This is a genomic window from Isoptericola sp. AK164, assembly GCF_029643425.1.
GTDB classification, from domain to species: domain Bacteria; phylum Actinomycetota; class Actinomycetes; order Actinomycetales; family Cellulomonadaceae; genus Isoptericola; species Isoptericola haloaureus.
In genome coordinates this window covers 680,884-738,358 of sequence record NZ_CP119106.1, presented here as the reverse complement: position 1 = coordinate 738,358, position 57,475 = coordinate 680,884, and the positions used below count along the sequence as shown (strand labels likewise).

50 protein-coding genes, 4 tRNA genes and 1 riboswitch (2 of these 55 running past the window's edge) are annotated in these 57,475 nt (G+C 72.7%); of the genes, 10 read left to right on the top strand and 44 right to left on the bottom strand.

The features are described 5' to 3' along the window. The 3 genes from nusG to PO879_RS03330 all read right to left on the bottom strand — a co-directional run. Positions 1-273, bottom strand: the start of a protein-coding gene (nusG, locus tag PO879_RS03340; protein ID WP_278236518.1) for a transcription termination/antitermination protein NusG. It extends 531 nt beyond the left edge of the window; 273 of the gene's 804 nt are visible here — the first part of the coding sequence; the start codon lies at positions 271-273; its stop codon lies off the left edge, out of view. A 67-nt stretch (positions 274-340) separates the two neighbouring features. Continuing rightward, positions 341-586: a preprotein translocase subunit SecE gene (gene secE, locus PO879_RS03335; protein ID WP_278237444.1), complete on the bottom strand. Its 246-nt coding sequence runs from the start codon at positions 584-586 to the stop codon at positions 341-343. Positions 587-727: 141 nt separating this feature from the next. Next, positions 728-803, bottom strand: a tRNA-Trp gene (locus PO879_RS03330). Positions 804-969: 166 nt separating this feature from the next. Here PO879_RS03330 and PO879_RS03325 point away from each other — a divergent pair. Both PO879_RS03325 and PO879_RS03320 read left to right on the top strand, forming a co-directional pair. Then, entirely contained in the window at positions 970-1,995 is a 1,026-nt protein-coding gene (locus tag PO879_RS03325; RefSeq protein ID WP_278236517.1) for an adenosine deaminase, read from the top strand. A gap of 118 nt (positions 1,996-2,113) precedes the next feature. Continuing rightward, positions 2,114-3,154, top strand: a complete 1,041-nt coding sequence (locus tag PO879_RS03320; RefSeq protein WP_278236516.1) for a L,D-transpeptidase family protein — start codon at positions 2,114-2,116, stop codon at positions 3,152-3,154. Positions 3,155-3,167: 13 nt separating this feature from the next. Here PO879_RS03320 and PO879_RS03315 read toward each other — a convergent pair whose 3' ends face one another. Then, positions 3,168-4,340 carry a UDP-N-acetylmuramate dehydrogenase gene (locus tag PO879_RS03315; protein WP_278236515.1) on the bottom strand — a complete coding sequence of 391 codons (1,173 nt, stop codon included), beginning with the start codon at positions 4,338-4,340 and terminating at the stop codon, positions 3,168-3,170. Between the two features lie 170 nt (positions 4,341-4,510). Here PO879_RS03315 and PO879_RS03310 point away from each other — a divergent pair, with 170 nt between their 5' ends. Next, on the top strand, positions 4,511-4,876 hold the full coding sequence (locus tag PO879_RS03310; RefSeq protein WP_278236514.1) for a hypothetical protein: 366 nt from the start codon (positions 4,511-4,513) through the stop codon (positions 4,874-4,876). Here PO879_RS03310 and PO879_RS03305 read toward each other — a convergent pair. From PO879_RS03305 to PO879_RS03285, 5 genes are all read right to left on the bottom strand, one after another. After that, on the bottom strand, positions 4,846-5,382 hold the full coding sequence (locus tag PO879_RS03305; RefSeq protein WP_278236513.1) for an XRE family transcriptional regulator: 537 nt from the start codon (positions 5,380-5,382) through the stop codon (positions 4,846-4,848). The genes PO879_RS03310 and PO879_RS03305 overlap by 31 nt on opposite strands. Before the next feature lie 99 nt (positions 5,383-5,481). Beyond that, positions 5,482-6,147, bottom strand: a complete 666-nt coding sequence (locus tag PO879_RS03300; protein ID WP_278236512.1) for an ABC transporter ATP-binding protein — start codon at positions 6,145-6,147, stop codon at positions 5,482-5,484. A 59-nt stretch (positions 6,148-6,206) separates the two neighbouring features. Further along, positions 6,207-8,351 (bottom strand): hypothetical protein, encoded by a 2,145-nt coding sequence (locus tag PO879_RS03295; protein WP_278236511.1) that lies wholly within the window; start codon positions 8,349-8,351, stop codon positions 6,207-6,209. Between the two features lie 23 nt (positions 8,352-8,374). Continuing rightward, the gene (locus PO879_RS03290) at positions 8,375-8,662 is read right to left on the bottom strand and encodes a hypothetical protein (protein ID WP_278236510.1); all 288 of its coding nucleotides are present in this window, start codon (positions 8,660-8,662) and stop codon (positions 8,375-8,377) included. Positions 8,663-8,842: 180 nt separating this feature from the next. Next, the gene (locus tag PO879_RS03285; RefSeq protein ID WP_278236509.1) at positions 8,843-10,120 is read right to left on the bottom strand and encodes an MFS transporter; all 1,278 of its coding nucleotides are present in this window, start codon (positions 10,118-10,120) and stop codon (positions 8,843-8,845) included. Between the two features lie 95 nt (positions 10,121-10,215). Between PO879_RS03285 and PO879_RS03280 the strand changes: the two genes are divergently transcribed. Further along, a complete protein-coding gene (locus tag PO879_RS03280) occupies positions 10,216-11,295 on the top strand; it encodes a LacI family DNA-binding transcriptional regulator (RefSeq protein ID WP_278236508.1) in 1,080 nt (359 codons plus the stop codon). A gap of 214 nt (positions 11,296-11,509) precedes the next feature. On the opposite strand, the gene PO879_RS03275 is transcribed toward PO879_RS03280, so the two are convergent. The 13 genes from PO879_RS03275 to PO879_RS03215 form a co-directional block, all read right to left on the bottom strand. After that, the gene (locus tag PO879_RS03275) at positions 11,510-12,100 is read right to left on the bottom strand and encodes a GNAT family N-acetyltransferase (RefSeq protein WP_278236507.1); all 591 of its coding nucleotides are present in this window, start codon (positions 12,098-12,100) and stop codon (positions 11,510-11,512) included. After that, positions 12,097-14,301, bottom strand: a complete 2,205-nt coding sequence (locus PO879_RS03270; RefSeq protein WP_278236506.1) for a penicillin acylase family protein — start codon at positions 14,299-14,301, stop codon at positions 12,097-12,099. Before PO879_RS03270 ends, PO879_RS03275 begins: the two co-directional genes overlap by 4 nt. Then, on the bottom strand, positions 14,298-16,835 hold the full coding sequence (locus PO879_RS03265) for a GNAT family N-acetyltransferase (RefSeq protein ID WP_278236505.1): 2,538 nt from the start codon (positions 16,833-16,835) through the stop codon (positions 14,298-14,300). Before PO879_RS03265 ends, PO879_RS03270 begins: the two co-directional genes overlap by 4 nt. Continuing rightward, on the bottom strand, positions 16,832-18,220 hold the full coding sequence (locus tag PO879_RS03260) for a SidA/IucD/PvdA family monooxygenase (RefSeq protein ID WP_278236504.1): 1,389 nt from the start codon (positions 18,218-18,220) through the stop codon (positions 16,832-16,834). Before PO879_RS03260 ends, PO879_RS03265 begins: the two co-directional genes overlap by 4 nt. Then, complete coding sequence (locus PO879_RS03255; RefSeq protein ID WP_278236503.1) at positions 18,217-19,782, bottom strand: pyridoxal-dependent decarboxylase; 1,566 nt, start codon at positions 19,780-19,782, stop codon at positions 18,217-18,219. Before PO879_RS03255 ends, PO879_RS03260 begins: the two co-directional genes overlap by 4 nt. A 357-nt stretch (positions 19,783-20,139) precedes the next feature. Next, on the bottom strand, positions 20,140-21,900 hold the full coding sequence (thiC, locus tag PO879_RS03250) for a phosphomethylpyrimidine synthase ThiC (RefSeq protein WP_278236502.1): 1,761 nt from the start codon (positions 21,898-21,900) through the stop codon (positions 20,140-20,142). Beyond that, positions 21,895-22,001: riboswitch (TPP riboswitch) on the bottom strand. It overlaps the preceding gene by 6 nt. A 129-nt stretch (positions 22,002-22,130) precedes the next feature. Further along, positions 22,131-23,585, bottom strand: coding sequence for a Tat pathway signal sequence domain protein (locus tag PO879_RS03245; protein WP_278236501.1), 1,455 nt, complete (start codon positions 23,583-23,585; stop codon positions 22,131-22,133). Positions 23,586-23,705: 120 nt separating this feature from the next. Continuing rightward, positions 23,706-24,131, bottom strand: a complete 426-nt coding sequence (locus PO879_RS03240) for a MaoC/PaaZ C-terminal domain-containing protein (protein WP_278236500.1) — start codon at positions 24,129-24,131, stop codon at positions 23,706-23,708. Next, complete coding sequence (locus PO879_RS03235) at positions 24,131-24,604, bottom strand: MaoC family dehydratase N-terminal domain-containing protein (protein ID WP_278236499.1); 474 nt, start codon at positions 24,602-24,604, stop codon at positions 24,131-24,133. Before PO879_RS03235 ends, PO879_RS03240 begins: the two co-directional genes overlap by 1 nt. A gap of 26 nt (positions 24,605-24,630) precedes the next feature. Next, positions 24,631-24,801: a 50S ribosomal protein L33 gene (gene rpmG, locus PO879_RS03230; RefSeq protein WP_171247884.1), complete on the bottom strand. Its 171-nt coding sequence runs from the start codon at positions 24,799-24,801 to the stop codon at positions 24,631-24,633. Between the two features lie 87 nt (positions 24,802-24,888). Further along, a tRNA-Met gene (locus tag PO879_RS03225) sits at positions 24,889-24,965 on the bottom strand. 64 nt (positions 24,966-25,029) lie between these two features. After that, positions 25,030-25,102: transfer RNA gene (locus PO879_RS03220), tRNA-Thr, on the bottom strand. Between the two features lie 116 nt (positions 25,103-25,218). Continuing rightward, positions 25,219-25,300: transfer RNA gene (locus tag PO879_RS03215), tRNA-Tyr, on the bottom strand. 125 nt (positions 25,301-25,425) lie between these two features. Between PO879_RS03215 and rarD the strand changes: the two genes are divergently transcribed. Together rarD and PO879_RS03205 are read left to right on the top strand one after the other, a co-directional pair. Next, positions 25,426-26,364 (top strand): EamA family transporter RarD, encoded by a 939-nt coding sequence (gene rarD / locus PO879_RS03210; protein WP_278236498.1) that lies wholly within the window; start codon positions 25,426-25,428, stop codon positions 26,362-26,364. Between the two features lie 24 nt (positions 26,365-26,388). Continuing rightward, complete coding sequence (locus PO879_RS03205) at positions 26,389-26,883, top strand: YajQ family cyclic di-GMP-binding protein (RefSeq protein WP_278236497.1); 495 nt, start codon at positions 26,389-26,391, stop codon at positions 26,881-26,883. Here the strand turns inward: PO879_RS03205 and PO879_RS03200 are convergent. Next, positions 26,874-29,669: a cation-translocating P-type ATPase gene (locus tag PO879_RS03200; RefSeq protein ID WP_278236496.1), complete on the bottom strand. Its 2,796-nt coding sequence runs from the start codon at positions 29,667-29,669 to the stop codon at positions 26,874-26,876. The two genes, PO879_RS03205 and PO879_RS03200, sit on opposite strands and share 10 nt — an antisense overlap. A gap of 196 nt (positions 29,670-29,865) precedes the next feature. On the opposite strand from PO879_RS03200, the gene PO879_RS03195 reads away from it, so the two are divergent. Continuing rightward, positions 29,866-30,777, top strand: coding sequence for an HAD family hydrolase (locus tag PO879_RS03195; RefSeq protein WP_278236495.1), 912 nt, complete (start codon positions 29,866-29,868; stop codon positions 30,775-30,777). Positions 30,778-30,779: 2 nt separating this feature from the next. Here PO879_RS03195 and PO879_RS03190 read toward each other — a convergent pair whose 3' ends face one another. The 3 genes from PO879_RS03190 to PO879_RS03180 all read right to left on the bottom strand — a co-directional run bounded on the left by PO879_RS03190 (position 30,780) and on the right by PO879_RS03180 (position 34,145). Further along, positions 30,780-31,610: a potassium channel family protein gene (locus PO879_RS03190; RefSeq protein WP_278236494.1), complete on the bottom strand. Its 831-nt coding sequence runs from the start codon at positions 31,608-31,610 to the stop codon at positions 30,780-30,782. A gap of 45 nt (positions 31,611-31,655) precedes the next feature. Continuing rightward, entirely contained in the window at positions 31,656-32,549 is an 894-nt protein-coding gene (gene htpX / locus PO879_RS03185) for a zinc metalloprotease HtpX (RefSeq protein WP_278236493.1), read from the bottom strand. A gap of 183 nt (positions 32,550-32,732) precedes the next feature. Further along, positions 32,733-34,145 (bottom strand): FAD-dependent oxidoreductase, encoded by a 1,413-nt coding sequence (locus tag PO879_RS03180; RefSeq protein ID WP_278236492.1) that lies wholly within the window; start codon positions 34,143-34,145, stop codon positions 32,733-32,735. A 232-nt stretch (positions 34,146-34,377) separates the two neighbouring features. Between PO879_RS03180 and PO879_RS03175 the strand changes: the two genes are divergently transcribed. Further along, positions 34,378-34,959, top strand: coding sequence for an A24 family peptidase (locus PO879_RS03175; RefSeq protein ID WP_278236491.1), 582 nt, complete (start codon positions 34,378-34,380; stop codon positions 34,957-34,959). Between the two features lie 3 nt (positions 34,960-34,962). Here PO879_RS03175 and PO879_RS03170 read toward each other — a convergent pair whose 3' ends face one another. The 16 genes from PO879_RS03170 to PO879_RS03095 all read right to left on the bottom strand — a co-directional run bounded on the left by PO879_RS03170 (position 34,963) and on the right by PO879_RS03095 (position 53,858). Then, entirely contained in the window at positions 34,963-36,006 is a 1,044-nt protein-coding gene (locus PO879_RS03170; RefSeq protein WP_278236490.1) for a polyprenyl synthetase family protein, read from the bottom strand. A gap of 43 nt (positions 36,007-36,049) precedes the next feature. After that, positions 36,050-37,783 carry an NADH-quinone oxidoreductase subunit NuoN gene (gene nuoN / locus PO879_RS03165; RefSeq protein WP_278236489.1) on the bottom strand — a complete coding sequence of 578 codons (1,734 nt, stop codon included), beginning with the start codon at positions 37,781-37,783 and terminating at the stop codon, positions 36,050-36,052. Continuing rightward, positions 37,780-39,387, bottom strand: coding sequence for an NADH-quinone oxidoreductase subunit M (locus PO879_RS03160; protein WP_278236488.1), 1,608 nt, complete (start codon positions 39,385-39,387; stop codon positions 37,780-37,782). The genes nuoN and PO879_RS03160 overlap by 4 nt, the downstream gene beginning before the upstream one ends. Positions 39,388-39,405: 18 nt before the next feature. After that, entirely contained in the window at positions 39,406-41,319 is a 1,914-nt protein-coding gene (nuoL, locus tag PO879_RS03155; protein WP_278236487.1) for an NADH-quinone oxidoreductase subunit L, read from the bottom strand. Positions 41,320-41,336: 17 nt separating this feature from the next. Then, positions 41,337-41,636: an NADH-quinone oxidoreductase subunit NuoK gene (gene nuoK / locus PO879_RS03150; protein ID WP_278236486.1), complete on the bottom strand. Its 300-nt coding sequence runs from the start codon at positions 41,634-41,636 to the stop codon at positions 41,337-41,339. Continuing rightward, positions 41,636-42,460, bottom strand: coding sequence for an NADH-quinone oxidoreductase subunit J (locus PO879_RS03145; RefSeq protein WP_278236485.1), 825 nt, complete (start codon positions 42,458-42,460; stop codon positions 41,636-41,638). Before PO879_RS03145 ends, nuoK begins: the two co-directional genes overlap by 1 nt. Beyond that, positions 42,457-43,239, bottom strand: coding sequence for an NADH-quinone oxidoreductase subunit NuoI (gene nuoI / locus PO879_RS03140; RefSeq protein ID WP_278236484.1), 783 nt, complete (start codon positions 43,237-43,239; stop codon positions 42,457-42,459). The genes PO879_RS03145 and nuoI overlap by 4 nt, the downstream gene beginning before the upstream one ends. Next, positions 43,236-44,561 (bottom strand): NADH-quinone oxidoreductase subunit NuoH, encoded by a 1,326-nt coding sequence (gene nuoH / locus PO879_RS03135; protein ID WP_278236483.1) that lies wholly within the window; start codon positions 44,559-44,561, stop codon positions 43,236-43,238. The genes nuoI and nuoH overlap by 4 nt, the downstream gene beginning before the upstream one ends. Continuing rightward, positions 44,558-47,176, bottom strand: coding sequence for an NADH-quinone oxidoreductase subunit G (locus PO879_RS03130; protein ID WP_278236482.1), 2,619 nt, complete (start codon positions 47,174-47,176; stop codon positions 44,558-44,560). Before PO879_RS03130 ends, nuoH begins: the two co-directional genes overlap by 4 nt. Continuing rightward, positions 47,176-48,513: an NADH-quinone oxidoreductase subunit NuoF gene (gene nuoF / locus PO879_RS03125; protein ID WP_278236481.1), complete on the bottom strand. Its 1,338-nt coding sequence runs from the start codon at positions 48,511-48,513 to the stop codon at positions 47,176-47,178. The genes PO879_RS03130 and nuoF overlap by 1 nt, the downstream gene beginning before the upstream one ends. Next, positions 48,506-49,342, bottom strand: a complete 837-nt coding sequence (nuoE, locus tag PO879_RS03120; RefSeq protein WP_278236480.1) for an NADH-quinone oxidoreductase subunit NuoE — start codon at positions 49,340-49,342, stop codon at positions 48,506-48,508. The genes nuoF and nuoE overlap by 8 nt, the downstream gene beginning before the upstream one ends. Continuing rightward, positions 49,339-50,691, bottom strand: a complete 1,353-nt coding sequence (locus PO879_RS03115; RefSeq protein ID WP_278236479.1) for an NADH-quinone oxidoreductase subunit D — start codon at positions 50,689-50,691, stop codon at positions 49,339-49,341. The genes nuoE and PO879_RS03115 overlap by 4 nt, the downstream gene beginning before the upstream one ends. Further along, positions 50,688-51,434 (bottom strand): NADH-quinone oxidoreductase subunit C, encoded by a 747-nt coding sequence (locus PO879_RS03110; protein WP_278236478.1) that lies wholly within the window; start codon positions 51,432-51,434, stop codon positions 50,688-50,690. Before PO879_RS03110 ends, PO879_RS03115 begins: the two co-directional genes overlap by 4 nt. Beyond that, entirely contained in the window at positions 51,431-51,982 is a 552-nt protein-coding gene (locus PO879_RS03105) for an NADH-quinone oxidoreductase subunit B (protein WP_278236477.1), read from the bottom strand. The genes PO879_RS03110 and PO879_RS03105 overlap by 4 nt, the downstream gene beginning before the upstream one ends. A 61-nt stretch (positions 51,983-52,043) precedes the next feature. Beyond that, the gene (locus PO879_RS03100; protein ID WP_278236476.1) at positions 52,044-52,406 is read right to left on the bottom strand and encodes an NADH-quinone oxidoreductase subunit A; all 363 of its coding nucleotides are present in this window, start codon (positions 52,404-52,406) and stop codon (positions 52,044-52,046) included. A 138-nt stretch (positions 52,407-52,544) separates the two neighbouring features. Next, positions 52,545-53,858, bottom strand: a complete 1,314-nt coding sequence (locus PO879_RS03095) for a geranylgeranyl reductase family protein (RefSeq protein ID WP_278236475.1) — start codon at positions 53,856-53,858, stop codon at positions 52,545-52,547. A gap of 235 nt (positions 53,859-54,093) precedes the next feature. Between PO879_RS03095 and PO879_RS03090 the strand changes: the two genes are divergently transcribed. After that, entirely contained in the window at positions 54,094-54,264 is a 171-nt protein-coding gene (locus PO879_RS03090; protein WP_278236474.1) for a hypothetical protein, read from the top strand. A 165-nt stretch (positions 54,265-54,429) separates the two neighbouring features. Here PO879_RS03090 and PO879_RS03085 read toward each other — a convergent pair whose 3' ends face one another. Further along, positions 54,430-55,128: a demethylmenaquinone methyltransferase gene (locus tag PO879_RS03085; protein ID WP_278236473.1), complete on the bottom strand. Its 699-nt coding sequence runs from the start codon at positions 55,126-55,128 to the stop codon at positions 54,430-54,432. 59 nt (positions 55,129-55,187) lie between these two features. On the opposite strand from PO879_RS03085, the gene PO879_RS03080 reads away from it, so the two are divergent. Beyond that, the gene (locus PO879_RS03080) at positions 55,188-56,558 is read left to right on the top strand and encodes an isochorismate synthase (RefSeq protein ID WP_278236472.1); all 1,371 of its coding nucleotides are present in this window, start codon (positions 55,188-55,190) and stop codon (positions 56,556-56,558) included. A gap of 130 nt (positions 56,559-56,688) precedes the next feature. On the opposite strand, the gene PO879_RS03075 is transcribed toward PO879_RS03080, so the two are convergent. Next, a protein-coding gene (locus tag PO879_RS03075) for a trypsin-like peptidase domain-containing protein (protein WP_278236471.1) crosses the window boundary here: on the bottom strand, positions 56,689-57,475 show its end. It continues 875 nt past the right edge of the window; 787 of the gene's 1,662 nt are visible here — the last part of the coding sequence; its start codon lies beyond the right edge, outside the window; it ends in the stop codon at positions 56,689-56,691.

Genomic DNA, 57,475 nt, shown 5'->3' with positions numbered 1-57,475 from the left:
GTTCTCGTAGCCGGCGTAGGAGTGGATGACGTACCAGTCGCCCAGCTGGCCGCGCAGCGTGCGGCGCAGCTCCTCGGCCGGGTCCTCGATCACGTCGCCGTCGGCGTCCGCCGCGCCCTCGTCCTGCGTGGGCTCCGCGGCCTCCGCCTCGGTCTCCTCGGCCTGCTCGGTGGTGTCCGCGTCCGCGGGCACGTCGAGGTCAGCCTCGGCGCCGTCGGCGTCGGGCTGGGTGGGGTCGACGTTCTCCGTCTGCTCCAGAGGATCCTGGGACACGAACGAACCTGCTTTCTGGCTTCGGATGGGGTGGTGCGGTCCGGGGCCGGCGCCGGGTGTGGTCGGCTCAGCCGTCCCCGAAGAGCCAGAAGGCTCCGAGGCCGAGGACGTAGTCGAGCGCGGTCACGAACAGCATCGCGATCGTGACGAACACGATGACGACGATGGTGTAGTTGATCAGCTCCGACCGGGTCGGGGTGACCACCTTGCGGAGCTCGCCGACCACCTGGCGGACGAACAGAGCGATCCGGGCGAAGACGTTGCGACGTTCCTTGCCCGAACCGGTGTCGTGCGTGCTGGCCTCAGCCGGCAACTCGCTCACTTCGACCTACCCCGTTTCGCGATCACACCGCAGCCACGCCGCCTGCCGACGACGCACCCACGGCACAGACTTCTGGCGTTCCGGGTCACGCACTGACGCGACCCCGCTGCGCGGCCCCGCGGGGGATCACGCTGGCAGGGTAGACAGGACTCGAACCTGCAACCTGCGGTTTTGGAGACCGCTGCGCTACCAATTGCGCCACTACCCTTCGTGCTCGACGACGCACCGCCCGGATCCGCACCAGGGCGCGGTCCAGCATGGTGATCGTCAACCACCGAGGGACTACTGTACGCGACGCGGGACGCTGGGTCGAACCACCGCCGCACGACCGGTTCGTCACAGCCCGGACGGAGGCGTGGGGCAGACTGTCCCGGGTGCGTGACCTGGCATCGCTCCCCAAGGCCCACCTCCACCTGCACTTCACCGGATCGCTGCGGGTGTCGTCGCTGCGCGAGCTCTCGACCGCGTACGGCCTGCGGCTCCCCTCGGCGCTGACCGACGGCGTCGCCCTGCGCGTCCCGGCCACGGAGCGGGGCTGGTTCCGGTTCCAGCGCCTCTACGACGCCGCCCGGCACTGCGTGCGCTCCGAGGCCGACATGCGCCGGCTCGTCGACGAGGCGGCCGCCGACGACGCCGCCGAGGGGTCCGGACGCCTGGAGATCCAGGTGGACCCGACGTCGTACGCGCCCTTCGTGGGCGGCATCACCCCGGCGGTGGAGATCGTCCTGGACGAGGCGCGGGCCGCGAGCGCCCGGCACGGGCTGGAGGTCGCCGTCGTCGTCGCCACCTCCCGCATGAAGCACCCGCTGGACGCCCGCACGCTGGCGCGGCTGGCCGCCCGGTACGCCGGGGAGGGGCCGGGCGAGGTCGTCGGCTTCGGCCTGAGCAACGACGAGCGGCGCGGCGACACGCGCGAGTTCGCGCGGGCCTTCGCGATCGCGCGGCGCGCCGGACTGGCCTCGGTCCCCCACGGCGGTGAGCTGCTGGGGCCGACGCACGTGCGCGAGGTCGTCGCCGCGCTCGACCCGGACCGGCTCGGCCACGGGGTGCGCTCGATCGAGGACCCGGCGCTGCTCGGCTCGCTGGTCGAGTCCGGCGTCGCCCTGGAGGTGTGCCCGGCCTCCAACGTGTCTCTCGGCGTCTACGAGCACGACGAGGACGTCCCGCTGCGGCAGCTCGTCGAGGCGGGGGCGCAGGTGGCCCTCGGCGCCGACGACCCGTTGCTGTTCGGCTCCCGCCTGCGGGACCAGTACGAGACCGCGCGCACCGTCCACGGGTTCAGCGACGCCGAGCTGGCCGACCTCGCCCGGGCCTCCATCCGCGCCTCGCGAGCCTCCTCGGCCACGCGTCGGCGACTCCTGGACGGCGTGGACGACTGGCTGGCGGACGGGCCGGCCTGACCCGGACGCCCCGAGCTCGTGGCCGCGGCCACGGAGCGTCGCCGCGCGCCTCGCGGCGGGCACGGCATGATGGGAGGACGTCGGACCGGCGCGGACGCGCGGGCGAGAGGAGTGGTTCATGACGGGACCGGGTCGCCCGCCGGGGCGCCGAGCGGCCGCGGCGGCCGCCGTCGTCGCGCTGCTCCTGCTCGGGGCGTGCGGGCCCGCGACGAGCGAGCCGACCGACACCGCCGCGTCCACGACGCCGACCCCGCCGTCGCCGGCGGCCGACCCGTCGGCCGCCGCGTCCGTGACACCGTCCGCGGTCCCGGAGCCCGACCCGACCGTGCCGGACCCCACGCCCTCGGCCACGGCCTCGCCGGAGCCCGAGCCCTCGCCGTCCATGACCACGCAGACCTCGCCGGCGTCCACGGCGGACCCTTCGGACGGGACGGCCGAGCCTGACGCCGCCGACGACGAGTCCGACGGGACCCAGGACGGCGCGTCGTCCGACACGCAGAAGCCCGACGAGAAGAAGACCGAGAAGAAGCCGGAGAAGAACGCTCCTGCCCCGGAGCCGGACTACGTCGAGGTCGGCTCCCGGGGTGCGGAGGTCCGCGAGCTGCAGGAGCGGCTGGTCGAGCTCGGCTACTTCCTGCCGAGCGTCGACGGGGTGTTCGGCCCGCAGACGCAGCAGGCCGTCTGGGCGCTGCAGAAGGCGGCGGGCCTGTACCGCGACGCCGTCGTCGGCCCGCGGACCGAGTCTGCCCTGGACGACGGCGTCCGCCCCCGCACGGTCTCGTCGTCGGGCAAGGTCGTCGAGATCGACCTGGACCGCCAGCTGCTGCTCGCCGTGCAGGACGGGCGGGTCGTGCGGGCGTTCAACGCCTCCTCCGGCAACGGCGAGACGTTCGAGGCCAAGGGTCGCTCCTACCGGGCCACGACGCCGCGCGGGACCTTCGCCGTCTACATGGAGCGCGACTACCTGCACGAGTCCACGCTGGAGCTCGGGGCGATGTACCGGCCGAAGTACTTCACCGGCGGCATCGCCGTGCACGGTTCACCCTCGATCCCGCCGGTGCCGGCCTCGCACGGGTGCATCCGGGTGTCGAACGCGGCGATGAACTGGCTGTGGGACTCCTGGGGGATGCCGCGGGGCACCACCGTCGTCGTGCACTGAGCGGCGGCCGCTCTCAGAGGGCGAGGCCCACCAGCACCGGCTCCGGCTCCAGCTCGACGCCGAACTCGTCGCGCACGCCGTCGCGCACGGCACGGGCCAGCGCGACCAGGTCCTGCGACGTCGCTCCCCCACGGTTGGTCAGGGCCAGCGTGTGCCGGGTCGACAGTCGCGCGGGCGAGTGCTCGCCGGCCAGCCCGAACCCCTTGGTGAACCCGGCACGCTCGATGAGCCACGCGGCCGAGGTCTTGACCCGCCCGTCACCGGCCGGGAACCGCGGAGCCTCCGCGGGAAGCCGATCTGCCCCGTCCGCGGACAGGATCGGGTTGGTGAAGAACGACCCGGCCGACCAGCGGTCGTGGTCCGGGGCCACGGCCCCGCCGACGCCGTCGAGCAGCATCCCCTTGCCGCCGCGCAGCTCGAGGACCGCATCGCGGACCTCCGACGACGGCGCCCGCTGCCCGACCTCGACGCCGAGACGGCGCGCCAGCTCCGGGTACGCGATCGGCGCCGACAGCGACCCGATACGCATCTGCAGCTCGACGGCGAGCACGACGAACCGCGGCGTCGGGTACCAGAGCTCGCCGTCGGCGTCGGGTCGCATCGACCGCTTGAGCACGCTCGTGCGGTAGCCGAAGCCGAGCTCGCTCAGGGCGAGCGTCCGCCGTCGTCCCGTGGCCCGGTCCCAGGTGCGTACCGAGGCGACCACCCCGGAGACCTCCTGGCCGTACGCGCCGATGTTCTGCACCGGCGCCGCGCCGAGCGTCCCGGGGATCCCGGACAGCGCCTCGACGCCGATCCACTCGTTCGCCACCGCGTGGGCCACGAACTCGTCCCAGTCCTGGCCGGCGGGCAGCGTGACCGTCGCGCCACCGCAGGGCGGGCCCTCCAGCTCGCAGGAGGCCGACAGGTCCGCGTCCAGGCCGCGGCGCACGTCGCGCACGACGAGCCCGTCGAAACCCCCGTCCGCCACGAGCAGGTTGGACCCGCCGCCGACCACGAGCAGCGGCACCTCGGCGTCGTCGGCCGTCCGGACGGCATCGATCAGCTCGACCTCGGTGGTGGCCTCGACGTACGCCTCCGCGGGGCCGCCGACACGCAGAGTCGTCAGGTCGGACAGGTTCGGGGCGGTCTCGGGGCCGACGACGGCGGTCGGTTCGGCCGGGACGCTCGGCACGGTCTGGCTCACGGCTCCAGCGTAGACGGCGCCGGCGGAGGTCACGCCATGCGCAGCACGCCTAGACTCCAGGACCCTCAACGGCTCCTGGGTACTCCCACGTGTCACGCGAACCCTCCGATGGGGCTTCGGGCTCGTCCCCCTCGTTCTTCGCTTCCACGAGCTGTTGGCGCGCTCGGCCGATGACGGCGGCCAGCGACTCGGACACGTGGCACATCCGCGGCCAGAGTTCGCCACAGCTCGTCGTCGTCGACACCCCGGTAGGCATGCACGATGACGTTCCTGTTGTCACGAACCGCGCGCCACGGGACCTCCGGCATCGTCTCTCGCCATCCCGGGTCGAGTCGCTGGACCGCCTCACCCATCCGGTTGCAGAGCGCTTCTGCCGCATAGCGGAGCATCTCGTCGGCGTCGAAGGCGCCCTTGCCACGACCGACGAGCATGTCGCAGGCATCGAGGCTCTCACCCAGGTCCACGAGGTCAGCAGCGACCGCCTCAGGGAGCTGCCCGCTGGTGCTCACAGGTCTCGGGCGTCGCGTCTGATGTAGACGTCACGCGGCGGCCGCAACGCCGTCGAGCTCACGACGTCGACATGGACGCCGAGGAGGTCCTCGACCTCGGCCGCGAACGCTGACCGGTCGAAGAGGGTGGCGTCGTCTCCGGGAGTGACGAGGAGGTCCAGGTCCGATGACGGGCCGTCCTCATCCCGGGCCACAGACCCGAATACCTGGACCCGGTCCATCCGATGACGTCGCGCTGCGTCGAGGACACCGTCCCGATGCTCGGCGAGGAGCTCCGACGGCGGCACGGTGTTCACCAGATTGAGCGTCGGCCGGAATCCGGCGCCCGCGAGCAGCCGTGTCAGCGTTCCGAGGCTCGGCTGGTGCCGCCCGGACTCGATCCGCGCGATCGTCGTCTGCGCGATACCAGTCCGGTCGGCGAGAGCACGCTGCGTCAGCCCTCGGCGCGCCCGCGCCTCGCGCAGCAGCGACCCGGCGTCGGGCTCGGCCCGGCCTCCGTGCTGGGCGCGATCCGGTCCCTGAACGGTCTGCATCGCACACCTCCCCGTCGATGGCATCCATGCCATCAACGTGTACTGCCTGTCTGCCGTCGGAACGCTGGGCCCGGGCCCTCGTCGACGGTTGACCGCCCGTCAGGACCGTACCGCCGCCGCACGCCACGACCGGAGCTCTCCCGCGTCCATGACGTAACGCTCGTCCGCCCGCGAAGCCACCGAAGGGTCATGGGTGACCACGAGGAGTGCACACCCGGTTCGGGCGGGGAGATCGAACAGGAGGCTTGCGGCAGCGTCCCTGAGCTCGGCGTCCAGGGCACCCGTCGGTTCGTCGGCGAGAATGACCTGCGGGTCGTTGATCAGGGCTCGTGCCACTCCGACGCGTTGCCGCTCGCCCCCGGAGAGCACGGCCGAGGACCGGTCATGAGGCACATCGAGCTCGGCCAGGAGGTGCCGCGCTCGGGAGCGCGCCACCGCCCGGTCCCGCTTCTGCAACAGGGCCGGCAGCGCGACGTTCTCCTCGGCTGTCAGCTCGTCGAGCAGCTCGGCGTCCTGGAAGACCACACCGACGTGCTGCGCACGCAGGTCCGCGCGTCGGGCACGCGAGAGGCCACTGAGTCCCACCGAGCCGAGGTGTACGCTCCCGGCCGTCGGCCTGACCAGTCCCATGAGCAATGTCAGCAACGTCGACTTTCCCGAGCCGGAGCGGCCCTGGATCGCGACGGACCGACCCGAGGCGACCGACAGGGAGACCCCGCGGAGGATCGTGGTGCGACCGGCGCGGAAGCCGATCTCGCGCGCCACGAGCGTCGGTCGTTCGCCGGCGCCACGTGTCGACCGGTTCACGTCCGATAGAGCAGTCGTCATCGTGTCTCCCTCTGTCCGGGACGCCATCGACTCACTGCGACGCGTCCGCTTCGCGCTTCGTAGGCCGCCGATCCGGCGACCGCGACGACGGCCAGGACGCACAGGACAAGGATCGTACGGCGCACCGGGGAACCGTCGGCGCCGGAGGCGTCGACCACCCACGACAGGTGATACGCAGCGACACCCCCCGCGAGTACCGTCGTCGCGGCGACGACGGCGCCGCGCGTCCAGGCACGCGCCGCCACGAAGCCTCGGGCATTGGTGAAGGCGGCCAGCGGCGCCCCGCGCTTCCCGTGCTCCTCGGCCGCCTGCCATGTCCGCAGGCTCACGGCCGCGAGCAGCATCGCCGCACCGAGCGTGCCGAACCAGGCGACCCAGCGGGTCTGGTGGACCTCGAGCTCCGCGCCACCGATGTCCAGGTCGCCGGGAGCCCGGACGTCCCACGGCGGCGCCGAGATGCCGCTGATCGCGGTCTGCAATTCCTGCGTGTCGAGGCCTCCGGTGGCGTCCACCACGAGGAGCATCTGTTGGACGTCCTCGGCCAGAGCGATCCGGGGCGACCCCTCGTTGACCGCGATGTCGTTCATCGCCTGCAGTTCAAGCATGCCGTGGAGCGGACTGTCCGGAGTCAAGGACTCACCGTCGAAGCCGAGGTCCGCCATCGCCGCCCGATCGCCTCGGACCTCCGCGACGAATCGGAGACGGCCGTCGTCGTTCTCCTCGCCCCACGTCCGGACGTCGAGAACCGTCGCATCCTGCCCGACGGCGGCCACGACCGAGTCCAGTGCACTCTGCGCGGATGGATCCTTCGGGACTCCGATCGTCGCGTAGATGCCGTCATAGCGTTCATGCGCTGCCTCGGTGACCCGGGCCAGATCGTTCGCCATGGACACCAGGGCGAAGAGTTGAGAGACGAGCAGGACGACCATGGCGCATGCGGCGGCGAGCCGGGCACTGGATCGAGGCGACACGTCGGACTGCGCACCGACGACCAGGACGGCGGGACGACTCGCCCGGCGCCCCACAGAGTGCACGACGGCCCCTGAGGTGCGGACGAGCCACCCGCAGACCCAGGGCGTCAGGATCAGCGCGACCAGACTCCCTCCCAGGATCCAGACCGCAGCATCGTCCGTGCTCCCCGAGACGCGCTGGATCGCCTCCCGCCCGGTGACGGCGATGACGACGGCAGCCAGCACCGCTACCCACCCCGGATACCGCGGCTCGCGCGATCGGGGGCGTGTGCCGCGGACCGCGGTCGGACGACTCACCACTGCTGCGAGAAGCCATGCCGCCAGCCCCCCGCCGACGGCGGTCAGCGTCAATCGGCCGGCTGCCCGCCGCACGTCATCGGACTGAAGCCAGTAGTCGGCGCCCCACAGGGGAAGATCGACAAGTGCGGCGAACAGAAGGACCGCACATGCTGCACCAGTCCCGGCCAGCACCGGACCACCGAGGACGAGCGCCTGGTCCCGCCACAGCCGGGCCGGCCGTGCCCCCAGGACCTCGAGAACCTCGTACCGACGTCGCCGACGCCGTTCGTCGAGCTGGGCAGCCCCGACGACCAGCACCAGAGCCGGTGCGACGAGGGCGAAGACCGCGAGGTAGACGAGTTGCTCGGGTTCCTTGACGTGCCAGATCTCGCCCGCCATGTGGTTGCGGTTGGTTCCGCCGTAGCCCGACGCGGTATGCCACGTGCCTGTCGTCAGGACATCAGCCGGCGGGACGATGTAAGCGAGCCGCTCGTTCGGAACGACCAGCCCGTCGCCGTCGATCACCGCAGTGACCGTGCCGTATCGAGCGGTCAGCTCCGCGGACGCTCCGAGGAGCGCCTCCGACACGGCGACCGTTCCCGGATCAGGCCACTCATCCAGTCCTGGTGGAGGCACTGCATCGTCCGACCACGGCTCGACATAGACGGCGGAGAACTGACGTCGCTCCACGTCCCCGAAGGTGTGCTTGAAGCGGAAGTCAGCGGACGTCTCCTCGGAGACGACGAGCGGAGTCCGTGCGACGGTGCGCTCGACTCGACCTTCGTACGTCGCCGTGACCAGCACGATCGCCGCAAGCGACAGCGTCAGGAGCGCTGTCGCCGCGGCGATCGCGGCAGGCCGTCGAAACGACCACCGGACGCGTCGCGTCACTCGTGCGAGTTCCAGGCGGTGCACTACATCGGCAGGAGGGTCCGCGAGATGCACGCCTTGACGTGCGTCACGTCGTCCGCGGCGCGGTCGACCACCGTGTACGCACCGCTGTGGTTCGTCAACGATCCCTGGTAGCCACTCGCCTCCAGGTAGATCGTCTTGGTGAACTTGCTGTCGGCGCGGTTGTCATTGCTCGAGACGTAGCTCGCGGTGCCGACTGCGTAGCTTCCCGTGACCGAGGCAGACACCGCGTGAGCCCCAGAGGTTCCGAGCAGTCCGACGACAGCCATCGCACCGACGATCTTGGCCACAGGAGGAACGATACGGTTCATGATCTTCCTCTCATCGACATTGATTCGAATGGATCAGGCGTTCCCGACATCGCCACCGTAGAAGCGCTTCCAAGGGGGGCGCAACCGCATAACGCCGTCGGTTCGTGTGTGGGCAGCCCCTATGGAATCCGAGGAGTAGCGGGTCAAGACCCGAGCCCACTATTCCAGGGCGCCCCGACCCTCCGCCGAACCCGGCAGCGGCCGCGCCGCCCCGGCGACGAACAGCCCGACGACGACCGGCAGCGCCAGCACCAGCAGCGCGAGCCGGTAGCCGGTGACCTCGGCGAGGAACCCGATGAGCGCGGGACCGACGAAGAACGCCGCGTACCCGACGGTCGAGACCACGGCGACCCGCAGGGCGGCACGCGACGGGTCGTCCGCGGCGGCCGACATCCCCATCGGGAAGCCGAGACCGGAGCCGACACCCCACAGGAAGATCCCGGCCATCGCCAGGGGCAGGTTCGGCACCAGGGCGAACAGTGAGACACCCACCAGGGCACACGCCCCACTGGCACGCAGCACCACGACGCGCCCGAACCGGTCGATGATCTCGGTGCCGACCAGCCGGGTCAGGGTCATCGCGACGAGGAACACCGCGAGCGCCACCGCACCCATGCCGTCGCCCGTGCCGAATCCGTCGACGGTGGCGAGCCCGACCCAGTCGTTGGCGGCCCCCTCGGTCAGGGCGGCGGCCAGCACGACGAGCCCGATGAGCAGGGTGCGCGGCTCGCGCCAGGTCGCCAGGGTGTCCTTGACCGAGTGGCCCCGGGAGGGTTCGACGGCGGTGGCCGGGTCGGCGGCGGCGTCCTGGTCCCCGGCGTCGGTCACGACGGCGCCGGCCTCGTGCGCGGGCAGGAACGCCCGCACGCACAGCGCCACGACGAGGGCGTCGAGGACGACGACGGACACGAGGTGCGCCGTGAGCGGCACCTGCGCCCAGGCCGCGAGCGCCCCGACGCCCGCGCCGGCGACGGTGCCGAAGGAGAACGCGGCGTGGAACCGGGGCATGATCGCCTTGCCGAGCCGTTGCTCGACGACGGCGCCCTCGAGGTTCATGGCGGCGTCCCACACGCCCATGCCCGTGCCCGCGAGGAAGAGGCCGACGCGGACCAGCCAGGGCAGCCCGGCGTCGATGGCCAGGGTCGCGACGGCGAACCCGGCGGCGGAGAGCACGGCGAAGCCCAGGACGGTGCGGGCGGCGCCGAGACGGGAGGTGATCATCCCCGACAGCGGCAGGGCGCAGATCGACCCGATCGAGGCGGTGAGCAGCAGCACCCCCATCTGCGCCTCGGTGAAGTCGAGCCCATCCCGGACCGCGGGGATGCGCGAGGCCCAGGTGGCCATGCCGAAGCCGGCGGCGACGAAGACGCCGTAGACCGCCACGACGGCGCCGCGGACCGGGCGGGGGACGGCCCGGGTGGGGGCGGAGGAGTTCACCCTTCGACGATCCACCACCGCCCCGGCATGGTCAAATCGATTCGATGACACCGCGCCGGTAGGCTGACGCCACTCGCCGGCCGGGAAGGAGCTGCATGGGCCGCACACCGAGCAACCGACCGACGCTCGCACGGGTCGCCGAGCGCGCCGGGGTGTCCGTCTCGACGGCTTCCCTCGCCTTCTCCGGCTCGGGCCCGATCACCCCCGAGACCCGCGACAAGGTGTTCGCCGCCGCGACCGACCTCGGCTACACCGGCCCCAACCCGCTGGGCCGCCAGCTGCGGCGCGGGCGGTCGGGCATCGTCGGCGTCGTCATCGGCGACCACCCCGGACGCGCGTTCCGCGACCCGGTGGCCGTGCAGGTGCTCGACGGCCTGGTCGACGTGCTGGGCACCGAGGGGCTCGGGGTCCTGCTCATCCCCGGGGTCGACCTCGGCGAGGACACGGTCGACCCGCTGCTGGAGACCGCCGCGATGGACGTCGCGGTGCTGGTGTGGGGCGTCCTGACCGACGACCCGACGCTGGCTGCGCTGCAGCGTCGCAGCGTGCCCGTGGTCGTCGGCGAGGGACGCGCCGTGGAGGGGTCGCCGCTGGTCGAGCTGGAGGACCGGGCCGGTGCCGCCGAGGCCGTGCGGCACCTCGTGGGCCTGGGGCACACGCGCATCGCGGAGATCTCCCTGCCCTTCGGCCGGGGAGAACGCTCCGGGCCCGTGGACGCCGAGCGGCTGGCCTGCGCCGACCGCACCCCGACGGCGCACCGCATGGCAGGCATCCGCGACGTCGTCGACCCCGTGATCACGTGGGAGACGCCCGCCTCGCTGGTGGAGCACGGGCGCGACGCCGCCACGGAGATCCTCGGGACGTGGGTGCCGGCCGACGAGCGGCCGACGGCGATCGTGGCGCACTCCGACCTGCTCGCGGCCGGCGCCGTCATCGCGGCCCGCGAGCTCGGGCTGCGCATCCCCGAGGACGTCTCGGTCGCCGGCTTCGACGGCCTCGACCTGCCGTGGCTCTCCCCCGACGTGCTCACCAGCGTGCACCAGCCGCTGCGGGACAAGGGCATGAAGCTCGGTCAGGCGGCCATCGACCTCATCGCCGGGCGGGAACCGACGTCGGTGTCCCTGCCGGTCGGGCTGGTGCCCGGCACGACGACGGGTCCGGCCCCCGCGAGGTAGGCGAGTTTCTGCCGAGGTAGGCGATTCCCCGGCGAGGTAGGCGATCCCCCGGCGAGGTAGGCAGAGATCTCCCGAGGCCGGCCGCGCCGTCGGCGGCCACCGGCCGCACGATGCCTCTCTCGGCAGAAGCGCGCCTACCTCGGCGGAGCTCTGCCTACCTCGGCCGGAAGTTGCCTACCTCGGCCGGAAGTCGCCTACCTCGGCGGAAGGTTGCCTACCTCGGCAGAGGATCCTCGGGGAGCAGTGCCGTGGCGCGGTCGCGCGTGAGGAACGCCAGCATCGCGTCCTTGGGCCCGTGCGGGGACTCGAAGTGGATCTCGCCGGCCGGTTCGAAGCCCATGGCGACCATCCGCGCGATCGCAGCCCGGTTGCGCACGTCCGGTTCGACGACGACCCGCCGGGCACCCGGAGCGGTGAACCCGAACCGGGCCAGCGCGGCGCCCAGGGCGGGCCACCCCACGGCCTCGCTGCCCTTGAAGAAGTGCATGCCCACGTCCCCCGGCTGCACGTCGTACGCCGCCGCCAGCGGGTCGTCCTCCGGGTGATAGAGCTGCACCAGCGCCACCGGCTCCCCGGCCACGCGCACGAGGTAGGCGTGATGGGTGGGCAGGGAGTCGACGAACTCGTACGTCTCGCGCAGCTCGTCCCGAGCGAGGCCCCCGAGCCCGAAGAAGCCGGCGTTCGGACGCGTCACCCACGCGTGCAGGACGTCGACGTCGGCGGCCGGGTCGAGCACGTGCACCGCGACCTCGCCATGGCGCCACACCTCGGCGCCCCGCTCCCCCGTGAGCATCCGCTCGCTCATGCGTCCCCCCAGGTCTCGCGACGCAGACGCGCCCAGTCCGTCTCGATCTCGTCCGTGCCGGCCCGCGCCCACCGCGGGTGCTGGTCGGCGAAGTGCGCCGACCGCGGGTCGCCCGAGGCACCGAACGGCACCCCCCAGCGGCTGCGGCGTCGGTCGGACAGGTCCCACACCCAGCGCGCCACCGACCCGCGCCACGACGCCAGCGACACCCCCGGCACCGACCCCGTGCAGCACACGGTGTCGGCGGCGCCCCCGATCGGGACCCGCAGGTCGCGAGGGACCCGCGGCACCGCCGCTGCGTCGACACCGGTCGCGTCCCCCAGGGCGTGCAGGGGCACGACGGGGTGCCGCGCGCCCCAGGTGCCCTCCGCCGTCCCCCGGCGCACCACCCGCCGGCACCCGGAGAGCTCGGCGCGGGCGTCCGCCAGGGCGGCACGCGCCTCGGCCCGGGCGTCCAGCGGGGGCGTCAGGGCTTCGCCCGCCCCCAGCACCGCGTCGAGCACCTGGCCGACCCTCGCCGACAGGTCCAGCCACGGGTCCAGCACGGCCGGCATCCCGTGCGGGGCGGCGACCGGGGCCAGCGCGGGGTGCGCCGCCACCCGCCGCGTCAGGAGGTCCCGCCACACCGCGAACAGCGCCGCCTCTCGGGAGTCGGGGTCCATGCGCGCACCGCCGGCGGCCCAGGCCCGGACCCGGGCGGCCGCCGGGCCGACACGGGGCCCGCCGACGTCGTCCAGCCACCGCACGAGGTGCGCCGCGCCCTGGTCCGAGACGTCGCCGTGCACCCGGGCCTGCTCCTCGGGCCGCTCACCACCGTCCGGGGGCGTGGCCAGGAGCTCGCGGATCCGGCCCGCGCGGTGCGGCGCGTAGGTCAGCCCGAGGTCCGGGACCCGGCCCGAGGTGTCGGGGCGTTCGTTGGCGTCCACGGCCAGGTCGCGTACCGGCACCGGGGACGACGGCGGACGCCACGGCGGGAGCGCCGGCTCCGACACGCCGGACTCCCGCGGCACGACGGCGTGAGGCAGGACCCGCTCGGCGCGCGACCGGTCGGGCACCCGGCCGGCCGTCAGGCTGAGCACGGTCCCGTCGGAGTCGGCGGTCAGCACCCGGTTGACCGGCTCCACCCAGCCGGCGAACACCGCGGCGACGTCCGCCGCGGAGCGGACCCCCTGCAGGGCCCGCCAGGACGCGACCCCGAGGTCGGCGTCGACCCGCACGGGCCAGCGCAGTGCGTGGGTGTCGGTGACCAGCGGCCCCCGGGGCGTCTCGGTCCAGGTCACCTCGACGGCGTCGCCGCCGCGCACCGGCACGGTCTCGACGCCGGTCTCGACCGGTCCGGCCGCGCCGGCCAGAGTCTCCGTGGTCTCGACGAACAGTTCGGCGGCGTGGGCCAGGGCGTTGGTGATCCCCCACGCGACGGACCCGCCCGCGCCGGGCTCGCCGTCGTCGGATCTACCGCGGCCGGGTGCTGCGCCGGGCGTCATGGTCTGCCCGAAGTGCAGCACGCCGGGCACCCCGGGGAACGCCAGGCCGACGACGTCGTAGGCGTCGCACGCGAGCCGGATCTGCTGGTAGATCCCCGGCAGCTCGAGGAGCCGGTGCGGGTCGCCGGCCAGCAGCGGGGCGCCGCTCGCCGTCCGGACCCCGGCGAGGGCCCAGGCGTTCGACCCGGATCCCGCGCCGTCGTCGGCCCCCGACAGGATCACCGTCAGCGGATGGTCGGGCCCGAGCGTCCGGACCACGTGCTCGCGCCACAGCAGGTGCGGCCAGGTGCCGAACAGGACGTGGTTGGTGAGGAACACCCCGAGCGGCATCCAGTCCGGCCACGGCCCGTGCTCCGGCAGGTCGCCGGGAGCCGCGGCCAGGGCGTGCATCTCCGGGACGTCGCGACCGCCGTCGGACAGCCCGGCGTTCACCCCGGCCACATAGGCGGCGAGCCAGTCGCGTTCGGGCTCCGCGAGCGCCGCGTGGACCCGGCGGGCGGTGTCCGCGAGCCGCACGCGGACGGCGAACCGGTCCCACGCCAACCCTCTCGGCCCGAACCGCGCGGCGAGGCGCCCTTCGGCCCGCCACCGGTCGGACTCGAGCTGCCAGCCGCGGTCCCGGGCGGTGACGTAGCCCTGCCCGCGGGCGAGGTCCGGCTCGGTGGCGGCCCGCACGTGCGGCACGCCCACCTCGTCGCGGAGGACCTCGAACGTCACGCGCGCGCCACCGGGTTCGCCAGATCGCCGGCGTAGATGAGGGAGCTCGACTGGTCGGCGAGGTCCACCATCTGCAGGGTGTTGCGCAGCTGCAGCCGGTTGAGGCACGAGTGCGCGAACCGCGCGGCCCGCAGGTCCACCCCGGAGTCCAGGTCCGGGTGCTCGGCCTCGTGCCGGTCGAGGCACTCGCCGACCAGCGCCCAGAACCGGTCCTCGCCCAGCACCCCGTCGACGGCGAGGATCCCGGCCAGGTGGCGCAGCACGCCGTCGAACACGTCGGTGAAGATCGCCAGCGCCTTCTCGGCGTCGTCCACCGGGGCGGCGATCCGGGCCACCTGCTCCGGCAGTGCCCGGTCCGACAGCACGGCGACCTCCTCGCCGATGTCCTTCATGAACGCCCGCCGGACGACGCCGTCGCGCAGCACGAGCACGAGGTTCTCCCCGTGCGGCATGAACGCCAGGTCGTGGGCGCGCAGGCAGTGCACGAGGGGGTAGAGGTAGGCGTCGAGGTAGGCCCGCACCCAGTCGGCCGGGTCGATGCCGGAGGCCCGCACGAGCGCGGTGACCAGCGCCCGGCCCGCGGCGTCACGGTGCAGCAGCGAGGCCATGGTGGCCAGCCGCTCGCCGGGCGCGGTGCGCGGCAGCGGGGACTCGCGCCACAGCGCCGCGAGCATCTTGCGGTGGGCGTTGGGGCGCGGGGTGCGGTGGTAGACGTCGCCGCTGTACCCGACCGCGGCGAGCTCGCGCAGCACGCCGAAGCCGGCCGCGCCCAGGGTCGCGTCGCCGTCGACCAGGTCGGCCACCCAGTCGTTGATCGCGGGCGTGGCCCGCATGTACGCCGGTGACAATCCCCGCAGGAACCCCATGTTCTGGATGGCCAGGGCCACCTTGACGTAGTGCCGCTCCGGACGGGTCCGGTTGAACATCGTGCGGATCGACTGCTGCGGGGTGTACTCGTCGGCGCCGGGGCCCAGGGGGACGAGGTCGCCGCGCGCGACGTCGGCGGCGAACGTGATCGGCAGCCTGTGCTCGGCCTGCCACGGGTGCAACGGCAGGTACAGGTAGTCGGCCGGGTCCAGCCCGCGCCGGGCCAGCCGGTCCGCGAACGTCGCGCGTTCGGCGCCGGACAGCTCGGCGTCGTACAGCCCGGCCTCGGTCTGGTCGCCCGCGAGCGCCAGGTGGGTGTGCTCGCGCCGGGCGGCGACCCACTGCAGCCGCAGCCGGCCGCCCCGTTCGGGGGCGAACGCCTCGTAGTCGGGCAGCGAGAAGCCGATGCGACCGTTGTTCGCGACGAAGCCGGGGTGCCCCTCGGACATCGCGGCCTCGACGGCCTGGAACGTCTCGGCGGTCCGACGGCGGTCCTCGGCCCGGTCAGCGGGGTCCTGGTCAGCAGGGTCCCGGTCCGGGTCGGCCCCTCCGGGTCCACCGGGTGCCGGCGCGGTGAGTCCCGCGACCAGCCCCGCGGCGTCGGGGGTGCGACCGGCCAGCTCACGGTCCCGCTTGGCCATGGCCGCCGCCAGGGTGCTGGAGAGCTCCTCGAGATAGGTGGCGAGCAGCTCGTCGGGGATCTGCAACGACGGCTGCAGCTCGGCGACCAGCTCCAGGGCGTCGACCGGCAGCGCGGCGCCGCCCTGCTCGCGGTCCCCGCGCGCGGTGCGGACGATCGAGGCGGGGTCGATCACCCAGTGCTCGAGGACGAAGGTGCGGGCGTCGAAGGTGTAGGTGACGCCGTCGAGGTCGAGGCGGTAGCGCGTCGCACCGCCTGCTCCGGAGGTGCCGTCGGCGGTCCCGTCGGCGACCGGCGCGAAGAGCCGTTCGTGGGTGAGCTCGGCGAGCGCCTTGGCGGCCAGGTGGCGGTGGGCGTGGTCGGCGAGGTCGGCGCGCAGGTGGGGTGCCGGGTCCACCCCGGCACCGAGCGGGGACGCGGCGAAGTCGGCGCGGGTGCACACGCTCAGCGCGGCGGTCTTGGTGTGCCCGCCGTCGGTGACCTCGACCTCGCCCAGCACCCGGAAGCCGGCCGCGGCGTTCTTCGACGCGATCGGTGCGTTGCGCACGTCGGGCTCGACGACGACCCTCGCTCCCCCGCGCCCGCCGTCCGCGGCGTCGGCGAGGCAGAAGCGCACGACGGCGGACATGACCGCGTCGGTCAGTCCCCGGCGGCGCGCGGCCGGGTCCGCGGGCGCCGGCGCGACGAGCAGGTGCATGCCGACGTCCCCGGGAGCGGCGTCGTGGACCGCGGTGAGCAGCACGCGGGCCGGGTCGTAGGTCTCGACGTAGGCGACCGGTTCTCCGTCGAGGCGGACGAGCCAGCCGTCCTGGGCGTCGTCGGCCGCGACCGCGCCCAGGTAGTCGCGGACGTCGTCGACACCGAGGTCGGTCATGTGCCACGCGCCCGAGGCCGGGTGGGCCAGCCAGCCCTGGACGACCGGCGCGTCGTGGTCGGGGTCCACCGGGGAGAACGTGAGCTCGCCCCGGCGCGTGCCGACGGCGAACACGCTGTCCACGGCGGCGCGGGCGGTGGTCGCGGCGGTCACCGGGCGCCCTCCGGTGCGGTGCGCGCGGTCCCGGCCGGGGCACCGCCGTCGGGCACGGGCATCCCGCCCGGCAGACCGAACTGCTGGAACGCGATCCGTCGCTCGATCGGGTACGGCTCGCGACCGGTGACCTTGGCGAGCACCACGGAGTTGCGCCACGGGCCGAAGCCCAGGTCCGGCGCGGTGATGCCGTGCGAGTGTTCCTCGCCGTTGAGGGTGTGGATCCGGGCGTCGGAGCTCACGGTGTAGTCCTGGGTCGCGGCGAACCGGCCCTGGTCGTCCAGGAGCAGGCGGTCGCGCACCGGGTCGAGCAGCGCGGGCACTCCCGCCGCGTACCCCGTCGCCGCGACGACGGCGCGGGTGCGGTGCTCCGCCGTCGTCCCGAGCTGTCCGTGCCGCAGGGTCAGCACGTACTCCGTCCCGCCGTCGTCGGCCCGCTCCGCGCGGGCGGCGACCACCTCGGTGTCGGTGAGCAGGGTCGTGGGGACCTCGCGGCCCAGGGCCGTGCGCCGGTACAGCGTGTCGTAGATGTCGTCGACCAGGTCGCCGCTGATCCCCTTGTACAGGCTGCGCTGCTCGCGGCCCACCAGGTCACGCAGCTCGGTCGGCAGCCCGTGGAAGTGCGCCGTGTACTCCGGGGACGTCATCTCGAGGGTCAGCTTGGTGTACTCCATCGGGAAGAACCGCGGCGAGCGGGTCACCCAGTCCAGCCGGTAGGTGCCGGCGTCCTCGAGCAGGTCGCGGTAGACCTCGGCCGCGGACTGGCCCGATCCCACGACCGTCACCGCGCCGGAGGCCTGCAGGGCGTCGCGGCGGCTGAGGTAGTCGGCGGTGTGGACCACCGGTCCGGCGCCCGAGGTCCCGGCGGCCTCCTCGGCCAGGTCGGCGAGCGGGGACGGCAGGCGCGGCGACGTGCCGACGCCGAGCACCACGTGGCGGGTCCGGTACTGCTCGCGGTTGACTCCGTCGTCGTCGGCGACCTCCGCGGTGACGAGGTAGGTGTCGCTCGCGGCGTCGTGCTCGACCGCGACGACGCGCCGCCCCCAGCGCAGGGTGTCCAGCCGGGCCGCGACCCAGCGGCAGTACTCGTCGTACTCGGCCCGCAGCGGGTAGAACGACTCGCGGATGTAGAAGGGGTAGAGCCGCCCGGTCTCCTTGAGGAACGCCAGGAACGAGTACGGCGAGGTCGGGTCGGCCATGGTGACCAGGTCGGCCAGGAACGGCACCTGGATCGTGGCGCCCTCGAGCATCATGCCCGCGTGCCAGGAGAAGCCGGGACGCTGGTCCAGGAAGACGGCGTCCACGTCCTCCAGGGGGTCGGCGAGCGCCGCGAGGCCGAGGTTGAAGGGGCCGATGCCGATGCCGACGACGTCGTAGGTGCTCATCGGGGCTCCCCCTCGGAGGTGCGCTGCAGGTGCGGGTGGACGTCCCGGCAGGGCGGTGCGGTCAGGTCCGCCAGCTCCCGGCCGGCGAGGATCCCGTGGGCGGCGTCGCGGACCAGGTTCAGCACCCGGCGCACGTCGTCGAGGGTGACCTCGGGGTTGAGCAGGGTGAGCTTGAGGCAGGGCCGGCCGCCGACGACGGTCTTGGCGACGCCAGCCCGGCCGGAGTCGAACAGCACCCGGCGCACGGCGGGGACCAGGGCGTCCGCCTCGGCGTCGGTGACGCCGTCGGGCTGGTAGCGGAAGATCACCGTCGACAGGTCGGTGCCGCAGACCAGGTGCAGCTCCGGGTCGTCGGACAGGTCGGCGTGCACGGCGGCGGCCAGGTCGCACACGGCGTCGAGCATCGCGCCGATGCCGTCCGGGCCGATCGCGCGCAGCGTCGTCCACAGCTTGAGGGCGTCGAAGCGGCGGGTGGTCTGCAGCGAGCGGTCGACCTGGTTGATCTCGGCGGAGTCCTCGACCGGGTTGAGGTAGTCGGCGTGCCAGGCCGTGCGTGCCAGGTCCGCCGGGTCGCGGACCAGGACCGCGCTGGCCGAGACCGGCTGGAAGAAGGTCTTGTGGAAGTCGACGGTCACGCTGCGCGCCCGCTCGATGCCCGCGAGCAGGTGCCGACGGGTCGGGGACACGAGCAGACCGCCGCCGTAGGCCGCGTCGACGTGCAGCCACACGTCGGCCGCGTCGCACCGCTCCGCGATCCGGGCCAGGGGGTCGATCGTGCCCCGGTCGGTGGTGCCGGCCGTGGCGACGACCGCCATGGCGACGCCGCCGGTCCGGGCGGTGGCCGCGAGCGCCTCGGTGAGGGCGGCGGGGTCCATCCGGCCGTCGGCGTCGGTGGCGACCGGGACCACGGCGTCGTCGGCCAGGCCGAGGATCATCGCGGACTTCGCCACGGAGAAGTGGCTGGCGGCGGTGGCCAGGATCCGCAACCGGCCCTGACGCTCGGCGCGGTCGGCTCCGGTCAGGCGGGCGCCGTCGGGGTCGGTCAGGGCACGCTCGCGGGCGGCGAGCAGGGCGTGCAGGTTGGACTGCGTGCCGCCCGAGGTGAAGACGCCGTCGCCGGCGGCGAACCCGATCCGGGCGGTGGTCCAGGCGACCAGCCGCCGCTCCATGAGGGTGGCGACGGTGGACTGGTCGTAGGTGTCCACCGAGGTGTTGATCGCCGCGAGCATGGCCTCGGCGCCGACGGCGGGGATCGCCACGGGGCAGTTGAGGTGCGCGGCGTAGCCGGGGTCGTGGAACCAGACCGCGTGGCTGGCGTACAGGTCGGCGGTCTCGTGCAGGGCGTCGTCGGTGCCGATGCCGGGGCCGTCGAGGTCGACGCGGTCGACGAGCTCGGTCAGCTCACGGCGGCTCGCACCGCTCCAGGGCTGGGTGACCGCGGCGAACCGGGAGGCGACGTCGTCGACGACGCGGCGGACCGTGCGGGCGTAGGCACCCGCGGTGGCACCGCGCAGCAGGGTGTCGACGCGCGTCGACCGCGTGTCGGGCGGAGTGGTGGACACGTCCGGGCGCTCCTCGAGGGATGGGTAGGCAGGGCAGGCTCGCCTAACTTAGACAGGCCTAAGTTCTCTGTCCACCTCGGCGCCACCATCCGAGACCCGGGATCACGAGGGCGCCCTGCGACGCCCCGCGACGCCTCGCGAGGTAGGCAACACCTCGGCCAGGTAGGCAACTTCCAGGCCAGGTAGGCAGAACGGCGACGACGTAGGCAACTTCTCCGCGAGGTAGCACGGATCGCGTGCTACCTCGCGGAGAAGTTGCCTACCTCGCGGGACCCTGGCCTACCTGGCCGGAGGGATGCCTACCTCGTGGGGAAGTTGCCTACCTCGGCACGGCTGCGCCGACGGCGACTACCGCGCCTACCGCGCGGGGACCGTGGGGGTGGGCAGGTAGACCTCTCCCCCGGCGGCACGGAACTCCGCCGCCTTCTCGGCCATCCCCGCCTCGACCTGCTGCTGCGAGGCGGCCACGACGCGCTCCTGGGCCGCGGCGTCTCCGAACTCGTCGCGGATGTCCTGCGAGATCCGCATCGAGCAGAACTTCGGCCCGCACATGGAGCAGAAGTGCGCCGTCTTGGCCGCCTCGGCCGGCAACGTCTCGTCGTGGTAGGACTCGGCCAGCTCCGGGTCCAGGGACAGGTTGAACTGGTCGCGCCACCGGAACTCGAAGCGGGCCTTGCTCAGCGCGTCGTCGCGCGCCGTCGCCCCCGGGTGCCCCTTGGCGACGTCGGCCGCGTGCGCGGCGATCTTGTAGGTGACGACGCCGGTGCGCACGTCGTCCCGGTTCGGCAGCCCCAGGTGCTCCTTGGGCGTGACGTAGCAGAGCATCGCGGTGCCGTACCGGGCGATCTCCGTCGCCCCGATCGCCGAGGTGATGTGGTCGTAGCCCGGGGCGATGTCGGTGACCAGCGGACCCAGCGTGTAGAACGGGGCGCCGTCGCACAGCTCCTGCTGGCGTTCGACGTTCTCGCGCACCAGGTGCAGCGGGATGTGCCCGGGCCCCTCGACCATGACCTGCACGTCGTGCTCCCAGGCCCGCTTCGTCAGCTCGGCGAGGGTGTCGAGCTCGGCGAACTGAGCGGCGTCGTTGGCGTCCGCGATCGACCCCGGCCGCAGCCCGTCACCGAGGGAGAACGCGACGTCGTAGGCCGCGAAGATCTCGCACAGCTCGTCGAACCGCGTGTACAGGAAGTTCTCCTGGTGGTGGGCCAGGCACCAGCCGGCCATGATCGACCCGCCGCGCGAGACGATGCCGGTCACCCGGTTCGCCGTGAGCGGGACGTAGCGCAGCAGCACCCCGGCGTGGACGGTCATGTAGTCCACGCCCTGCTCGCACTGCTCGATGATCGTGTCCCGGTAGACCTCCCAGCTCATCCGGGAGGCGTCGCCGTCGACCTTCTCCAGGGCCTGGTAGATCGGCACGGTGCCGATGGGCACGGGGGCGTTGCGCAGCAGCCACTCCCGGGTGGTGTGGATGTCGTCGCCGGTGGACAGGTCCATGACCGTGTCCGCGCCCCACCTCGTGGCCCACTGCAGCTTCTCCACCTCCTCGGCGATCGAGGAGTGCACGGCGGAGTTGCCGATGTTGGCGTTGACCTTCACGGTGAACGCCTTGCCGATGATCATCGGCTCCGACTCGGGGTGGTTGACGTTGTTCGGGATGATCGCCCGGCCGGCCGCGACCTCGGACCGCACGAGCTCGACGTCGACCCCCTCGCGGACCGCGACGAAGCGCATCTCCGGGGTGATCTCGCCCCGGCGGGCGTAGGCCATCTGGGTGATGGGCTTCCCGGTGGCGCTGCGGCGAGGACGACGGCGCGCCCCCTGCCACTCGGCGGAGGCCGCTCCCCGGCGGGCGGCCCCGCGGCCGTCGTCGGCCAGGGTGCGGTCCCGGCCGTCGTACTCCTCGGTGTCGCCGCGCTCGGCGATCCAGGCCTCCCGCAGCGCGGGGATGCCGCGGGTCAGGTCCCCGCCGGGGCCCTCGGTGCGGTAGACCCGCACCGGGGCGTTGGCCGACCCGTCGGGCGAGTCGGCCAGGGTGATCTCGGTGACCGGGACCGTGATCCCGGACTGGGCGTCCCGCTCGACGGCGAGCGCGCGCGACGGTGCGTCGTTCTGCATGGTTGCTCCTACTTCCTACGCCGGCATAACCCGGTCAGGTTCGACGGTCCGGGCGGCGACAGCCCGATCTCAGCCCTTGCCAGGGCTCCCGTGGGATCACCCGCAACGTAGCACGCCGGCCGCGCACGCCGCTGTGGGCATGAGATCTGCAGGTACTCCTGGTCGGAGACCTGCAGATTTCATGCCCACAGCGCGGGGGCGGGACGGGGCGGGGGGGAGCGGTGGTCAGGTCAGACGCCGAGACCGCCGACCTGCAGCGGGTTCACACCCTCGGCCGCCATGACGTACCAGGACGTCGCGCCGGTGTGCTGGATCTGGAAGTAGCCGAACCCGAACCCGGTGTCGATGAGGCTGGAGGCGGCGACGACGCCGGACCGGTCCGGCAGCGGCGTGCCGCCCACGGTCTGGCCCGCACCGACGAGGTCCTGCGTCCGCCGGATCTGGGCGAGCAGACCGGCCGCCCGGCGCCCGTCGCGCGAGCCGCGGCCCCGGTCCGCCATGGCGCAGGCGAGCTGGCCGGTCCCCTCGAGCCAGACGCCGTCCGGATGCACGGGCAGCCCGTTGTAGGACGCCGTGGACTCCAGGCTCGCGCTGGAGAAGGTCACCCCGGAGATCGTCACGTCGCCGGGCAGCTGCGAGTTCCCCTCGCCGGCGACGTCGGTCGTCGCCAGGTCGGAGGCCGCCCAGTCGACCGAGCGCCCGTACCGCTCGGCCTGCAGCGCCAGCCAGCCCCACGTCGCGGGGTCGAGGGGCAGCGGGTCGCGGTTGATCTCCACGCCGTCGTTCGTGCCGGTGTAGAAGAAGCCGCCCTCGCGGTCCCACACGAGGTCGACGAACGCGCGGGCGTGCTCCTGCGCACGGCGCCAGCGGTCGCCGCCGGCGAGGGCCTCGAGCTGGCGGAAGAACGCGACGCAGTCGATGTTGTGCTCGGTCGACCCGTTGGGGATCGGGTTGTTGCCGCCGTCGACGCCGAAGGAGAACCCGCCGAGCGGGCGCTCGGACCACGTGTTGTCGAGGATCCACTCCCCGATGCGCACCGCGCCGTCGAGGTACCGGGGGTCCCCGGTGGCGCTGAAGGTGTGCAGCAGGGCGATGCCCGGCCAGGCCATGTCGCCCACGGCCGTGCCGAGGAAACCGAACTGCCAGCCGATGTTGGCGGTGCCGTCGGGCAGCTCGAGGCCGTACGGCTGGGGCGAGCCGTCGTAGAAGGTGTACGGACCGGTGTTGTAGCCCTGCCGCAGCCGGCCGTCGTCGTAGGCGGGGTCGTGCTGCTGGGCGAACAGCAGCCCGTCGGCCAGGGTGGCGGCACGGGCCACGTGGCCGCCGGCGAGGGAGGCGCAGATCGTCAGCGCGACGTCGTAGACGAACGCGGTCGAGAACAGCCCGAGCTGGTCGGCGTAGGACTGGGCCATGCGCGGCCCGGTGTTGACCTCGGGGTAGGCGTCGGTCATCGCCCCGAGGAACGAGTGCGCCCGCTCGACGGAGCCGACGGCGGAGGTCGCGGTCCGCGGGGTCGTGGCGAGCGCCGTCCGGCTCGCCCAGGCCTCGGCACCGGAGGCCAGCGTGAGCGCCCCGGCAGCACCGGCGATGAGCACGCCGCGGCGCGAGACGGCGGCGATCCGGTCGTCCGCGGCGCGGGCGAGCAGCCCGTCGGCGGGGGCGGGGGCGGTGCGGGGTCGTGGCATGAGCATCTCCTTCGATGATCGGGCCCCCGGCGTTGGGAGCGCTACCAGACGTAGATTACTCGTGTCACCAACCGGTGTGAAGGGCTGTGACCACGACGTGACCTGAGGACCGAGGGCCGGTCAGGAGAGGCGGACGAGGACCTGCGTACGACCGAGGACCTTGGTGCCCTCGTGCGTCACGGTCAGGTCGATCCGGGCGGTCCCGGCGTCGGCGTCGACCGCACCGACGGTGGCCGTCACCTCGACGGCGGCCGCCCCACCGGCGGGCACCGGGACGGGCTTGGTGAAGCGGGTGCCGTACCGCACGATCGCGCCCGGGTCCCCGACCCAGTCGGTCACGACGTCGACGACGGTACCCATCGTGCACATGCCGTGGGCGATCACCCCGGGCAGCCCGACCTCGGTGGCGAACCGCTCGTCCCAGTGGATGGGGTTGAAGTCACCGCTGGCGCCGGCGTAACGGACCAGCGCGGCACGGTCGATCTCGACGGTGCGGGTGGCGACGACGTCCCCGACGGTCAGGTCGGCGAGCTGCGGACGGGCCATCAGGAGTCCTCCCCGCGGACGACGAGGCTCGAGGTGACGGTCGCGACGTGCTCGCCCGGATCGCCGCCCTCGGCGTCGACGGCGAACAGCTCGCAGCGCGTGGTCACCATGGAGATGCCGGCACGCTGCGTCACCGAGTCGACGTGCAGCACCGTCGCCAGCTCGTCACCGGCCACGATCGGGCGGTGGTGGGTGAACGTCTCGTCGGCGTGCACGACCCGCGAGAAGTCGATCCCGGCGTCGGGGTCGGCCACGTACTGCTGCTCGGCGCGCTGGGCGATCACGACGGCGAACGTCGGCGGCGCGACGAGGTCCGGATAGCCGAGACCCCGCGCTGCCACGAGGTCGTGGTGCGCGGGGTGGGAGGCTCCGACGGCGACGGCGAACTCGCGGATCTTCTCGCGGCCGACCGAGTACGGCGCGGTGGCCGGGTACTCACGCCCGGCGAACGCGGGATCGACGGCGGTCGCCACGTCGGACAGTCTCGCTCGGGACCGGTTCAGCGGGTCTCGCGGTGCGCGGTGTGCTTGCCGCAACGCGGGCAGAACTTCGCCATCTCGAGGCGGTCCGGGTTGTTCCGGCGGTTCTTCTTCGTGATGTAGTTCCGCTCCTTGCAGTCCACGCAGGCCAGCGTGATCTTCGGGCGGACGTCAGCGCTCTTGGCAGCCATGGGGTCTTCACCTCTCGCGCCCCCGGAAGGCGCTACGTGCGTCACGGATGTGGTCCGACGCCGGCCGTCGGACCGCGTGCTATGTGTTGGTAGCGAGGGCGGGGCTCGAACCCGCGACCTCACGATTATGAGTCGTGCGCTCTGACCAGCTGAGCTACCCCGCCGCGCGTGACAACGCGGGACCGTCGGACCGACCGTTCGGACGACGATCCCGCGCACGTCACACAGAGCCCCGAAAGGGAATCGAACCCTTGACCTTCTCCTTACCATGGAGATGCTCTACCGACTGAGCTATCGGGGCGCGGGGAAGACTCTACACGGATCCGTGGGCCCGGAGGAAATCCGGGTCGCGGTGCCGCACGGGAGCCTTCCCCGAGCGATGGCCGACCTCACCGAGGGTGAGACCGGGCCTCGCGGTGGCAGGTGAGGGATTCGAACCCCCGAAGTCGATGACGGCTGATTTACAGTCAGCTCCCTTTGGCCGCTCGGGCAACCTGCCGGGTGAGTTCGCGGACGAACTCGCGGAGACAACCATAGCCGTCGAAGGCCCTGGGTGGAAATCCGTCGGACGTGGCCCTGATCACCCTCCGGGCCGGGCCCTGCCGCGAGGTCTAGTCTCGGGTCGTGACCCCTCCTGCCGCCACGGACCGCTGGGGCCTGCCGCTCGGGCTCTCCGCGTTCCTCCTGTGGGGCGCGATGCCCCTCTTCTTCCCCCTGCTCGAGCCGGCCGGCGCCCTCGAGATCATCGCCCACCGCATCGTGTGGTCGCTGGTGTTCTGCGTGGTGCTGCTCGCGGCGACCCGGAGCCTGGGCTCGTTCCTGGCCGTCCTGCGCCGGCCGCGCACGATGGGGCTGCTGACCCTCGCGTCGGCGCTGATCATCGTCAACTGGACCACCTACGTCTACGCGGTCCTGACCGGGCACGTCCTGGACGCCGCCCTGGGCTACTTCATCAACCCGCTGCTGACCGTCGCCCTCGGCGTCGTCGTGCTGCGCGAACGCCTGCGCCCGGCGCAGTGGATGGCGCTCGGGCTGGGGGGCGCCGCCGTCGTCGTGCTCTCGACCGGCGTGGGCGGCATCCCCTGGATCTCGCTGGTGCTGGCCGGGGCGTTCGGCCTGTACTCGCTGGTCAAGAACCGGGTCGGGCGCGGCGTCGGCGCCCTGCCGGGCCTGGCGGCCGAGACGGCGGTAGCCACGCCGCTCGCCCTCGGCTACCTCGGGTGGCTGGCCGCCACCGGCGTGGGCACCTTCTCCACCCAGGGCGTGGGGCACGCCCTGCTGCTCGTCTCGTGCGGCGTCGTGACCGGCCTGCCGCTGCTCCTCTTCTCCGCGGCGGCCCGACGTCTGCCCCTGTCGGTCGTGGGCATGCTGCAGTACCTGACGCCGTTCCTGCAGTTCCTGCTGGGCCTGCTGGTGTTCGGCGAGCACATGCCGCCGGTGCGCTGGGCCGGGTTCGTGCTGGTGTGGGTGGCGCTCGTGGTGCTCACCGTGGACGGGGTGCGCCAGTCCCGGGCGACGCGTCTGGCCGCCGCCGCACCGGCTACCGTGGACCTCGAACCCTGACCCACGCACGCAAGGAGCACCACCGTGGCCGACTCGTCCTTCGACATCGTCTCCAAGGTGGACCGCCAGGAGGTCGACAACGCCCTCAACCAGGCGGCCAAGGAGATCAACCAGCGCTACGACTTCCGCGGCGTCGGCGCCTCCATCGCCTGGAGCGGCGAGGCGATCGTCATCACGGCCAACAGCGCCGAGCGGGTCAACGCCGCCCTCGACGTCTTCCAGACCAAGCTCATCAAGCGCGGCGTCTCCCTCAAGGCCCTCGACACCGGTGAGGGCGAGCCGCAGGCCTCCGGCAAGGAGTACCGGCTCGTCGCCTCCCTCAAGGAGGGCCTGAGCAGCGAGAACGCCAAGAAGATCACCAAGCTGATCCGCGACGAGGGCCCCAAGGGCGTCAAGACGCAGATCACCGGCGACGAGGTCCGCGTGACCTCCAAGAAGCGGGACGACCTGCAGGACGTCATCGCGATGCTCAAGGGCGCCGACCTCGACGTCGCCCTGCAGTTCACGAACTACCGGTGAGCTGAGCCATGCGAACCGCTCGGGGTGTGCGCCGGCGCAGTCGCTGAGCCGACGTCGAGTCGCGCACCCCGCGCGGCCCCGCGACGTCGGCGCATCCACTTGCTCCCCTCGATGACGAGCGGCAGCAGGAGCGCTAGCCCGATCGACGCGAGCCACTGGCCCCCGGTGAGGGCCACCGTGGACAACGCCGACCGGAGCGACGGCAGCTGGGTCGAGACCACCAGGACGGCCACCGGTACCAGGCCGATCGCCACCGCCTTGAGCACCGGGGCGGCCAGCCCACTGCCGGGATCACGGCGGTTGGCCAGGGCGTTGAGGACGGTGCCCAGGCCCATGACGACGAAGGTCATCGTCATGGACGTGCTCGCCGTCGTGACGCTCGGTTCATCGGGTCCGGCCACCAGCGGGACCAGGGCGGCGGCGAAGAGGACGGCGGCATACAGCACCCAGGACAGGATGGCGGTGCGGTTGGCGATCGGCACCCTGGGGTCACGGGGCCGCCGGTCCATGATCTCGGGGTCACCCGGGTCGACCGCGATCATGACGACGCCCGCCGAAGTGAAGAAGAACAGCAGGAAGAGGATCATCGAGGGGGTCAGCGCGACTCCGTCGTTGATGTCGAAGATCGTCGCTGCGACAAACAGCATGACGAGGGACAGCAGCTGGGTCATCTGATACCGGACGTAGGCGACGACCTTGTCATAGACCCGGCGGCCGAGCTCGACGGCGTGCACGAGAGTGCCGAAGTTGTCGTCCGTGAGGATCATCCTGCCGGCCTGCTTCGTCACCTCGCTCCCGCTGCCCATCGCCACACCGATGTCGGCCTGCTTGAGCGCGGCAGCGTCGTTGACCGCGTCCCCGGTCATCGCGACGACGAGACCGGTCTCCTGCATGACGCGCGCCAGGCGCAGCTTGTCCTCGGGGGTCACCCGGCCGAAGACGTGGAGCTGCGGCAACCTGTCACGGAGCTCTTCGTCCGAGAGCCGGATCAGCTCCGTGCCGCTGATGGCTCCCGGCCCGAGCCCGAGGTCGGCGCCGATCGCCTGCGCGGTCACCGCATGGTCGCCGGTGATCATGCGGACGTCGATGCCGGCCCGTCGGGCGATCCGGACCGCATCCCTGGACGACGGGCGCAGCGGGTCGATGATGCCGACCATCCCGACGAAGAGGAGGTCGTCCGTGAGTGCCATCGGGTCGCTCGCCATACGGTCGAGCTCACTCTCCTCGACGAGCCGGTAGGCGAAGGCGAGGACGCGAAGACCGCGTTCTCCCATCCGCGCGTTCGCCTGCTCGACGTCCTGCCGGACCTCCGACATCGGGACGGGCTCGGTGCGGAGCGGTCCACCGGCCCGGGTGCACCGGGCCAGCACGACGTCGGGCCCGCCCTTGACGAGCTCGACGACCCGCTCCACGCCGTCGACCTCCATCCGGTGGAACGTCGCCATGAACTTGTACTCCGAGTCGAACGGGACCTCGGCGAGCCGGGGGTGCGCCCGGCGGGTCTCCTCCGCGCTGACTCCGAGCTTCGCGGCGAGCACGACGAGGGCGGCCTCGGTGGGGTCGCCGATCACCGTGCCGTCGTCACCGACGGTCGCGTCGCTGTCGAGCACCAGCCCGAGGGCGAGCCGGGAGAAGTCGGGGACCGGGGCCCCGGCCACCCCGAGGATCGTGCCGCTCTTGCGATAGCCCTCACCCTGGACCTCGAACCAGGAGCCGTTCGTGTAGACCGTCGACACCATCATCTCGTTCAAGGTCAGCGTGCCGGTCTTGTCGGAGTTGATGGCGCTCGTCGCACCGAGCGTCTCGACGTCGGTGAGATTCTTGACGACCGCCTTGGCGTCGGCCAGCTGCTTGGCACCCAGCGAGAGCAGCCCGGAGACGAACGCGGGGAGGCCGGTCGGGATCGCCGAGATCGCCATGGCGGTGCCCAGGAGGAAGAGGTTCTGGGCGTCCGTGCCGCGGAGGAGGCCGGCAACGACGATGAGCGCCACGGCGCCCCAGGCGATGATCCCGAGCACCTTGGTCAGACTGTCGAGCTCGCGCTGCAACGGGCTGCGGGAGCGGGTCACCTGCGTGAGCATCGTAGCGATCCGGCCCATCTCCGTACTCATCCCGGTATCGGTGACGACGAGGGTTGCCGTCCCCCGGGTCACCGACGTGTTCTGGAAGAGCATGTTGGACCGGTCGCCCAGCGCGACCTCGCCGGCGGGCAGAGCGACGGCGGCCTTGGGCACCGGGGTGCTCTCACCGGTGAGGGCCGCCTCCTGGGTCTCGACGGTCGCGGAGCGCACGATCCGTCCGTCGGCCGGCACGATGTCGCCGGCCTCGAGCATGGTGAGGTCCCCGGGGACGAGGTCGACGGCAGGGATCAACGACACCTGACCTCCGCGGAGGACGCGGGCCCTCGGCACCTGCATGCTCGAGAGGGCGTCGACGCTCTCCCGCGCCTTCAGCTCCTGCCGTGACCCGAGGAAGACGTTGAGAACGACCAGCAGCGCGACGATGATCCCCGTGGAGGTCTCTCCGATGAACAAGCTCACGCCCGCGACGGCGACGAGCATCAGGTTCATCGGATCCCGCAGCTGGGCGGCAGCCACGGCCCACACGGACGGCGGCCGCTCGCTGGTGATCTCGTTCGGTCCGTAGCGGGTTCGTCGACGCTCGGCCTCCTCGTCCGTCAACCCCTGCGCGGGGTCGGAGCCGAGTGCCTCGAGGACGGATGCCACGCTCTGCGCGTACCACCGCGGGTCGTGGGTCGCAGTCGTGACGGAGACCTTCTCGCTCATCCGACGTCCTCTCTCGTCCGCCGACGCGGCGGTTCGCCCGGCCCCGGTGTCGCACGACGGTGCTCCGCCGGGTCTTCACCATGGAATACCACGCCGCCTGGTGGGCAGCCACCCCACGCGGTCGCGTCCGCGCCGGTACGCGGGTGCGGCGATCCCCACCGTTGCCCGCTCACGCCGAGAGCAGCAAGATGTCCGGATGGCTGCTCACCCACGACCGGTGACCAACCCGGCGCCGCTCCCCCGCCTGGTCGCGACCGACCTGGACGGCACGCTGCTGCGGTCGGACGGCACCGTGTCCGCCCGGACGCGGGCCGCGCTGCGCGCCGTCGAGGACGCCGGCGTCGAGGTGGTCTTCGTCACGGCCCGCCCGCCGCGCTGGCTGGACGTGCTGGCCGACTGCGTGGGCGGGCACGGCCGGGTGGTGTGCCTCGGCGGAGCCGCCGTGTGGGACCTGGCCTCGGGCTCCGCGCACGAGGTCGGCGGGTTCGCCGACGACGCCCTGCGCGGCATCGTCGCGGACCTGCGCGAGGCCGTGCCCGACGTCGCCCTCGGCCTCGAGCGGCACGACGGCCCCTCCTTCGACCCCTGGTTCCCCCGCGACGAGCCGGGCCTGCCCGCGGCCGCTCGCGCCGTCCCCGTCGAGCGGACGCTGGCCGACGGCGGCGCGGGCCCCGGACGGGCGGCCCCGGTGGGCAAGCTGCTCGCCGTGCGGCCGGGCACCCGACCCGCGACGCGGCCCGGGGACGTCCACGGCGGCCCGAACGACGACGCCGTCCAGGAGGAGTTCTTCGCCACGGTGCGGTCCGTCGTCGGCCGGCGGGCGCACCTGGCCTACTCCGGGGCGGCCGGGCTGGCCGAGCTGCTGGCCCCCGGGGTGACCAAGGACGCGGCGCTGGCGCGCTGGTGCACCCGCCTCGGCATCGACGCCGCGGACGTCTGGGCGTTCGGCGACATGCCGAACGACCTGCCGATGCTGCGCTGGGCCGGTCGCGGGCACGCGGTCGCCGACGCGCACCCGGACCTGCTGGCCGGTGCGGACGTCGTCGTCGGGCCCGGGGACGACGACGGCGTGGCCGCGGCCCTGGAGGCCGCCCTGCGCGGCCGCTGAGCTCAGTCGCCGGCGCGGCGCGTGCCGACGTCCTCGGTGCGCAGCCGCGCGACCTCCTCGCGCAGGGCCCGGACCTCGGTGACCAGGCTCTCGACGTCGCCGCGCCGGGCCCACAGGTCGTCGGTGGAGTCCCGACGCTCGGCGCGGGGCTCCTCGGTGCCGGCATCGACGTTCTGCACGAGCCACGAGGACAGCGTCGCGGTCACCACACCCAGCACGGCGATGCCGCCGAGCATCATGCCCACGGCCACGAACCGGCCGGTGATCGTCACCGGGTAGGTGTCGCCGTAGCCGACGGTCGCCATGGTCACCAGCGCCCACCAGAACCCGTCGCCGACGTTGACGATCGTGCTGCCCTCGGCGCCGCGCTCAGCCTCGGTCACGGCCAGCGACCCGGCCAGGACCAGCAGGGCCGACCCGGCGGCCGCGTAGAGCACCACGCGACCGCGCATCGCGCTGGCGCCGGCACGGTTGAGCCGCTTGATCGCGGACACCAGCAGCAGCAGCCGCAGCGGCCGGAGCACCGGCAGCACGACGATCGCCAGGTCGAGCAGGTTGTGCCGCACGAAGTACCAGCGCTGGCGGGACAGCACGAGCCGGGCGACGTAGTCGACGGCGAAGACGATCCAGGTGGTCGTCACGCCGAACCGGCACGCCCGACGGATCTCGGGCGGGACGTCGGGCCACACGATCGGGATCGCGTAGGCGATGAGGAACAGGCCCGCGACGACGAGCAGGGGCCACTCCATCCGCCGCTCCCACGCGGCGACGCGCGGGTCCTCGTCGAGGACGGGACGCAGGGAGCGGGGCGGCGGCGGCGTGTGGTCGGTCATCGCGGGCCAGCGTAGCGAAGCGGCCCCGCCGGGCCCCGGCCGGGATCAGTAGCGCGTGATGCCGCCCGGGCCGAACCCGGTGCCGCCGGCCATCTTCTCCAGGCGCGCGATGCGGTCGTCCATCGGGGGGTGCGTCGCGAAGAGCTTGGCCATGCCGCCGCCGCGGAACGGGTTCGCGAGCATCAGGTGCGAGACGTTCTCCAGCGACTGCGTCTGCGGCAGCGGGGCGGCCTTGGTGCCCTGCTCCAGCTTGCGCAGCGCGGAGGCCAGCGCCAGCGGGTCGCCGGTGAGCTTGGCGCCGTCCTCGTCGGCGTCGTACTCGCGGGTGCGCGAGATCGCCATCTGGATGAGCATCGCGGCGAACGGGGCCAGGAGCGCCAGCGCCAGCGCCGCGAGCGGGTTGCCGCCCTCGCGCCGGTCTCCCCCGCCGAAGATCAGCAGGAACTGCGCCAGCGAGGTGATGACACCCGCCAGCGCGGAGGCGACCGACGAGGTGAGGATGTCCCGGTTGTAGACGTGCATCAGCTCGTGGCCGAGCACCCCGCGCAGCTCGCGCTCGTCGAGGATGCGCAGGATGCCCTCGGTGCAGCACACGGCCGCGTTCTTCGGGTTGCGGCCGGTGGCGAACGCGTTGGGCGCCTGGGTGGGCGAGATGTAGAGCCGCGGCATCGGCTGCCGGGCCACCGTGGACAGCTCGCGCACGATCCGGTACATCTCCGGGGCCTCGAGCTCGGTGACCGGGTAGGCGTGCATCGCCTTGATCGCGATCTTGTCCGAGTTCCAGTAGCCGACGAACGTGCCGATGAGGCCGATCGCGGTGAACAGGAACAGCATCCCCTGGCTGCCGCGGAAGAACACCGCCCAGAGCCCGAGCAGCACGGCCCACAGCACACCGAAGAGCAGGACGGTCTTCAGACCGTTGAAGTGGCGATGACCCACCGGACGACTCCTTCCAGACGACACCGGTGCAACGCCCGGGAGCCGACGGCGGTTCCCTGCGGTCGCTCCGCGCACGCAAGAGCCGGACCGTCCGGGGGCGATCGCGTTCACGGGCGCTGCGCGCCCTCCACTTCCGGTCTGACGACCGCGCCCGGATGGTCCGGCTCTAGCTCACGCCGGGTCTCAGGCGCGGCCCTTGGCGATGTCGATCATCTCCTCGCGCGGGACGACCTTGACGCGCTCGCGGCCGGCCGCCTCGCCGAGGCCCAGCTCGTGGGTGTCGAGCAGCGTGAACTCGTCCCAGGTGATGACGTCGACGCCGCGCTCGGACAGGAAGTCCAGCACCTGCTGCGGCTCGCCGTGCGGGGCGGTGCGGCCGCCCTCCAGGGACCCCTGAGGGTCACCGTCCGCGGCGCCACCCGAGATACCGGTGACGTCCTCGACCAGGTGGCGGATCGTCTCCGAGGCGTCGGACTTGGTGTGGCCGATCAGGCCGACCGGGCCGCGCTTGATCCAACCGGTGGTGTAGACGCCGGGCAGGTGCTCGCCGTCGAGGTCGACGACGCGGCCCTCGCGGTTCGAGATGACGCCCTTGAGGTCGTCGAAGGGGATCTCCGGCAGCGGGGACCCGAAGTAGCCCACGGCCCGGTAGACGGCCTGGACGGGCCAGTCGTGGAACTCGCCGGTGCCCTGGACGGTGCCGTCGCCCTGCAGGGCGGTGCGCTCGGTCCGCAGCCCGACCACCTTGCCGTCCTCGCCGAGCACCTCCGACGGGGAGTGCAGGAAGTGCAGGTGGATGCGCCGCGAGGCCTTCTGCTGCGACGGCTCGACCAGCGTCCAGTCCGTGAGGGTCTTGACGACCTGCTTGGTCTGGTTCGTCGCCTCGATCGCCTCCATCGACCCCTCGTCGAAGTCGAAGTCCTCGGGGTAGACGACGATGTCGACGTCGGGCACGTGGCCCAGCTCGCGCAGCTCCAGCGGGGAGAACTTCACCTGGGCCGGGCCGCGGCGGGCGAAGACGTGGACGTCCGTGACCGGCGAGGCCTCCAGGCCCGCCTGCACGTTCGCCGGGATCTCCGTCGACATCAGGTCCTTGGGGTGCTTGGCCAGGATCCGCGTGACGTCGAGGGCCACGTTGCCGGCGCCGAGGACCGCGACGTGCTGGGCCTCCAGGGGCCAGGTGCGCGGCACGTCGGGGTGCCCGTCGAACCAGGACACGAAGTCGGCGGCGCCGTAGGAGCCGTCGAGGTCGATGCCCGGGATCCCCAGCGCCGCGTCCTTGATGGCGCCGGTGGAGAAGACCACGGCATCGTAGTACTGGCGCAGGTCCTCGAGCTTGAGGTCGACGCCGTAGTTGACGTTGGCGAGCAGCCGCACGTCACCCCGCGACAGGACCTTGTGCAGGGCGTTGATGATGCCCTTGATCCGCGGGTGGTCGGGGGCGACGCCGTAGCGGACGAGTCCGAACGGGGCAGGCAGACGCTCGAAGAGGTCGATGCTGACGTCGAGGTCGGTCTTGGACAGGATGTCCGCGGCATAGATGCCCGCGGGGCCTGCGCCGACGATCGCGACGCGCAGAGGTCGGGTGCTGCTCACTGCGAGGTACGCCTTCCGGATCGGGGCTGCGTGGACTTCGATTCTAGGAGGTTTCCCCTCGGTCGAGGTGAGGTCTACCTCACGCCCAGGGTCTCAACGAGTCTCCAGGATGCCACAGACGTCTCGGGAATTGAACACAGCGTCTCACATCCTGGCATCTGGGACCGCGCCCCTGGTCACGAGGGTCGGACGGCCTGTTCTCCGGGCGCAGCGGCTGGCTAGCATCCGCCCCATGGCGACGACGCTGCTGGACCGCACCCGCTCCGAGCTCACGCCGGTGCGCCGCGCCGTCGGCGTCGCCCTGGGGCCCGCCGTCGGCTGGGCGGTGTGGGTCAGCGGGCCGGGATGGGCGGCCCCGGCCCTCGCGGTCGCGGCGGTCGCCGGAGTGGCCCTCGGCGCCGTCGACCGCCGCACCCACCGGCTGCCGGACGCCGTCACCTACCCGACCACCGCCGTCGTCGGCGCGCTGCTCGCGCTGGCCGCGCTCGTCGACGGCGACGTCGCACCGCTGCTGCGTGCGGCGGCCGGGGCGACCGTGCTCGGCGGCACCTACCTGCTGCTGCACCTGGTCAACCGCTCGGGCCTCGGGCTCGGGGACGTCAAGCTCGCCGTGCTGCTCGGGCTGGTGACCGGCTGGTTCGGATGGTCCGCGCTGTGGGCGACGGCGGTCCTGCCCTTCCTGCTCGGCGGCACGATCGCGATCGTCCTGCTCGTGGCGCGACGTGCGACACGCTCCACCGCGATCGCGTTCGGCCCGTTCATGCTGGCCGGGGCCGCCGTCGCGCTCACCGCGCAACGCCTGCTGGCGGGCTGAACCTCAGACGGTCCGGTCGGCCAGCGCGGTGGCCAGGTCCGTCAGCGCCTCCTTGACGGGACCGTCGGGCAGGACCTCCAGCTCGGCGGCAGCCTCCCGTGCCCAGCGCACGGCGAGCGTGCGGGTCTCGGCGAGCACGTCGTGCTCGCGCAGGTCGGCCACCACGGCCGCCAGCGCGGCGTCGTCGGACAGGTCGCCGTCGAGCCGACCCAGCAGCTCCGCGTCCGCCGGCGTCCCCTCCCCCTGCGTGACCCGCTGGCGCAGCAGCAGGACCGGCATCGTGGGGACGTGCTCGCGCAGGTCCGTCCCCGGCGTCTTGCCGGACACGGCGCCGGAGGAGGCGATGTCGAGGACGTCGTCGGCGAGCTGGAAGGCCATGCCGACCTTCTCGCCGTAGGCCGCGACCGCCTCGATGATCTCGTCCGGGCAGCCGCCGAACATCGCGCCCAGACGAGCCGACGTGGCCAGCAGCGAGGCCGTCTTGTCGCTGAGCACCTGCAGGTAGTGCTCGACCGGGTCGTCGTCCGGCCCGGGACCGGTGGTCTCGTGGAGCTGACCGAGGCACATCCGCTCGAACGTGCGCGACTGCAGCACGACCGCCTCCGGGCCGAGGCCGGCCACCAGGGCCGAGGCGCGGGCGAACAGCAGGTCCCCCACGAGGATGGCCACGGTGTTGCCCCACACGGTGTGAGCGGCCGGGGCGCCACGGCGCACCGGCGCCGAGTCCATGACGTCGTCGTGGTACAGCGAGGCGACCTGGGTCAGCTCGACCACCACGGCGGCGTCGACGATCTGCGGCTGCGCCCCGTCGCCGAGCTCCCCGGCGAGGAGCGTCAGCAGCGGGCGGAACCGCTTGCCGCCCGCCGTCACCAGATGACGGGCGGCGTCGTCGGCGAGGGCGTCGGTCGAGGCCACGGCCTCGTCGAGCGTCGCGTCGACCTCGGCGAGCCGCTGCGCGACCCGGTCGGCCAGCGCGGGGTCCGAGAGCGGGACGCCGGTCGGCAGGGTCGGTGCGGCGCCGGACGGCGCGTCAGAAGCACGGGTCACGATCCGAACCTATCTTCCCGACGCGCCGGGAGCCGAACGGAGGTCACGGACGGAACGCGGCCGCCTGCGTCATCCAGTCCAGCACCGGCCCCGGGACGAGCCCGAGCAGCACCACCCCGACGGCGCAGACGGTGACCGCCACCGCCGTCGGACCCTGCGAGGAGATGACGACCACCGCGGCCCGCTCGGTCGCCGCACGCGCCGCCGTCAGGGTGCCCGCTCGCTCGGGGGTGTCCTCGGCCCCGGTCCCCGCGTCCGACGTCCCGGCCCCGGAGCCCGCCGTGGCTCCGCCGGCACCGGACGCGCCGTCGTCGGCCGTGTCCTCCACCGGCGGGGTGAGCACCATCAGGACGATGAGACGGACGTAGAAGAACACGGCCACGATCGAGGCGAGGACACCGATGACCGCCAGCGGCCAGGCCCCGGCCTCCACCGCCGCCGAGAACGCGCTGAACTTCGCCAGGAACCCGGCCGTCAGCGGGATGCCCGCCATGGACAGCAGGAACAGCGAGAATGCCGTCGCCAGCAGCGGGGAACGCCGTGCGAGCCCGGCCCACTGGGACAGGTGCGTCGCCTCGCCGAGCACCACGCCGTCGGCGTCCTGCTCGCGCACGAGGGTCACCACGGCGAAGGCGCCCAGCGTGGCCAGCCCGTAGGCCAGCACGTAGAACAGGACCGCCCGCGCCCCGACCTGGTCGAAGCCGACCATCGCCACCAGCAGGAACCCGGCGTGCGCGATCGAGGAGTAGGCGAGCATCCGCTTGACGTCGGTCTGCACAGCACCGGCGACGGTACCGACGAGCATCGTGAGGATCGCGGCGACCCACAGCCCGGTCTCCAGGTCCTGCCGCAGCGGCTCGTCGAGACCGGCGGCGAGGGTGAAGAGCACCCGCACCATCGCCCCGATGGCGGCCGCCTTGACGCAGGCCGCCATGAACGCGGTGATCGGCGTGGGGGCGCCCTGGTACACGTCGGGCGTCCAGGTGTGGAACGGCGCGGCGCCGATCTTGAACAGCAGCCCCACGGACACGAGCAGCACGCCGGCGATGACCAGCCCCGGCATCATCGCCAGCACCTGGCTGTCAGGGTGGGCCAGCACGTAGACGGCGGTCTCCAGGCTCACGGACCCGGCGAAGCCGTACACGAGCGCGATGCCGAACAGCATCAGCGCGCTGGCGAACGCCCCGAGCAGGAAGTACTTGAACGCGGCCTCCTGGCTGAGCAGCCGCCGACGGCGGGCCGTCGCGCAGAGCACGTACAGCGGCAGGGACAGCACCTCCAGCGCGATGAACAGCACGATGAGGTTGTCCGTGGCCGGGAACAGCAGCATCCCGCCCGTGGCGAACAGCATCAGCGGGTAGATCTCGGTCTGCTGCAGCCCGGCCTCCCGGGCGGCGTCCTCGTAGGCGGTGCCCGGCACGGCGGCGGCGGTGGGGGCGAACGCGTCCTGGCCGGTGCTGGTGCGGTCGGCCACGACGAGCACGCCGAGGATCGCGAGCACGGCCACCACGGCCTGGATGCCCAGCGTGAACGGCGTGAGGACCACGGTGCCGTCCACGACGAAGGCGAACCCGTCGGTGCTCACCCGGTCCCACAGCAGCGCCACCGCGACCAGGGTGCCCGCCAGGGCACCGAGGGTCAGCACGAGCTGGGTCAGACGGCGGGCGCGGGCCGGGACGAAGGCCTCGACCAGCACCCCCACCACGCCGGCGGCCAGGACCACCAGGATCGGCGACAGGACCGCCCAGTCGATCTCCGGTGCGACGAACTCGTTCACTGCTCGCTCCCCTCTGCCGCGCCGAGCACGGGTTCCGGATCGGTGGCGCCGACGAGCTCGACGGAGACCGACGCGGGTTCACGGACGTAGTCGAGCGCCGGTCCGGGCACCAGGCCCAGCACGACCAGCGCGGCCACCAGCACGCCGGCGACCGTCTTCTCCCGGCCGCCCAGGTCCTTCGCCCCGGTGATCTCCGCCCCGACGGGGCCGGTGAACATGCGCTGGTAGGTCAGCAGCACGTAGGTCGCGGCCAGGACGACGGCGGGCACGGCCACGAGCACCGCGGCGGGCCACCGGCCGTAGGCCCCGAGGAACACCATGATCTCCGAGACGAAGGTCGCCAGACCCGGCAGCGCGAGGGCCGACAGACCCGCGACGAGGAACGTGCCGCCGAGCACCGGGGCGACGGTGCGCATGCCGCCGTAGTCGGAGACCAGCTGGCTGTGCCGCGGGTGGCGGGCGATGGCGAAGCCCGCCAGGAGGAACAGCGCACCGGTGGAGATGCCGTGGTTCAGCATCATGAAGCTCGAGCCCGAGACGCCCACGGAGGTGAAGGTGAAGATGCCCAGGATGATGAACCCGAAGTGGGACACCGAGGTGTAGCCGATCAGGCGCAGCACGTCGGACTGGCCGATCGCCAGGATCGCGCCGTACAGGATCGAGATCACCGCGAGCACGACGACGAACGGCGCCGCCCAGCGGCTCGCCTCCGGGAACAGCGGCAGGCACAGCGTGAGCATCCCGAACGTGCCCACCTTGTCCAGCACGCAGATGAGCAGCGTGGAGGTCCCCGGGGTGGCGTTCTGGGTCACGTCCGGCAGCCAGGTGTGCACCGGGAACATCGGCGCCTTGATGGCGAACGCCAGGAAGAACGCGGCGAACATCAACCGCTCGGCCGTGGGGTCGAGCGCCAGCCCGGTGAGGTTGTCGGTGAGGAAGGCGTCCTCGGGACGCAGCCCCGTGGCGGCGTCCACCGGCACCTGCAGGTAGAGCGCGACGACGGCGGCCAGCATGATCAGTCCCCCGCCGAGGGAGAACATGAGGAACTTCACCGCCGCGTACCGGCGCTGGGCACCCTGGCCGAACCCTCCGATGAGGAAGTAGGCGGGGATCAGCATGGCCTCGAAGACCACGTAGAACAGGAACACGTCCCGCGCGGTGAAGACCAGCACCATGAAGCTGAGCAGCACCAGCACCGTGGCCAGGTAGCGCCGCAGCCGCACGGCGTCACCGCCCTGCTCGTGCCAGGCCGCGAGGATCACCAGCGGCACCAGGCCCACGGACAGCGCGACGAGCAGCAGCGCCACCCCGTCGACCCCGACGGCGTAGCTCGCGCCGAGCGCCGGGATCCACGCGTAGGTCTCGGTGAGCTGGTGGGTGCCCGCCGCGCCCGTGTCGAAGGCGAGGAACGCCCCCACCACCAGGGCGGCCTCCACCAGGGCACCGACCAGGGCGACCGTCCGCGCGGCACCCGCGCTGAACGCGCCGCCGCCCGTGGCCGCACCGGCGGCCGGCCGTCCCCGGCCGACGCCGGTCAGTGCGGTGGCCAGCGCGGCCACCAGCGGCCAGGCGACGAGCGCCGTCAGCCAGGGAAATGTCGACATCGTCATCCCTTCCACGCCTCAGCCCGCCGTCGCCACGAGCCAGATCACCAGCACGATCACTCCGAGCCCGCCCAGTGTGATCGCGGCGTACTGCCGCGCGTACCCGGACTGCCAGCCCCGCAGCCAGCTGCCGAGCCGGCCGACCCCTCCGGCCAGCCCCAGCCAGCCCGCGTCGACCGCGGTCCGGTCGGCGAAGACCATCGACCGGGTCAGGTATTGCCCCGGACGCATCACGAGCGTCTCGTTGACGTCGTCCTGGTGCAGGTCCACCCGGGCGGCCCGGACGAGCGCCGGCGCCGGTGGTGGGGTCGTCGGGACCTTCGCCACCGCGTACTGGCGGAACGCGATGGCCGCGCCGACCACGACCAGCAGGAGGGTCAGCGACACGATCAGCCAGATCGGCAGCACCGGCTCCTCGTGCTCGGCGTGCCCGGTGACGGGCTCCAGCCAGTGCACGAACCGGTCCCCGGCGTTGAGCGCGAAGCCCAGACCGACCGAGCCGACGGCGAGGATGATCATCGGCCAGATCATCAGGGCCGGGGACTCGTGCGGGTGGCGGGCCTCGGCCCCCTCCCCGATGAGCCAGCGCCGGCGCCCGGCGAAGGTCATGAAGAACAGGCGCGACATGTAGTACGCGGTGATGCCCGCGCCGAGCAGGGCCGCGGTACCGAACACCCAGGGCTGCCAGCCCTCGCCCACGAACGCCGTCTCGATGATCTTGTCCTTCGAGTAGAAGCCGGAGAACGGCGGCACGCCGAGGATCGCCAGCCAGCCCAGCCCCATGGTGATGGCCGTGACGGGCAGCAGGCGCGCCAGGCCGCCGAAGCGGCGCATGTCCACGTCGTCGTCCATCGCGTGCATCACCGACCCGGCGCCGAGGAAGAGGCCGGCCTTGAAGAAGCCGTGGGTGACCAGGTGGAAGATCGCGAACGCGTAGCCGACCGGTCCGAGCCCGGCGGCCAGCATCATGTAGCCGATCTGCGACATGGTCGAGGCGGCGAGCGCCTTCTTGATGTCGTCCTTGGCGCAACCGACGATCGCCCCGAAGAGCAGCGTCAGCGCACCGACGATGGCGACGACGAGCTGGGCGTCGGGGGCCGCCTCGAGCAGCGGGCCGGAGCGCACGAGCAGGTACACGCCCGCGGTGACCATCGTGGCGGCGTGGATGAGCGCGGACACCGGCGTCGGGCCGGCCATCGCGTCCCCGAGCCAGGCCTGCAGCGGCAGCTGCGCGGACTTGCCGCACGCCGCCAGCAGCAGCATCAGCCCGATCGCCGTCGTGATGCCCTGGTCGGCCGCCTCCGCCGACCCGAGCACGGTGCCGAAGTCCAGCGCCCCGAACGTGGCGAGCATGAGCATCATCGCCACGATGAGCCCCATGTCGCCGACCCGGTTCATCAGGAACGCCTTCTTGCCGGCCACGGCGTTCGGCAGCTTGTGGTCCCAGAACCCGATGAGCAGGTACGAGGCCAGACCGACACCCTCCCAGCCGACGAAGAGCAGCAGGTAGTTGTCCGCGAGCACCAGCAGCAGCATCGCCGCGACGAACAGGTTGAGGTACGCGAAGAACCGGCGGCGGTCGCGGTCGTGCGACATGTAGGCCACGGAGTAGACGTGGATGAGCGTGCCGACGAACGACACCAGCATCACGAACGTCATGGACAGCGGGTCGAGCTGGAACCCGAGGTCGACCGTGAAGGCCCCGGCGTCGATCCAGGTGCCGACCGAGGAGGTCGCCACCCGCTGCTCGGCGTCCACGCCGAGCATGTCGAGCAGGATCACCAGGCCGATCACGAACGTCGCCGTCGAGGCGAGCACCCCGAGCCAGTGCCCCCAGCGGTCGCTGCGCCGGCCGACCAGGAGGAGCAGAGCGGCACCGATCAGCGGGGTCGCGACCAGCCAGGGCGCGAGGGAGAGCGTCTGCGTCGTCATCGAAGTCGTCGGCCTCTCTAGCTCTTGAGCAGGTTGACGTCGTCGACCGAGGCCGACCGGCGGGCACGGAAGATCGTCACGATGATCGCCAGGCCCACCACGACCTCGGCGGCGGCGACGACCATGACGAAGAAGGCCAGGACCTGTCCGGTGATGTCGCCGTGCATCCGCGCGAACGTGACCAGCGCGAGGTTCGTGGCGTTGAGCATCAGCTCGATGCCCATGAACACCACGATGGTGTTGCGCCGCAGCAGCACCGTCGTCGCGCCGAGCGCGAAGAGGACGACGGCGAGGTAGAGGTAGTTCGTCAGCTCCATCAGCGGGTCTCCCCCTCGCTGCTGTCCGGTCCGACGCTCGGCACCGGGTCGTCGGGGCCCTCCAGCTCGCGGTGAACCAGCGTCTGCTCGGCGGTGAGCAGCTCGGCGGCCTCGCGCTGCTGGCCGCGGATGCGCAGCACGCGCGGCACGGAGTGCTCCAGCGGGCGGCCCGTGTGGTCGAGCGCCGGGGTGTCCATCGCGTTGTTCTGCGCGTAGACGCCGGGTGCCGGCAACGGGCTCAGGTGCCGCCCGGTGGGCACCGCGGCGATCTTCGCCTCGGCCAGGGCCCGCTGGGTGGGCTTGTTGCCGATCCGGCGCCGGTGCGTGAGCACCAGGCCGGCCAGCGCGGCGGTGACGAGCAGGATGCCGACGACCTCCATGGCCACGACGTAGTGCTCCATGACGACCCGGGCCAGCGCCACGGGGTTGGTCACCGCGTTGGCCTCGGCCAGCCCCTGCGGCGGCGGGAACGTCGACTGGGCGATGACCCCGCACAGCACGGACGCCAGGCCCGCCCCGAGCAGCAGCCCGATCCAGCGCTGGCCGCGGATGGTCTCGGTCAGCGAGTCGGCCGCGTCCACCCCCACGAGCATCAGCACGAAGAGGAAGAGCATCATCACGGCGCCGGTGTAGACCACGACCTGGACCACGCCGAGGAACGGGGCCTCCTGGGCCACGTAGAGCACCGCCAGGGAGATCATGACGAACACGACGCACACCGCGGCGTGCACGGCCCGGCGCACGACCAGCAGGCCGGCGGCCGCGATCACCATGAGCGGTGCCAGCACCCAGAACAGGACGGTCTCGCCGCCGGAGACGGTCATGGGCGTGCCTCCTCGGTCTGCACGGGACGGTGGTCCAGGTTGGACTGCGTCGCCGCGGCGCGGGTCGCCTCGGCACGGTCCTGGTCCGGACGCAGGTGGTGCGTGTCGGGCACCGGCGGCGGCGCGTCCCCGGCCACGACGGCGGACGCGGCGTCGAGCGTCGGGTCGTCCGGACGGTGCTCCCGTACCCAGTCGACCTGCTCGGCGGTGGGTGCCGTGACCTCGCCGCGGTAGTACTCGGTGTCGGTGGTGCCCTCGGCCATCGGGTGCGGCGCGGAGAGCATCCCCTCGGCCAACGGGGCCAGCAGGTCCTGCTTCTCGTAGATCATCCCCGCGCGGGACGGCCCGGCCAGCTCGTAGTCGCTGCCCATCGTCAGCGCCCGGGTGGGGCACGCCTCGATGCACAGCCCGCAGAAGATGCAGCGCAGATAGTTGATCTGGTAGACGCGTCCGTAGCGTTCTCCGGGGCTCATGTGCGCCTCGGGGGCGCCGTCGACGGCGGCGGCGTTGTCCGCCCCCTCGACGTAGATCGCGTCGGCGGGGCAGGCCCAGGCGCACAGCTCGCAGCCGATGCACTTCTCGAGCCCGTCGGCGTACCGGTTGAGCTGGTGACGGCCGTGGTACCGGGTCTGCGGCGGCGTCTTCTTGCGGGGGTACTCCTCGGTGACGGTCGGCTTGAACAGCGACGAGAACGTCACGCCGAAGCCGGCCACGGGAGCGAACAGCTCCCCGAGAGGTCCCTTCTTCGGCCGCAGCGGCTCGTAGGGCTGGTCGCTCATCGCGTCTCCTCGTCGTCGACAGCGGTCGCGGTGGTGGTCTCCACGTCCTCGGCGGGCGGCACGGTGCGCCGGGCCCGCGGCGAGGGCGGCAGGCTCTGACCGGGGACGGGCGGGACCGGGTAGCCGCCGGCGAAGGCGTCGAACGGCTGGTCGCCCTGCGCCGTCGTGTCGTCCGCCGGTCTCCGCTCGGGCCACAGCCACAGCACCGCCATGACGACGGCGAGGGCCACGAGGATCCCGACGATCATCTGGGTCTGGGTGACCCCGGCGAGCCCCGCCCACTGGAAGGTGCCCAGGATCGCCACCCAGGCCAGCGCGAACGGGATGAGGACCTTCCAGCCGAAGACCATGAACTGGTCGTAGCGCAGTCGCAGCAGCGTGCCGCGCACCCACACGAAGGCGAACATCAGCAGCCACACCTTGGCCAGGAACCACAGCAGCGGCCACCAGCCGGTGTTGAACATCCCGTCGCCCACCAGGGACAGCGGCCACGGAGCGCGCCAGCCGCCCAGGAACAGCGTCGTCGCCACGGCCGAGACGTTGAGCATCGCGATGTACTCCGCCAGGAAGAACCAGGCGAACTTCATCGAGGAGTACTCGGTCATGTACCCGCCGACCAGCTCGCCCTCGGCCTCCGGCAGGTCGAACGGCAGCCGGTTCGTCTCCCCCACCATCGAGATGAGGAAGATGACGAACGCCGGTGCGAGCGGGATGAACCACCACAGGCTCGTCTGGGACTCCACGATGGACGAGGTCGACATCGACCCGGCCATGATGAACACGCTGACCAGGCTCAGCCCCATCGCCAGCTCGTAGCTGATGACCTGGGCGGTGGACCGGACCGAGCCGAGCAGCGGGTACGTCGAGCCCGACGACCAGCCGCCGAGCACGATGCCGTACACGCCGATCGAGGCGCAGGCCAGGATGTACAGCACCGCCACCGGGAAGTCGGTGAGCTGGGCCGGGGTGGTGAAGTCCGTGAACGGGATCGTCACCGAGGGACCGAACGGGATGACGGCGAACACGAGCAGCGAGCAGAACACCGAGATCATCGGGGCGAGCAGGTAGACCCGCCGGTCGGCGTTCGTGACCGTCACGTCCTCCTTGAGCAGCAGCTTCATCGCGTCGGCGAGTGACTGCAGCAGACCGAACGGACCGTGCCAGTTCGGTCCGGGGCGCAGCTGCATCCGGGCGACGAGCTTGCGCTCGAACCAGATCGCGAACAGCACGCTGGTCAGCAGGAAGACGACGATGAGCACGGCCTTGACGACCGAGACCCAGATCGTGTCCGCGCTGAAGTCGGCGGCGACGCCGGGGATCATGCCTGGACTCCCTTCTCGGCCGGGGAGACCCGGACGGTTCGGCCCGGGGAGACGCCGAGGGTGTCGTGCACCCGGCAGCCGCGCGAGGCCAAGGGCAGCCACACCACGTGGTCGACCATCTCCGTGATCGCCACCGGCACGGTGACCGCGCCGCGCTCGGTCGCCACCGTGACCTGGTCGCCGTCGAAGACGTCGAACCCGGCCGCGGTGGCGGCGCTCATCCGGGCCACCGGTGTCTTGGCGGTCCCGGCGAGGAACTCCTCGCCGTCCTGCATCGCGCCGTCGTCGAGCAGCAGGCGCCAGCTCGCCAGCACCGCGGACCCCGGCGGCACGGCGGGCGGGTCGTCGGTGGTGTGCTGCGGCGGCGCGGGCCGGGGCCCGCCCCAGGCGGGTAGCGCGGCGATCGCCCGGTGCGCACGCACCGGCTCGGCCAGGCCCAGGTCGCGGTCGAGCAGGCTCGCGAGCTCGTGCAGGACCCGGTGGTCCGGCAGCGCCGTGGAGTCCAGCGCCTGGCCGAAGGCCCGCACGCGGCCCTCCCAGTTCCAGTACGACCCGGCGCGCTCGACGGGCGGTGCGACGGGCAGCACGACGTCGGCCAGCTCGGTGACCTCGGTGCGGCGCACCTCCATCGAGACGACGAACCCGGCCGTGGCGAGCGCCCGACGGGCGTGCTCGGGGTCGGGCAGGTCGGCGAGCTCGACGCCCCCGACCAGCGCCCCGGCGAGCTGGCCCACGCTGAGGGCGTCCAGGATGCCGGCGGTGTCGAGGCCCCGGGTGTCGGGCAGGTCCGCGACGTCGACCTCCCAGGCGGCGGCGACCTCCGCGCGGGCGGCCCCGTCCTCCAGCGGACGTCCGCCGGGCAGCAGACCCGGCAGCAGGCCGGCCTCCACGCCGCCGCGCTCACCGGCGCGGCGCGGGATCCAGGCCAGACTGGCCCCGGTGGTGCGGGCCAGCTCGAGGACGGCGGCGTACGCACCGGGCGACCCGGCCAGCCGCTCGCCGACGAGCAGCACGGCCCCCGGCTGCGCCAGCGCCTCGGCGGCCTCCGGCACGCGGGCGTCGTCGACGTCGGCCCGGCTGGTGCTGCCGGACGCCTGCCGCGCCACCGCGCCGAGCCACTCCGCCTCGGTGCCCGGGGCGGCCGGCAGCAGCGTGCCGTCCAGCCGGGCGAGCCCGCGGCTGACGAACGGCGCCACGGAGAACACGCGGGTGCCCTGCTTCACGCCCTTGCGCAGGCGCAGGAACGTGACCCCGGCCTCCTCCTCGGCCTCGAGCCCCGCCAGCAGCACGGCCGGCGCGGACTCGAGGTCGGCGAACGTGACGCCGACGCCGGAGCCCGCCACCGTGTGGGCCAGGAAGTCCGCCTCCTCGACCGAGTGCACCCGGACGCGCTGGTCGATGTCGTCGGTGCGCAGCACGGTGCGGGCGAAGCGCGACCAGGCGAAGGCGTCCTCCACCGTCAGCCGGCCGCCCGGCAGCACCCCCACCCCGCCGTCGTCGCGGGCGGCGGCCAGGCCGCGGGCGGCGACCTCGAGGGCCTCGACCCAGGACGCCGGCCGCAGGTCGCCGTCCTCGCGCACGAGCGGGGTCGTGATGCGGTCCGGCGCGCTCTGCCAGGTGAAGGCGAAGCGGTCCTTGTCGGTGATCCACTCCTCGTTGACCGCGGGGTCGTCGCCAGCCAGCCGCCGCATCACCGAGCCGCGGCGGTGGTCGACGCGGATCGCGGACCCGCAGGAGTCGTGCTCGCCGATGCTCGGGGTGGAGACCAGGTCGAACGGACGCGCGCGGAAGCGGTACCGCGCCCCGGTCAGCGCTCCTACGGGGCAGATCTGGACCGTGTTGCCGGAGAAGTACGACGCGAAGGGCTGGCCCGAGGCGTCGGGCAGGGCGACCCCCTGCGGCACGTCCACCGGACCGTCGGCCCGGACGCCGTCGGACGCCGCGGGCGCGTCCCGGTGCCCGCCGCACGGCGGGGCGAAGTCGAGCACGTCCTCGTCGAACCGCCCGATCTGCTGGTGGGCGCCGCGCTCCTGCAGGTCGATGAACACGTCCCCGGCGATCTCCTCGCTGAACCGCGTGCACCGCTGGCACAGCACGCAGCGCTCGCGGTCCAGCAGGATCTGGGTGGAGACCTGGATCGGCTTGGGGAACGTCCGCTTGACGTCGGTGAAGCGCGAGTCCGCCCGGCCGTTGCTCATCGCCTGGTTCTGCAGCGGGCACTCGCCGCCCTTGTCGCAGACGGGGCAGTCCAGCGGGTGGTTCATGAGCAGCAGCTCCATGACCCCCTGCTGGGCCTTGTCCGCCACGGCGGAGGTGTGCTGGGTGCGCACGACCATGCCCGGCACGACGGTCATCGTGCACGAGGCCTGCGGCTTGGGCATCGGGCGCAGGTTGCCCTCGCGGTCCGGCATCTCGACCTCGACCAGGCACTGCCGGCACGCCCCCGCGGGCTCCAGCAGCGGGTGGTCGCAGAACCGCGGGATCTCGATCCCGACCTGCTCGGCGGCGCGGATCACCAGCGTGCCCTTGGGCACGGTGACCTGGACGTCGTCGATCGTGCAGGTCACGGTCTCCACCGGCGCGGCATCGGTCGGTGTGCCTGTGGTGGCGGTCATCAGTGGCCTCCTGCACCCGCGAGCGCCGGCGGCGCCTGGGGCGTGTCGTCGAACAGCGTGGACCGGGCCGGGTCGAACGGGCACCCACGCCCGTCGAGGTGCGCCTCGTACTCGTCGCGGAAGTACTCGATGGACGACGTGATCGGGGACGTCGCGCCGTCGCCGAGCGCGCAGAACGCCCGGCCGAGGATGTTGTCGCACAGGTCGAGCAGGACGTCGATGTCTCCCGCCTCGCCCGCGCCGGCCTCGATGCGGTGCAGGATCTGCTTGAGCCAGTAGGTGCCCTCGCGGCACGGGGTGCACTTGCCGCACGACTCGTGCGCGTAGAAGTCCGTCCACCGGCTGACGGCGCGGACGACGCAGGTCGTCTCGTCGAAGATCTGCAGCGCGCGGGTACCGAGCATCGACCCGGCCGCGCCGACTGACTCGTAGTCGAGCGGGACGTCGAGGTGCTCGGCGGTGAACAGCGGCGTCGAGGAGCCGCCCGGGGTCCAGAACTTCAGCTCGTGGCCCTCTCGGACCCCGCCGGCCAGGTCGAGCAGCTCGCGCAGCGTGATGCCGAGCGGGGCCTCGAACTGCCCGGGGCGGGTCACGTGGCCGGACAGGGAGAACAGGCCGTGCCCGGTGGACTTCTCGGTGCCCATCGAGGAGAACCAGTCGGCGCCGTGCGCGACGATGCCGGGCACGGAGGCGATGGACTCCACGTTGTTGACGACCGTGGGCCGGGCGTACAGCCCCGCGACGGCGGGGAACGGCGGCTTGAGCCGCGGCTGGCCGCGCCGGCCCTCGAGCGAGTCCAGCAGCGCGGTCTCCTCGCCGCAGATGTAGGCGCCGGCACCGGCGTGCACGGTGACCTCGAGGTCGAAGCCGGAGCCGTGGATGTTCGTCCCCAGGTGACCGGCCTCGTAGGCCTCCCGCACGGCGGCGAGCAGCCGGCGGTAGACGTGCAGCACCTCGCCGCGCACGTAGATGAACGCGTGGTGGCACCCGATGGCGTAGCTGGTGATGGCCACCCCCTCGACCAGGTGCTGCGGGCTGGCCATCATCAGCGGGATGTCCTTGCAGGTGCCCGGCTCGGACTCGTCGGCATTGACCACGAGGTAGCGCGGGCCGCCGTCGGGCGGGGGCAGGAATCCCCACTTCATCCCGGCGGGGAACCCGGCGCCGCCGCGCCCGCGCAGGCCGGAGTCCTTGACGAGCTGGACCAGGTCGGCCGGGTCGGTGCCCAGCGCGGCCCGGAGCCCGGCGTAGCCGCCCGCCGCCTCGTAGGTGGCGAGCTTCCAGGAGCTCTCCGCGTCCCAGGTGTCGGTCAGGACCGGGGTCAACGGGTCAGTCATCGTCGCCCTCCTTCGCGTCGGCCTGCCCGGCAGGTCCGGTGTCGTCCGACGGCGTGGTCGGTTTCCGCTCCGCGCTGGACTGGCCGGTGCCCGTCTCGGGCGTCACCTCGACGCGCGGTGTCCCGGGGGCCCCGGCCTGCTCGCCGCCCGGAGCGGTCCAGCCGCGCTCGCGCGCGATGCGCAGCCCCTCGAGGGTCGGCCCGCCGGCACCGGCGCCCTCGTCGGCGCGGCCGTCGTCGAACCCGGCCAGGACCCGGCTCATCTGCTTGAACGAGCAGACCGAGTCGGCGCCCCGGGTCGGGGTGACCTGCTCCCCGCTGCGCAGACGGTCGGCCAGCTCGGTGGCGGACTCCGGGGTCTGGTTGTCGAAGAACTCCCAGTTGACCATCACCACGGGGGCGTAGTCGCAGGCGGCGTTGCACTCGACGCGCTCCAGCGTGACGGACCCGTCCGGCGTGGTCTCGTCGTGCCCGACGTCCAGGTGCTGGCTCAGCCGGTCGAAGATCGCGTCCCCGCCCATGACCGCGCACAGCGTGTTGGTGCAGACCCCCACCGTGTACTCGCCGTTGGGGTGGCGCTTGTACTGGGTGTAGAAGGTGGCCACCGCGGAGACCTCCGCGGCGGTCAGCCCGAGCTGCTCGGCGCAGAAGACGATCCCGTCGCGGCTGACGTAACCCTCGACGGACTGCACCAGGTGCAGCAGCGGCAGCAGCCCCGACCGCGGGTCCGGGTAGCGCCCCTTGATCTCCTCGGCGTCGGCCACGAGCGCGGCCAGGGTCTCGGCGTCGTACCCCGTGCGCGAACGCGCGCCCACCGGTTCGGCCGTCATCGGTCCACCCCTCCCAGCACCGGGTCCAGGGACGCGACAGCGACGACGACGTCGGCCACCTGGCCGCCCTCGCACATCACCGACACGGCCTGGAGGTTGTTGAACGACGGGTCGCGGAAGTGCGCCCGGTAGGGCCGCGTGCCGCCGTCGGACACCACGTGCACGCCGAGCTCGCCGCGCGGGTGCTCGACCGTCTGCCACGCCTGTCCGGCCGGCACCCCGAAGCCCTCGGTCACCAGCTTGAAGTGGTGGATGAGGGCCTCCATCGAGGTGCCCATGATCTGGCGGATGTGGTCCAGGGAGTTGCCCTGGCCGTCGGAGCCGACGGCGAGCTGGGCCGGCCAGGCGATCTTCTTGTCCGCGACCATGATCGGCGCGCCGACGGTGTCGTCCAGCCGCGCGAGGCACTGCTCGACGATGCGCAGCGACTGGTAGCACTCCTCGATGCGGATCACGACCCGCGCGTAGCAGTCGGCGGCGGTGTCCGTGGGGACGTCGAAGTCGTAGTCCTCGTAGCCGCTGTACGGGAACGCCTTGCGCACGTCGTACGGGTGCCCGGCGGACCGCAGCACCGGACCGGTGATCCCGAGGGCGAAGCAGCCGGACAGGTTCAGCACGCCCACGCCCTGCAGGCGGGACTTGAAGATCGGGTTGGCCAGCATCAGGTCGCCGAGCATGCCGATGTACTTGCGCAGGCTGGGCAGCATGTCGCGCACCTGGTCGGTGAACCCCTCGGGGACGTCCTGGGCGACGCCGCCCGGACGGATGAACGCGTGGTTCATCCGCAGGCCCGTCACCGCCTCGAAGAGGCGCAGGATCTCCTCGCGCGCGGTGAACCCGAGCGTCATGATCGTGGTGGCGCCCATCTCGTTGCCGCCCGTGCCCAGGCAGACCAGGTGGGAGGCGACCCGGTTGAGCTCCATCATCAGCACCCGGATCACGCTGGCGCGCTCCGGGACGTCGTCGGTGATGCCCAGCAGCCGCTCGGTGCCCAGGCAGTACCCGGCCTCCTGGTACAGCGGCGCCAGGTAGTCCATCCGGGTGCAGAACGTGGTGCCCTGCGTCCAGGTGCGGTACTCCATGTTCTTCTCGATGCCGGTGTGCAGGTAGCCGACGCCGCAGCGGGCCTCGGTCACCGTCTCGCCGTCGATCTCCAGCATCAGGCGCAGCACGCCGTGGGTGGACGGGTGCTGGGGACCCATGTTGACGACGATGCGTTCCTCGCCGATCGCCTCGCGCGCGATCTCGTCCCAGTCGCCGCCGGAGGCCTCGAACCCGGCGACGCCGGGCCCGTAGTCGTCGGCGGCCGGTCCGGTCGCGTGCGGCGCGTCGTGTGCCGGCGCGGTCATGAGTACTCCCTCCGCTGGTTCGGCGGTGGCACCGTGGCGCCCTTGTACTCCACGGGGATGCCGCCGAGCGGGTAGTCCTTGCGCTGCGGGTGGCCGGGCCAGTCGTCCGGCATCTCGATCCGCGCCAGCGCGGGGTGGCCGTCGAAGACGATCCCGAAGAAGTCCCAGGTCTCGCGCTCGTGCCAGTCGTTGGCCGGGTAGACCGTCGTCGTGGACGGGACGTGCGGGTCCTCGTCGGGGCAGGCGACGTCGAGACGCAGACGCCGGCCGTGCGTCACGGAGGTCAGGTGGTAGACGGCGTGCAGCTCACGACCGACGTCGTCCGGGTAGTGCACCCCCGAGACGCCCAGGGACAGCTCGAAGCGCAGGTCCTGGTCGTCGCGCAGGGCCCGGCACACGGCGAGCAGGTGCTCGCGGGCGACGTACAGCGTCAGCTCGGCGTCGCGGCTCGGCCCCTCGCCCTCGGCCGGGCGGCGCGGGTCGGTGATCACCACCCGCTCGACCGCGTCGGCGAAGGCCACGCCGGCGTCCCCCAGCACCTCGGCCAGGACGTCCACCGCCTCGTCGAACCAGGACCCGTAGGGGCGCGAGGCCGCGGCCGGCATCGTCACCGTGCGGGTCAGTCCGCCGTAGCCGGAGGTGTCGCCGGAGCCGTGCACCCCGAACATGCCGGTGCGCTCGCGCACGACCTCGGCCGTGGGCCCCTGCTGCCGGCGCTCGACCTCGCCGGAGCGCTCGCTCATCGCAGCAGTCCCGGCATCTGGGAGGTCGGCGTCGCCTCGAGGGCCGCAGCCTCGGCGGCCTTGGCCGCCTCGACACGGTTGACGCCCATCGGCTCGTCCAGGATCTGCTGGTGCAGCGCCAGGATCGCGTTGATGAGCATCTCCGGGCGCGGCGGGCAGCCCGGCAGGTAGATGTCGACGGGTACCACGTGGTCGACGCCCTGGACGATCGCGTAGTTGTTGAACATGCCGCCGCTGGAGGCGCACACGCCCATCGAGAGCACCCACTTGGGCTCGCTCATCTGGTCGTAGACCTGCCGCACGACGGGAGCCATCTTCTGACTGACCCGACCTGCCACGATCATCAGGTCCGCCTGGCGCGGCGAGGCCCGGAAGACCTCCATGCCGAACCGTGACAGGTCGAACCGCGAGGCGCCGGCCGCCATCATCTCGATGGCGCAGCACGCCAGGCCGAACGTCACCGGCCACACCGACGCCTTGCGCAGGTAGCCGGCGAGGTCCTCGATCGTCGTCAGCAGGAACCCCGAGGGGGACTCCTCCAGACCCATGACTCCTCCTTCGCGGAGATCTCGGCACCGGCCACCGCCGGCACCCTTGCCGAACTGCCCGTCAGACCCAGTCGAACCCGCCGCGCCGCCACTCGTAGACGAACGGCACGGTGATGAGGGCCAGGAACACGAGGATCGCCGCGAACCCGAACCCGGCCAGCACCGCGAAGTCGACCGCCCACGGGTAGAGGAAGACGACCTCGATGTCGAAGACGATGAACGTCATCGCCACCAGGTAGTACTTGATCGGGAGCCTGCCGCCCCCGGTGGCGTGCGGGGTGGGCTCGATGCCGCACTCGTAGGCGTCGAGCTTCGCGCGGTTGTACCGCTTCGGGCCGATGACGGCGCTCGCCCCGACCCCGCCCAGGGCCAGCACGGCGGCGATCCCCATGAGGACCAGCACCGGGACGTACGGGTTGCTCATCGGGTCTCCTCACCCACGCCTGTGTCACTTCCTTGTGCCACCACGAGTCTCACACCACGTCACTCCCGCGCGAACGCTGCGGTGCCTCGCTCCGACACATCTCGGTCCTCGCCGTCCCTCCGCGGGAGCCCCTCGCGCTCATGCGTTCGGAACCACCTTCGTCAGCCCCGCGATGACCCGGTCGACCCAGTCGCCGCCGCGAGGTTCGTAGCAGTCGGACAGCAGCTTGAGCACGAACTGCATGACCACCGGCTGCGGCAGCCCGTACTTCACGCACGCCCGCATCACCGCGGGGTGCTCGATGAGCCGCACGAACCAGCGGCCCAACGTGTAGTAGCCGCCGAGGTCGGCACGCATCCTGTCGGTGTAGGTGGCCAGGGTGCGCTCGCGGGCGTCGTCGGTCAGCCGGGTGCGGGCCTGGGCGATCGCGTCGGCGGCGACGCGGCCGGCCTGCAGGGCGTAGGCGATGCCCTCGCCGTTGAACGGGCTGACCATCCCGGCGGAGTCCCCGACCAGCACGGTGCCGTCCCGGTACATCGGGCTGCGGTTGAAGCCCATCGGCAGCGCGGCGCCCCGGACGGGCCCGATCTGGTTCTCGGGGGTGAACCCCCACTCGGGCGGGGTGTTGGCCGTCCAGGCCTTCATCATGGCCCGGTAGTCGTGGCCCTGGGCGGACTGGCGAGCCGGGGTCGAGGCGACCGACCCGAGCCCGACGTTGGCGGTGCCGTCGCCGAGGGCGAAGATCCAGCCGTAGCCGGGCAGCAGGTTCGACTGCCCCGGGGTGCCGTCCCACAGCTCCAGGTGCGACTCCATGAAGGCGTCCGCGTGCCGGGGGGTGCCCTCGGTGCGGTAGTAGGTGCGCACGGCGGTGCCCATCGGCCGGTCGTCGCGGCGCGTCAGGCCGAGCGCCGTCGCGAACCGGGAGGAGACGCCGTCGGCGGCCACCACGACCGGTGCCCGGAAGGTGCGCGGCGCGCCGTCGGCCCGCCCGCGGGCGTCCAGCGGCTGGGCGTGGACGCCCACGACCCGGCCGGTGCGCTCGTCGGTGAGCGGGCCGGTCACCTTGGTGCGCTCGGCGAGCTTGGCGCCCGAGGCCTGGGCGTGCTGGACGAGGAAGTGGTCGAGCGTCATGCGCGACCGGGCGAGGCCGTAGCCGGGGTAGGTCGTCAGCTCGGGCCAGGCCAGCTCCCAGGAGCGGCCGCCGGCGACGACCCGCAGCCCGTCGTTGCGGATCCAGCCGTCCTCGGCACGGGTGTCGACGCCCATGCGGGCGAGCTCGGCGACCGCGCGGGGCGTCAGCCCGTCGCCGCAGATCTTGTCGCGGGGGAAGGCCGACTTCTCGAGGACCAGCACGTCGAGCCCGGCGGTCGCGCACCAGTGCGCGGCCGAGGCCCCGGCGGGACCGGCACCGACGACGATCACGTCGGCGTCGTCACGATCGACCGCTCGCACTGCTCACCTCCCGCCACCGGGGTCCGGGCACACGCGTGCCGAGACCCTTTGTGAACCCGCTCACAACGTTCTGCGTTGCACTCTAACCACGTTCAGCGACCGATGTGTAGGAAGGCAAGCCTTCGTTGGCGTGAACAGCATGTTTCCCGGGCGCGGAGGGTGGCGGCACGACTGGTCACCGCATACGGTCGACAACGCACCGCCCCGACATCCCCGCAACCAGGAGGCACTGACCATGAAGGCCGTGACCGCGCTCGCCGTCGGCATCGCACTGGGGTACTACCTCGGCACCGAGAAGGGCCGCGAGCAGATCGACCAGGCGAAGAAGCTCGCCGTGGACACGTGGAACGACCCCCGCGTGCAGGAGAAGGTCAGCGAGGTGCAGGAGAAGGTCGCCAAGAACTGACGATCCCTCCTGAGCAGGGGCGATGCCCCGACGCGCTCGCGTTCACGCGCCCTGGGGGCGCTCCGTTCCGGGACGCCGACCGCGTCGGGGCATCGCCCCTGCTCCGCGCCACCGCCTCGCCGTTCCCACGGCGCGCCGGGCGGGGTCCGCGGGCCGGCTCGCGGGTCAGGCGGCCGGGCGGGTCCCGCGGTGCAGCGCCACGATGCCGCCGGTCAGGTTGCGGTAGGCGACCCGCTCCCATCCCGCACCCAGCATGAGCCGCCCCAGACCCTCCTGGTCGGGCCAGGCCCGGATCGACTCGGCCAGGTACTCGTAGGAGCCCTGGTCGCGCGTGACCAGCCCGGCCACGGGCGGCAGCGCACGCATCAGGTACTCGAGGTAGACCTGCCGGAACGGCGCCCACGTGGGGTGGGAGAACTCGCAGATCACCACCCGGCCGCCGGGCCGGGTCACCCGCAGCATCTCGCGCAGCGCGGCCGAGGTGTCCACCACGTTGCGCAGCCCGAAGCTGATGGTCACGGCGTCGAACGCGGCGTCGGCGAACGGCAGCCGCGTGGCGTCACCGGCCACGAACGGCAGGTCGGCCCGACGGGCCTTGCCGACCTGCAGCATCCCCATCGAGAAGTCCGAGGGCACGACGACGGCCCCGGCCGCGGCGAACGGCTCGCTCGACGTGCCGGTCCCGGCCGCGAGGTCGAGCACCCGCTCCCCCGGCCCCGCCCCGACCGCGGCCACCGTCGCCCGGCGCCAGGCACGGTCCTGGCCGAGGGAGACGATGTCGTTGGTCAGGTCGTAGCGCTCGGCGATCCCGTCGAACATCGAGGCGACCTCGACGGGCTTCTTCTCCAGGCTGGCGCGCGACATGGCCACATCGTCCCACGCCCGGCGGACGACACGTCCCGCGCGGCGTAGTCTGGGCCTCGATGTCCGCCACGCCCTACCCGGCGCCGGTCCCGCCGTCGGGCGCGTCCGCCGGCACCCCCGCTGCAGCACCCGAGCCCCCGCCGCTCGTGGTCCGCACCACCCGCCTGGACCCGTTGCCCGGCGACCTGACCGCCCTGGTCGACCTCCTGCCCGACGCACGCCCCCTGACCTGGGTGCGCCGCGGCGACGGGATCGTCGGCTGGGGGGAGGCCCTGCGCCTGGACACGTACGGTCCGGGGCGGTTCGCCGACGCGGAGGCGGCCTGGCGCGCCACGCTGGCCCGCGCCGTCGTCCGCGACGAGGTGGGGCTGCCCGGCAGCGGCCCCGTCGCCTTCGGCACGTTCGCGTTCGACGACGGCGGTACCGGCGAGGCCTTCGACGGTTCCAGCCCGCAGGGCTCCCTCGTCGTGCCGCGCGTTGTCGTCGGCCGGCGCGGGGACGTCGCCTGGATGACCACGATCGCCGTCGACGGCGCGCTCGAGCCACCGGGCGACGCCGGCCTGGCGGCCACCGAGCGCACGCCGGTGCACGACCCCGGCCGGGTCACGCTGACCGACGGCGCGGTCGGTGCCCGGGACTGGCCGGCCGTCGTCGCCGAGGGCGTGGCCCGCATCCAGGCGGGCGAGCTGGAGAAGGTGGTGCTGGCCCGCGACGTCGTCGCCACCGCCGAGCGCCCCGTCGACCCGCGCTGGCTGCTGCGCCGTCTGGCCGCGCGCTACGAGTCGTGCTGGACCTTCTCGGTGGCCGGGATGATCGGGGCCACGCCGGAGCTCCTGGTGCGCAGCGAGAAGGGTCTGGTGACCTCGCGCGTGCTGGCCGGCACCATCCGGCGCGAGCCCGGGATGAGCGACGACGACGCGCTGCTGCACGCGGCGCACCTGGCCCGCTCGTCGAAGGACCTGGAGGAGCACGAGTTCGCTGTGGCCTCGGTCGCGCGGTCCCTGGCCCCGTTCTGCTCGTCGATGAACGTCCCGGACGCGCCGTTCGTGCTGCACCTGCCGAACGTCATGCACCTGGCCTCCGACGTCACGGCGGTGCTGGACCCCGCCACGCGGGCGAGCTCGCTGTCGCTCGCCGCGGCGCTGCACCCCTCGGCGGCCGTGTGCGGCACACCGACCGTGGCGGCGCGCGACCTCATCCGCGAGATCGAGGGGATGGACCGCTCCCGGTACGCGGGCCCGGTCGGCTGGGTCGGCGCCGACGGCGACGGCGAGTGGGGCATCGCACTGCGGTCCGCGGAGATCGCCGACGACCCGCGCCACCTGCGGCTGTTCGCCGGGTGCGGGATCGTCGCGGCCTCCGACCCGGAGGCGGAGCTCGCCGAGTCGGAGGCCAAGCTCGTCCCGATGCGGTGGGCGCTCGGCGTCTGAGCCAGACCTGCCGAGGCTTCCCTCATGAGTTCGGTCGTGCGGAACGGATTCGGTCGACATCCTGACCGAACCCGTTCCGCACGACCGAATCGACAGCGAGGAGGACCGGGCTGTCCTCGTGGGCGGAGGATCAGTTGCCGAACAGCTCGCGCAGCCAGTCCGGGATGTTGTCCGGCTGCGTCGGGTCGGAGGACCCGTCCTGCTGCTGGTCCTGGTCCTGCTGACGGTCCTGGTCCTGGTCCCGCTCCTGTTCCTGGTCCTGCCGGCCCTGGCCGGAGCCCGGCATCTGCCCGGACCCGCCCTGACCCTGGGACCCGGACGTCGCCTCCTCGCGCACGGCGAAGGACACGTCCACCGAGGTCGCCTGCCCGTCGCGCACGACGGTGACGGACGCCTGCTCGCCGGCGGTGCGCTCACGCACGTAGGCGGTCAGGGACTCGGCACCGTTCACGGCGTCGTCGTCGATGGCGACGATGACGTCACCGGCCTGCAGGCCGGCCTCCGCGGCCGGGGACCCGGAGACGACCTCGACGACCTCCGCGCCGCGACGGGTGACGCCGTCGGCCGTCGCGGTGGCGTCGGTCAGCGAGACGCCCAGGAACGCGTGCTCGGCCGTGCCGTCCTCGATGAGCTGGTCGGAGACGGTGGTCGCCAGGTTCACCGGGATCGCGAAGCCCAGCCCGATCGACCCGGACGAGCTGCTCATGCCGCTCGACATCGTCGCGATGGACGAGGTGATGCCGATGACCCGGCCCTGGGCGTCGAACAGGGGGCCACCGGAGTTGCCCGGGTTCACCGCGGCGTCGATCTGGATCGCGTTGGTGACCACGACGTCGCTGCCGTCCTCGCCCGAGGCCGCCACCGGGCGGTCCAGGGCCGAGACGATGCCGGTGGTCGCCGTGTTCGCGAGGCCCAGG

Coding starts and splice junctions, on each gene's coding strand:
- PO879_RS03320 (WP_278236516.1), top strand. CDS start 2,114: ATGACGGGACCGGGTCGCCCGCCGGGGCGCCGAGCGGCCGCGGCGGCC.
- PO879_RS03310 (WP_278236514.1), top strand. CDS start 4,511: ATGACGGCGGCCAGCGACTCGGACACGTGGCACATCCGCGGCCAGAGT.
- PO879_RS03305 (WP_278236513.1), bottom strand. CDS start 5,382: ATGCAGACCGTTCAGGGACCGGATCGCGCCCAGCACGGAGGCCGGGCC.
- PO879_RS03280 (WP_278236508.1), top strand. CDS start 10,216: ATGGGCCGCACACCGAGCAACCGACCGACGCTCGCACGGGTCGCCGAG.
- PO879_RS03275 (WP_278236507.1), bottom strand. CDS start 12,100: ATGAGCGAGCGGATGCTCACGGGGGAGCGGGGCGCCGAGGTGTGGCGC.
- PO879_RS03260 (WP_278236504.1), bottom strand. CDS start 18,220: ATGAGCACCTACGACGTCGTCGGCATCGGCATCGGCCCCTTCAACCTC.
- thiC (WP_278236502.1), bottom strand. CDS start 21,900: ATGCAGAACGACGCACCGTCGCGCGCGCTCGCCGTCGAGCGGGACGCC.
- PO879_RS03245 (WP_278236501.1), bottom strand. CDS start 23,585: ATGCCACGACCCCGCACCGCCCCCGCCCCCGCCGACGGGCTGCTCGCC.
- PO879_RS03240 (WP_278236500.1), bottom strand. CDS start 24,131: ATGGCCCGTCCGCAGCTCGCCGACCTGACCGTCGGGGACGTCGTCGCC.
- rpmG (WP_171247884.1), bottom strand. CDS start 24,801: ATGGCTGCCAAGAGCGCTGACGTCCGCCCGAAGATCACGCTGGCCTGC.
- PO879_RS03200 (WP_278236496.1), bottom strand. CDS start 29,669: ATGAGCGAGAAGGTCTCCGTCACGACTGCGACCCACGACCCGCGGTGG.
- PO879_RS03195 (WP_278236495.1), top strand. CDS start 29,866: ATGGCTGCTCACCCACGACCGGTGACCAACCCGGCGCCGCTCCCCCGC.
- PO879_RS03190 (WP_278236494.1), bottom strand. CDS start 31,610: ATGACCGACCACACGCCGCCGCCGCCCCGCTCCCTGCGTCCCGTCCTC.
- PO879_RS03175 (WP_278236491.1), top strand. CDS start 34,378: ATGGCGACGACGCTGCTGGACCGCACCCGCTCCGAGCTCACGCCGGTG.
- PO879_RS03160 (WP_278236488.1), bottom strand. CDS start 39,387: ATGTCGACATTTCCCTGGCTGACGGCGCTCGTCGCCTGGCCGCTGGTG.
- nuoL (WP_278236487.1), bottom strand. CDS start 41,319: ATGACGACGCAGACGCTCTCCCTCGCGCCCTGGCTGGTCGCGACCCCG.
- nuoK (WP_278236486.1), bottom strand. CDS start 41,636: ATGGAGCTGACGAACTACCTCTACCTCGCCGTCGTCCTCTTCGCGCTC.
- PO879_RS03145 (WP_278236485.1), bottom strand. CDS start 42,460: ATGACCGTCTCCGGCGGCGAGACCGTCCTGTTCTGGGTGCTGGCACCG.
- nuoI (WP_278236484.1), bottom strand. CDS start 43,239: ATGAGCGACCAGCCCTACGAGCCGCTGCGGCCGAAGAAGGGACCTCTC.
- nuoH (WP_278236483.1), bottom strand. CDS start 44,561: ATGATCCCCGGCGTCGCCGCCGACTTCAGCGCGGACACGATCTGGGTC.
- PO879_RS03130 (WP_278236482.1), bottom strand. CDS start 47,176: ATGACCGCCACCACAGGCACACCGACCGATGCCGCGCCGGTGGAGACC.
- nuoF (WP_278236481.1), bottom strand. CDS start 48,513: ATGACTGACCCGTTGACCCCGGTCCTGACCGACACCTGGGACGCGGAG.
- nuoE (WP_278236480.1), bottom strand. CDS start 49,342: ATGACGGCCGAACCGGTGGGCGCGCGTTCGCGCACGGGGTACGACGCC.
- PO879_RS03115 (WP_278236479.1), bottom strand. CDS start 50,691: ATGACCGCGCCGGCACACGACGCGCCGCACGCGACCGGACCGGCCGCC.
- PO879_RS03110 (WP_278236478.1), bottom strand. CDS start 51,434: ATGAGCGAGCGCTCCGGCGAGGTCGAGCGCCGGCAGCAGGGGCCCACG.
- PO879_RS03105 (WP_278236477.1), bottom strand. CDS start 51,982: ATGGGTCTGGAGGAGTCCCCCTCGGGGTTCCTGCTGACGACGATCGAG.
- PO879_RS03100 (WP_278236476.1), bottom strand. CDS start 52,406: ATGAGCAACCCGTACGTCCCGGTGCTGGTCCTCATGGGGATCGCCGCC.
- PO879_RS03090 (WP_278236474.1), top strand. CDS start 54,094: ATGAAGGCCGTGACCGCGCTCGCCGTCGGCATCGCACTGGGGTACTAC.
- PO879_RS03085 (WP_278236473.1), bottom strand. CDS start 55,128: ATGTCGCGCGCCAGCCTGGAGAAGAAGCCCGTCGAGGTCGCCTCGATG.
- PO879_RS03080 (WP_278236472.1), top strand. CDS start 55,188: ATGTCCGCCACGCCCTACCCGGCGCCGGTCCCGCCGTCGGGCGCGTCC.